The sequence below is a fragment of the Nocardia sp. NPDC055321 genome (genome assembly GCF_053645575.1).
Map to the genome: position 1 here is coordinate 57,290 of NZ_JBSHMS010000011.1, position 56,115 is coordinate 113,404.

Genomic DNA, 56,115 nt, shown 5'->3' on the forward strand with positions numbered 1-56,115 from the left:
TACCCGTCGTGCGAGGCCATCGGCCTGCTGAAGATGGACTTCCTGGGCCTGCGCAACCTCACCGTCATCGGTGACGCGCTGACCAACATCAAGAACAACCGCGGCATCGAACTCGACCTGGACACCCTGCCCCTGGAAGACCCCGCGACGTACGAACTGCTCGCGCGCGGCGACACCCTCGGCGTCTTCCAGCTCGACGGCGGCGCGATGCGAGACCTGCTGCGCCGCATGATCCCCACCGGCTTCGACGACATCGTCGCCGTGCTCGCGCTCTACCGCCCCGGCCCCATGGGCATGAACGCGCACAACGACTACGCCGACCGCAAGAACGGGCGGCAAGAGGTCAAGCCCATTCACCCGGAGCTCGAAGAGCCCCTCAAGGTGATCCTCGGCGACACGTACGGCCTGATCGTGTATCAGGAACAGATCATGCAGATCGCGCAGAAGGTCGCCGGGTACTCCCTCGGCCGAGCCGACATTCTGCGCCGCGCCATGGGTAAGAAGAAGGCCGAGATCCTGGAAGCCGAGTTCGTCGGCTTCGAGGAGGGCATGCTGTCCAACGGCTTCTCCAAGCCCGCCATCAAGGCGCTGTGGGACACGATTCTTCCGTTCGCCGGCTACGCGTTCAACAAGTCGCACGCCGCCGGCTACGGCCTGGTGTCGTTCTGGACCGCCTACCTCAAGGCCAACTACCCGGCCGAGTACATGGCCGGTCTGCTCACCTCGGTCGGTGACGACAAGGACAAGGCCGCGATCTACCTCTCGGACTGCCGCCGCCTCGGCATCCAGGTGCTGCCGCCGGACGTCAACGAGTCCGAGATCGAGTTCGCCTCGGTCGGGCACGACATCCGCTTCGGCATGGGCGCGGTCCGCAACGTCGGCGCGAACGTGGTCTCCTCGATCATCGCCGCGCGCAAGGAGAAGTCGAAGTTCACCGACTTCTCCGACTACCTGAACAAGGTCGACGCCACCGCCTGCTCCAAGAAGGTCATCGAATCCCTCATCAAGGCGGGCGCTTTCGACTCGCTCGGGCATCCGCGCAAGGGTTTGCTGCTCATCCACTCCGACGCGGTGGACGCGGTCATGTCCACCAAGAAGGCCGAGGCCATCGGCCAGTTCGACCTGTTCGGCGGGATGGACGACGACGACTCCATGGCGAGCGTGTTCAACGTGAAGGTCCCCGACGAGGAATGGGAGACCAAGCACAAGCTCGCCCTGGAACGAGAGATGCTGGGCCTGTACGTGTCCGGGCATCCGCTCAACGGCGTCGAGCACGTGCTCGCGGCCCAGTCGGATACGAACATCCCGACGATTCTGAGCGGTGAGATCAAGGACGGCCACCAGGTCACCATCGGCGGCATCTTCGCCAGCGTCACCCGCCGCGTGAACAAGAACGGCCTGGCCTGGGCGTCGGCTCAGCTCGAGGACCTCTCCGGCGGTATCGAGGTGCTGTTCTTCCCGCAGTCGTACTCGGTCTACGGCATGGACGTCACCGAGGACGCCATCGTCCTGGTCAAGGCCCGCGTCTCGGCGCGCGACGATCGCATCTCCCTGATCGCGAACGACCTCGTGGTGCCGGACCTTTCCCACGTCGGCGTGGACAAGCCCATGTCGGTCACGATCCCGACCCGCCTGTGCACCCCCGACAAGATCAGCGCCCTGAAGCGCGTCCTGATCAGCCATCCGGGCACCGCCGATGTCCACATCCGGCACGTCGGCTCCCGCGAGCGCACCACCGTCCTCAAGGTCGCGGACAACCTGCGCGTCTCCCCGTCCTCGGCCCTGATGGGCGACCTCAAGGCGCTGCTCGGCCCGGGCTGCCTCGCGGGCTAGCGACTCCGCTCGCGCATGAGCGCGGCTGCCCGGGGGCATGCCGCGCTCATGCGTGCGTCGTTAGCCGAAAGCGCCTGTGCTACAACCAGGTCGGGTCGCCGAACACCGCGCCGCTGTCGTCCACTTCGGCGGATTTGGCGTAGAGGTAGGTGTACTGGCGGATCGTCACGGGCCCGGTGCAAGCGTTCACGACGATGTGGAAGTCGCGGATCATGATGGTGCCCATGACGCCGGGCGCGAGGTCCTTCTCCGCGATCGGGATCTCCTTCACCTCACCGGGAGTGAGGTTGATCGTCGCCAGGGGGCCGGGGTCGACCGAGAAGGTCGGGTTGTCGGGGTTGAGCCCGAGCGGCTCGGCGGAGGTGACACCCAGCGTGCCGATGCCGATGGCCACCGCGCAGCCGACGTGATAGCCGGTCTTGAGGACGCCGCCCGCCATGCCGTCGATGCGCCCGTACGCGGCCGAGTTGACGAGCGACTCCCGCGTCGTGCCCATCTGGTTCAGGGGTGGGATGCGGTTGATGACCTCATCGCGGTTTCCCACCGTGAAGCTGCCGAACGGTGACTCGTAGGTCCGTTCGTGCGGCGCCATGGTGATGATCTCGGCCTGTGCGGGCGGGGCCAGGCAGATGGCCGCGCCGACTGTCAGCGCGAACATTCCTAACGGTTTCATCCGCATGCGGCTCACGGTAATAGAGAAACCGCATCATGCCCGCTCTGGACACGTACCGAACGGTTGCTTTTCTGTGAACGTCCGGGGTGAGGAGGTGTGTGGGCCGACCTCAGCGCGAGGTGCGATCGGCGGGCCGTGCCGCGCCGGCGATCCAGCGCAGGGCCAGAACGGTCGCGCCCGCCAGCACGGCGGTCTGCGCGGTACCGGTGATGAGCAGCAGTAGTAGCGCGACGACCAGACCCAGACCCAGGGCCTCGAGCTTGAACACGGGCCACGCCGAGCCCGCGATATCCACGGTCGCGCCGTGTGCGCGGGTGCGCCGCTCCCGAGTCGGGTGAACCACTGCCATCTCTTCAGGGTAACGAAGAAGAAAAGTTCGGTCCAGCGAACTTTTCTGTCGGGAACAACACAGCGATCGAGTTCGTTGGCATGTTCCATGCCACTCACAGGAGAGTACGAACCGAGTCCGACCGCCTGGGCGCGCGAACAGGCCGAGAAGTACGAGGCATCGAACGGCGCCAAGGGCGCGACCATGCAGGGCAAGCCCGTCGTCCTGCTCACCACCCGCGGCGCGAAATCCGGCAAGCTCCGCAAGACGCCGCTGATGCGGGTGGAACACGACGGCGAGTACGCGGTCGTGGCCTCCCTGGGCGGTGCGCCCAAGCATCCCGTCTGGTATTGGAACATCAAGGCCGACCCACACGTCGATCTGCGGGACGGCGCGGTGGTCAAGGACTACACCGCCCGCGAGGTGACCGGCGCCGAGCGCGAGGAATGGTGGAAGCGCGCGGCGGCGGTGTGGCCGGATTACGACAACTACACCAAGAAGACCGATCGGGTGATCCCGGTCTTCGTGCTCACGCCCCGCGACTGACCCCACCGGATTCCGTCGTCGATCGGCCCGTACCCCACCGCGGTGGGGTCCGGGCCGACTCGTGTGCGCGGGCGCCGGCCTCACGATCACGCGATCGGGATTGTGCATTCGCCGGTCGGCGCGATACCACCCGGCTCGGCTCAGTACCATGTGTCGGGTGTCGGATCCGCTCGCAGTTGCAGAGAAAGTGCCCAGTTCCGTGCCCGAGTTGAGCGCGGACGAGATCGATGCCGCCGCGAAGCGAATTTCCGACATTATCGAGCCGACGCCGCTGCAACGGATCGCGCGGCTGTCGGCGGGCAAGGGCGCCGAGGTCTACCTCAAGCGCGAGGACCTCACCGCCGTGCGCTCCTACAAGCTGCGCGGCGCGTACAACCTCATCGTCCAGCTGACCGCCGCCGAACGCGCCGCGGGCGTGGTCGCCGCCAGCGCCGGAAACCATGCCCAGGGCGTGGCTTTCGCGTGCAATGCCATGGGCATCACCGGCCGCATCTACGTCCCGACCACCACTCCCAAGCAGAAGCGTGATCGAATCCGCGTGCACGGCGGGGACTTCGTGCAGCTCATCGCCGTCGGTGACACCTACGACGCCGCCGCGGCCGCGGCGGTCGAGGACGTGGAGCGCACCGGCGCGACCATGGTCCCGCCCTTCGACGACCCGCGCACCGCGGCCGGGCAGGGCACCATCGCCGCGGAGATCCTCGACCAGCTCGATCGCGCCCCCGATCTGGTGATCGTGCCGGTCGGCGGTGGCGGCTGCCTGGCCGGTATCAGCACCTACCTGCGTGAGCGTTCGCCGCGCACCGCGATCCTGGGCGTCGAGCCCGCGGGCGCGGCCTCCATGACCGCGGCCATGGTCGCCGGCGGTCCGGTCACCCTGCCCGAGATCGATCCGTTCGTGGACGGCGCGGCGGTGCGCCGGATCGGCGCCGTGCCCTACACCGCGGTGGCACGACTGGGCGGGCAGGCGCGCTCGCACGCCTCGCTGCCGCTGCTGACAACGACCGAATCCATCGGCGGCGCAGGTGCTTTCCGCATGATGACGATCGACGAGGGCGCCATCTGCACCACCATGCTCGAGCTCTACCAGAACGAGGGCATCGTCGCCGAGCCCGCGGGCGCGCTGGCCACCGCGGCGTTGCGCGAGATCGACCTGGCGCCGGGCTCGACCGTGGTGTGCCTGCTCTCGGGCGGCAACAACGACGTCTCGCGCTACGGCGAGGTCATCGAACGCTCGCTGGTGCATCGCGGCCTGAAGCACTACTTCCTGGTGGACTTCCCGCAGGAGCCGGGCGCGCTGCGGCGCTTCCTGGACGAGGTGCTCGGGCCCGACGACGACATCACCCTGTTCGAATACGTCAAACGCAACAACCGGGAAACCGGCGCCGCGCTGGTCGGCATCGAACTGGGCGCGCTGGACGGTCTCGAACCGCTGCAGAAGCGCATGGACGAATCCCCGATTCGCGGTGAACGCCTCGAACCGGGTTCGCCCGCGTACCGCTACCTCACCTGAGCCGCGCCGTCCCGCCCCGGATCGGATTCCGGGGCGGGACGGGCATTTTCGCCGACTCTCCGCATCGACGGCGCGTTTTCCGCTCCCGGCCGCCGGCGCGCGAACAGTGCGATATTCTCGTGCGCCGACGGTGCTTTTACCGCATGCTGTCAGGGGGATCGCGCGGTTTTCCCGGGGGACGGGCTGACGCCCGCGGGGATTCTCCCGATGAGTCGAGTAGTCGACTACGCGTGTGGGACGACTATCCAGGGGTGGAGGATCGGTTCATGAAAAGGCTTGTGGTGTGTTGCGACGGCACCTGGAAGGCCGAGTCCAGCAGCACGGTATCGAACATCGTGAAGATCGCGCAGACGGTGTGCCTGACCGGCACCGACGGCGCCGGTGAGCCTGTGGGACAACGGGTTTACTACATTTCCGGGCCGGGGGCCCGGGGGTTTGCCTCCGATCGGCTGCTGGGCGGGGCATTCGGCCTCGGCCTGGAAGCAAATCTTTCCGCCGCCTACTGGCAACTCGCCCTGAATTGGGAACCGGGCGACGAGATCTTCATCTTCGGTTTCAGCCGCGGCGCCTATACCGCACGCAGTCTGGCCGGCATGATTCATCGCCTCGGCATCCTCACCTATGCCGCCATGATCGCGGGGAAATATCCCGAGGCGCTACGGATCTATCAGCAGCGCAAAGCGAATCCGATGGACGCCGACCCGCCGGAATGGGCCGAATTCCGCCGCGCGCACTGCTATCCGGACCCGGTGAAAATCAACTTCCTCGGCGTTTTCGACACCGTCGGCGCGATGGGCATTCCGGGAATCACCGCCTGGCGGCATCGATTCCACGATGTGCGGCTCTCCAGCAGCGTGCACTGCGCGCGCCAGGCGCTCGCCCTGGACGAGCGCCGCCGCGCCTTCGAGCCGTGCCTGTGGGAGGTGCCGGTCGAACTGGCCGAGAAGTACCGGCGCACCGATCGGGTCAAGCAGGTCTGGTTCGAGGGCGTGCACTCCGACATCGGCGGCGGCTATCCCGAATGCGCGCTGTCCGACATCACCCTGCGCTGGATGATCGCCGAGGCGGAGGCCGAGGGCCTGGCCTTCGACCGATCCCGGCTGGCCACGCTGCTGGCCAACTGCGCGGGCAAGACCGAGCACGAACGGCTGCACGATTCGCTCTCGATCGGCTTCCGGATCCTCAATCTCGTTCGGCTGCTGCGCAATCCGCGTAATCCGCGCTTCTTCTGGGACTCCTGGCGGCGGGTGCTCGCGGCCACCGATCAGGACAGCTACCTGGCATCGGCGGCGCACACCGCGGGCGAGTACCGGCCGCTGAACCTGCGGCGCTGGCGCGCGAGTCTGACGGGCGGGGTGCCCGCCGATCTCATCGAACCGACCGACTTCGGGCCGTTCACCGCACCGGCCACCGGGTCCGGGGTGCACCCGATCTTCGTCGGCGCGACCGCGCGCGTGCACGCGACGGCCGCCACGGCCACCGCTCGCGAACCGGTGCCCGCGATGGCCGCGCTCGCCCCGGCGTCCGAGGCGACGACGTCGGCGACATACCGGGATCGCTCGGGCGACGACGAATCCGCCGCCTGATCGCGGTGCCGCTCGTGCGCCCGGACCTCCGGGCTCAGCGCACCAGCAGGGCGACCGGCAGCCGGGCGAAGAGCTTCTCCAGCCGGGACCGGCCGGAGAAGGTGTGCCCGGTGAGCCGGTCGGTCCAGTGTCCCTGCGGCAGGTCCAGCACCGTGTCCGCCCAGCCGCCCGCCTCGTCCAGGCGAATGCTGTGCCGGGTGACCGCGACGATGACCTCGGGGGTCTCCCCGCGGCGCCCGCGCGCGTAGGCCAGCAGATTCCCGGCGTGATCGCCCGAGGCGAACAGCGGGGTGTAGGTGCCGCCGACGAAACAGTCCGGCCGTTCCCGGCGCAGCCACAGCGCGTACGCCACGATCCACATCTTCACCGCGCCCGAGGGATCGAGATCCGGTGTGCCGGTGAGTGATTGCAGCAGCAGTGCGCGGTGGGTGAAATCGACGGGGCGGCGGTTGTCGGGATCGACGAGCGAGTCCTCCCACAGTTCGCAGCCCTGGTAGATGTCGGGAATGCCGGGGGCGCACAGCTGCAGCAGCTTCTGCGACAGCGAATTGGTCCAGGCGTGCAGCGCCAGATCGGTGACCAGTTCGCCGAGTTCGGGTCCGACCGGGCCGTCGATGATCTGGTCGATCCAGCGATGCACCGCGTTCTCGAACTCGATATCGGGCTCTTCCCAGGACGATTGGGTCCCGGCCTCGCGAACGGCCTTCTCCGCGAACTGATGTAGCCGCTCCCGGAAACCGGGCACCGCGGCGGCGGGTCTGCCGTCGGCCGGCCAGGCGCCGAACATGTTCTGTAGCAGGAACGCTGTGGTGGTGCCGTCGGGTCCGGGCGCTATCTCGTTCCAGGCCCCGACCGCGCGCGCCCAGATGTCGGGCACCTGGGAGAGCATGCCGATCCGCGCGCGGACGTCCTCGCCGCGTTTGGTGTCGTGGGTGGACAGCGTGGTCATGGTGGCGGGCCAGCGGGCCGCGCGCTCGGCCATGGACAGATGGAATTCGATGGCGGAGTCGCCGAACCGGGTCGGGTCGGCGCCCATCTCCTGCAGCGACACCAGCCGCGCGGCCCGGTAGAACATGGTGTCCTCCATGGCCTTCGCGGTGATCGCGCCGCCGACCTGGTGGAAGCGGGTCGCGGCCTCGGCGTTGACCGCCAGCGCGGTGGCCAGCACCTGCAGCGGTGCGGTCAGTTCGGCGTTGCGCCCGATCACCTCGGTGATGACCGCGCTCACCCGCCCGGCCAGCGGCGTGTAGTCGGTGCGGTACACCGGCATGTGCGAGAGCACCTCGATGGTGGCGTTGATCAGCGCCATCGTGTCGAAGGCGTCCGCGCGCGCGTCGCGTTTGACCGCGGCGACCAGGCGCCGGACCTCGGGCACCAGCATGGTCTCGGCGACGGCGCGTTTGATGCGGTGCTCGTTCTCGGTGAACCAGGCCCGGTCGCTGCCGTGGCCGGTGAAGGTGCGCGAGAGGTCGGTGAGGATCTTCTCCCCGTCCGGGTCGATGAGCACGCCGCCGATGTCGGCGAGGGTGTCGTAGCCGGTGGTGCCGTTCACCGCGAGCGCGCCGTCGAGGGTTTCGCCCGGGGCCAGGACCTTCTCCACCAGCAGCAGCCGGTGCGGTCCGATGAGGGTGCGGAGTTTGGCCAGGTACTCCGCGGGCCGGGCCAGCCCGTCCGGATGGTCCACGCGCACACCGTCGATGAGGTCGTGTTCGCACCAGGCCGCGAGTTCGCGATGGGTGGCGTCGAAGACCTCGGGGTCCTCCTGCCGGATGGCGGCCAGCCCGCCGACGGTGAAGTAGCGCCGGTATCCGCACAGCCCGGATTTCCAGTTGACCAGGCGGTAGTGCTGTTTGTCGTGGATCCGCAGCGCGTTCTCGCCGTCGGTGCCCGGCGCGATGGGAAAGCGCATGTCGTGCAGCGCCAGCATGGGTTCGAGCCCGGCGCGATCGACCGAGAGCGCCGCCGGATCGTTCTCGTTGGCCAGGACCGGCAGTGCGATCCGCCCGCCCGCGCCGTTGGCCGGACTCCAGTCGATGTCGAAGAAGTGCGCGTACTTGGAGTCGCGCCCGTGCTGCAGCACATCCCACCACCACGCGTTCTGGCGCGGATCGGTGACGCTCACGTGATTGGGCACCACGTCCACGATCAGGCCCATACCGCGCCCGCGCACCTCGTCCGAGAGAGCCTTGAAGCCGGTGGGACCGCCCAGCGCGGCGGCGACCGTGGTGGGTTCGGTGATGTCGTACCCGTGGGTGGAACCGCGCGCGGCGGTCATCACCGGTGACAGGTACAGGTGCGAAATGCCCAGCTGCTGCAGGTATTCGGCGATGGCGCGGGCGTCGGCGAAACTCAGCGCGTCGGGTCGCAGTTGCAGCCGGTAGGTGCTGCGGACGGGCGTGGGCCGGGCGATGGGGCCGGTGAGGTGTTCGGGCGTGCTGGTCATGTCGTGTTCGATCATGCCGTACGGCGCAGCACGAGCAGACAGCGTGCGGGCACTCGCAGGGCGCCGGTGGCGGGGTGGACGGTGTCGGCGGCGGGCCGCCCGGTGGGGGTGGAGCAGTCCAGCTCCACCGACCAGGTGCGGGCGTGAGCGGCGTCGGGCAGGGTGAACTCCAGGGCGGCGTCGTGGGCGTTGAAGCAGAGCAGGAACGAATCGTCGGTGATGCGCTCACCGCGCGGGCCGGGTTCGCGGATGCCGTCGCCGTTGAGGAACACCGCGAGCGAACGGCCGAAACCGGTCTCCCAGTCGACGTCGGTCATCTCCGCGCCCGAGGGGGTGAACCAGGCGATGTCATCGGGATGATCGTGTTCGGGCGCGGGCCTGCCGTCGAAGAACCGGCGTCTGCGGAACACCGGGTGCCCGGCGCGTACCGCGACCGCGCGCCGGGTGAATTCGAGGAGATCGGCGTTGGTGTCCATGAGCGACCAGTCCATCCACGACAGCGGTGAATCCTGACAGTAGGCATTGTTGTTGCCGTGCTGGGTGCGGCCGAGTTCGTCGCCGTACAGCAGCATCGGGGTGCCCTGGGAGAGCAGCAGGGTGGCGAGCAGATTACGGGATTGCCGTGCGCGCAGGGCCAGGATATCCGGATCGTCGGTGGGTCCCTCCACCCCGCAGTTCCAGGAGCGGTTGTAGGTCTCGCCGTCGTTGTTGCCCTCGCCGTTGGCGTGATTGTGTTTCTCGTTGTAGGACACCAGATCCGCGAGGGTGAACCCGTCGTGCGCGGTGACGAAGTTGATGCTCGCGCTGGGCCGGCGGCCGGTCGCCTCGTAGAGATCGGAGGAGCCGGTGAGCCGAGAGGCGAACTCGCCCAGCGTCGCCGGTTGCCCGCGCCAGTAATCGCGCACGGTGTCACGGTATTTGCCGTTCCACTCGGTCCAGGCGACCGGGAAATTGCCGACCTGGTACCCGCCCTCGCCGACGTCCCACGGTTCGGCGATGAGTTTGACCTGGCTCACCACCGGATCCTGGTGCACCAGATCGAAGAACGTCGCCAGCCGGTCGACGTCGTGCAGTTCGCGGGCCAGGGCGGCGGCCAGGTCGAAGCGGAAGCCGTCCACGTGCATGTCCAGCACCCAGTAGCGCAGCGAATCCATGATCAGCTGCAGGGTGTGCGGGTGTCGGACGTTGAGGCTGTTTCCGGTGCCGGTGTAGTCCATGTAGTGCTGGGGATCGTTCTCCACCAGGCGGTAGTAGGCGGCGTTGTCGATGCCGCGGAAGCCGAGCGTCGGGCCGAACTCGTTGCCCTCGGCGGTGTGGTTGTAGACCACGTCGAGGATCACCTCGATGCCGGCGGCGTGCAGGGCGCGCACCATGGCCTTGAACTCGGTGACCGCCGCGCCCGGCGCGGTGCTCGCGGCGTACTCCGCGTGCGGGGCGAAGTAGCCGAAACTGTTGTAGCCCCAGTAGTTTCGCAGGCCGCGATCGAGCAGCAGCCGGTCGTGCAGGAACTGGTGCACCGGCATGAGCTCGACCGCCGTCACGCCCAGGCGCACCAGGTGACCGATGATCGCCGGATGCGCCATGCCCGCGAAGGTGCCGCGCAGTTCCGGCGGCACGGCCGGGTGGGTGTGGGTCATGCCCTTGACGTGCGTCTCGTAGATGACCGTCTCGTGGTAGCCGCGCTGCGGCGCGCGATCGTGCTGCCAGTCGAAGAACGGGTTGATCACCACGCCGGTCATGGTGTGGCCCAGGGTGTTCTGGCCGTAGTTGTAGGGCGCGACGTCGGCGCCGAAGTCGCCCTCGAAGGCCTTGCCGTAGGGGTCGAGCAGCAGTTTGCTCGGGTCGCAGCGCTGTCCGCGCGCGGGATCGTAGGGGCCGTGCACGCGGAAGCCGTAGCGCTGGCCGGGCCCGATCCCGGGCAGATAGGCGTGCCAGACGTACCCGTCCACCTCGTCGAGGGGGACGCGGGTCTCGCCGTTCGCGTCGATCAGGCACAGCTCGACCCGGGTCGCGACCTCGGAGAACAGCGAGAAATTGGTGCCCGCGCCGTCGTACGTCGCGCCGAGGGGATAGGCGGTTCCCGGCCAGACACCGAGCGGTGCCGAGTCGGTCGTCGCGGGAGCCATGCCCAGACCCTATCGGTCCGGAGCGGGCGCTCGGTCGGCTGGTCTCCGCCCGCCGGGGGCGGGGGATCGCCCGGTCGCGCGGGCGGACGTGGGTGCTGGGCGCGGGGGCCGCGGCGGTGCGGGCGGAGTGGCGGGCGCGGTGTCGCGTGCGGCCACGTCGCTACCGCGGCCGCCGGGCGGCGCGGGGTCGGCCGGAAGCGGTCGTGTGTGGGCTCGGAGAGGGCGCGTTCGCAGGGGTCAGCGAGAGGTGGGGGTGAGCGGCCGGCTCAGCCGCTGGCCGAGGAGGTTGTGGCCGAACAGGAACTGGGGATCCTCCTGGACCAGCTCGAATCCGGCGCGGTCGTAGATGCGGCGGGCGGCGGTCTGGGCGTTGGTCGTCCACAGCGCGAGTTCGCGATAGCCGGCCGCGGTGGCGAAGTCGACGCAGGCGTTCACCAGGGTGCCGCCGATGCCGAGGCCGCGGGCGGTGGGCTCCACCAGCAGCACGCGCAACCGGGCGGTGTCCGCGCTCTCCTGCATGCAGTAGACCGCGCCGACCGGTGCGCCCCGGTGCTCGGCGATCCAGGCGCGTTCGCGGTGCGGCTCATGGCAATTGAGGAAGTCGGCGACGATGCGGGCGACCAGCGCCTCGTACTCCTGATTCCAGCCGAACTCGCGGGCGTACACCGCGCCGTTGCGCTGGATCACCCAGCCGTGGTCGCCGGGGCCGGGATCGCGCAGGGTGACGGCGGTGTCGGACCCGGTGAGGCGGGCGGTGTCCGATGGCGAGCGGGTCGATGCGCCGGCGGACGTGGCCGCCGCGCCGGGAGTGGCCGGCGCGTGGGCTCCGGTCGTGCGCGCGACGTCGAATTGCGCCGCGCCGCCGGGGTTCTCGCGGTCCAATATCTCCCCGATGACGCCCATCGCCGCGACCAGCCGGTCGCGGTCGGCGCGGGAGTGCGGGTGCAGCAGCTCGCTGATGTCCTGCTGGGACCGTTTGTCCAGTTCGGTGAAGACCGCGCGGCCGGTGTCGGTGAGCGCCACGACCTGGCGGCGGGCGTCGACGTCCGAGCGGGTGCGCGCGATCAGATCCTTGGCCTGGAAGCGGGAGAGGATGCGGCTCAGGTAGCCCGCGTCCAGATCCAGCGCGCGGCGCAGATCCACCACCTCGGCGGCCCCGAAGGTGGCCAGCTCGAACAGAATGCGGGCCTCGGTGAGGGAGAACTCGGTGCCCAGCACGCCGTGCCGCAACGCCCCGACGACGCGGGTGTAGCCGCGGTTGAAGGCGCGGACCGCGGCGATGTGCGCGGCGGCGACATCCGGGTCGGCGGCGGGGTGACAGGCCCCGGTGTAGGAGCTTCCGGTATCCGACGCCATGGCGACCCCCGTTCATTGACTTCGTCAAAGAGTACGGGACAGTGCCCGGTCAGCGGCCGGATTCGCCGGACTTCGCACGGGCTCGTGGTAACTTGAACGCCGTTCAAGCCTGTGGCCGGTGACCGGCGCGGGTGTGCCGCCTGCCGAAGGAGTGCCGTGGCCGCGATCGACGAGACCGGCGCGCGGGCGCTGTCCGCCGCCGAGCTGACCGCGCTCGACGCGGCACACGTGTGGCATCCCTACGGCGGATTCCCGGCAACGACCGAACCGCTCGTGGTCGCCTCGGCCGCGGGCACCCGGCTCACCCTCGCGGACGGCCGCGAGCTGGTGGACGGCATGAGTTCGTGGTGGGCGGCCATCCACGGGTACCGGCATCCGGTGCTGGACGCGGCGCTGCGCGAGCAGGCCGGGCGCATGAGTCACGTGATGTTCGGCGGGCTCACCCACGAACCGGCCGTGCGGCTGTCGCGGCTGCTGGTCGAGCTCACCCCCGAGGGCCTGGACAAGGTCTTCCTCTGCGACTCCGGATCGGTGTCGGTGGAGGTCGCGGTGAAGATGTGCCTGCAATACCAACGCGCACTGGGCCGTCCGGCCAAGCGCCGCCTGCTCACCTGGCGCGGCGGCTACCACGGCGACACCTTCACCCCCATGAGCGTGTGCGATCCCGAGGGCGGCATGCACTCGCTCTGGACCGATGTCATGGCCGAGCAGATCTTCGCCCCCGCGCCGCCCGCGGACTACGACCCGGCCTACGCCGCCGAACTCGAACGCCTGATCACCACGCACGCGGGCGAACTCGCAGCCGTGATCGTGGAACCGGTGGTGCAGGGCGCGGGCGGTATGCGCTTCCACGATCCGCGCTACCTGTCGGATCTGCGGCGGATCTGCGACGCCGCGGACGTACTCCTGGTGTTCGACGAGATCGCCACCGGATTCGGCCGCACCGGAAGGCTTTTCGCCGCCGACCACGCCGGGGTCCGCCCCGACGTGATGTGCGTCGGCAAGGCCCTCACCGGCGGCTACCTCACCCTGGCCGCCGCCCTGTGCACCACCGAGATCGCCGAGACCATCAGCCGCTCGCACGGCGGCCTGATGCACGGTCCCACCTTCATGGGCAATCCGCTCGCGTGCGCGGTGGCCGTGGCGTCCCTGGAGCTGCTGCTCTCGCGCGACTGGCAGGCCGAGGTCGCCATGATCGAATCCGGCTTGCGCGCAGGACTTTCCGAGGCGCGGTCGCTGCCCGCGGTCGCCGACGTCCGCGTCAAGGGCGCGATCGGCGTGGTGGAGCTGCACGAACCCGTCGACATGCGCAAGGCGACCGCCGCGGCCGTCGACGCCGGCGTCTGGCTCCGCCCCTTCCGCAACCTCGTCTACACGATGCCTCCCTTCATCAGCACCCCCGACGACGTGGCCCGGATCACCGCCGCCGTCCGCGCCGCCGCCGCGGCCTGACCGCCCACGTTGGCGGCCCGGGGCCGGAACGCCTTGTGTGTCGGTCGGTTCGGCGGTCGCGGTGCGGTCGAGTGCACAGACCTGGGAGAGATGCGCACCACCTGCGCGCTGAATCGGCGCCGCCGCCGGTGTGGCCCGACCGCCTCGCGTCCGTGGCCCGGGCCGGAAGGCTTGCGCGGCGGTCCGTTCCGGGTGGGGTGGCCATCGTGTGTCCGCAGCACGTGTCAAAACACTTGCGTGCCGGTGGGTTTGGCTCGCAAGCGATCTGCGGCCCGAGAGTGCGGGTGCGGGGGAGTGCCCGGTATCCGGGCACGGCGGAATCGCGGTGGGTGGGCTCGGCCGCGGCCCTTACGCGGCCGAGAGAGTGCGGGGCGCGCTCAGCGGCTGGCGCGTCTCTCGCGGTTCCGTTCGGGATTCTCGCTGTCCGACAGCACTTCCCACACGCGGAAGACGCAGTGGAAATCATCGGACCAACCCCGGGCGATCAGCATGTAGGTGTCGCCGTCGCGCAGGATCGTGCGCCGGCTGACCAACTTCGGATGATCGGGGATGAATTTCGAGACGAGATCGGGGACCTTGGCGAGTGCTTGTTCGCGGGTGCCCACCACTTCGCCGAGGATCTTCGGGGACCAGGTCTTGGACTCGCCGAAGCCGGTCGTCTGCTCGACCACTATTGCCCATCGTGGCATCGCGCAGCCTCCTTAGGGCCTCCAGCATAGCGCCGTCGCGCACCCGGGCATGCGTCCTGAACGGTGTTCAAGTATGCTGCGGAGCTGTGAGTGCCGATCCCTTGAGATGGTTGGACGAGCGCGCGGCCGAGCGGGTGGACGCCGGACTGCGCCGGGAGCTGCGCGCGCGTGCGCCCGAATCGCCGAGTATCGATCTCGCCTCCAACGACTACCTCGGGCTGGTCCACCACCCGGAGGTGGTGGCGGGCGCCATCGAGTCGGTGCGGCGCTGGGGCACCGGCTCGACCGGATCGCGGCTGGTGACCGGCACGACCGCCGAACACGAGCTGCTCGAGACCGAACTGGCCGAATTCACCGGCGCGGAGGCCGGTTTGGTCTTCGCCTCCGGCTACGCGGCCAACCTCGGCGCGGTTACCGCGCTGGCCGGGCGCGGCGCGCTGGTGGTCTCGGACGCGGGCAGCCACGCCTCGCTCGTGGACGCCTGCCGGCTGTCCCGCTCCCGCGTGGAGATCGCCCCGCACCGCGACGTCGTCACCATCGACCGGCTGCTCGCCGACCGCACCGAGGAACGCGCCCTGGTGCTCACCGATTCGGTCTTCAGCGCCGACGGCGATCTGGCCCCGCTCGCCGAACTGCACCGGGTGACCCGGGCCAACGGCGCGGTGCTGATCGTGGACGAGGCGCACGGGCTCGGGGTGCGCGGGGACGGCGGGCGCGGGCTGGTGCAGGAGTGCGGCCTGGCCGGGGAACCCGATCTGATCATCACCGCCACCCTCTCCAAAGCCTTTGCCGCACAGGGCGGGGTGGTGCTGTCCAGCGAACGGGTGCGCGCGCACCTCATCGACACCGCCCGCACCTTCATCTTCGACACCGGCCTGACCCCCGCGGCCGTCGGCGCGGCCCGCGCGGCGCTGCGGGTGCTGCGCGCGGACCCGGACATGGCCGGCCGGGTGCTCGCCCGGGCCACCGACCTGGCCCGCATAGCCGGTGTCCCGCAACCGGATTCCGCCGTCGTGTCGGTGGTGCTGGGTGAGGCCCAGGTCGCGTACGACGCGGCCCAGGCGTGCCGCGCCCGGGGCCTGAGCGTCGGCTGCTTCCGCCCGCCGTCGGTCCCCGAGGGCACCTCCCGCCTGCGCCTGACCGCGCGCGCCAACCTGACCGAACCCGAACTGGCCACCATCGCCACGGTGTTGACCGAGGTGCTGGCCGAGGCCCGCGCCCGCACGTCCGTGGAAGCGATCCCCGCGTGAGCCTGCTCTTCGTAACCGGCACCTCGACCGATGTCGGCAAGACCATCGTCACCGCGGCCCTGGCCGCCACGGCGCGCACGAACGGGACCGAGGTGGCGGTCGTCAAACCCGCCCAAACCGGTATCGCCCCGGGCGAACCCGGCGACCTGGCCGAGATCACCCGGCTCAGCGGGGTGACCCGCACCGTGGAACTGGCGCGCTATCCGGATCCGCTGGCCCCCGACACCGCCGCACGGCGCTGCGGGCAGCCGCTGCTCACCCTCGCCGAGACCGCCGCCGCCATCGAGGCGTGCGCGGACGCCGATCTCACCCTGGTCGAGGGCGCGGGCGGACTACTCGTGCGCATGGGCGAATTCACCCTGCTCGAGCTCGCGCGGCGGCTGGACGCGCCCGTGCTGGTGGTGGCCGCCGCCGGGCTGGGCACGCTCAATCACACCGAATTGACCACGCGCACGCTGGAATCCGCCGGGGTGCGGTGCGCGGGGCTGGTCATCGGCTCGTGGCCGGCGACGCCCGATCTGGCGTCCGAGTGCAATCGCACCGATCTGCCCGCGGTCACCGGACACGAGATCGTGGGCGTGCTTCCCGCCGGATCGGGTGCGTGGTCGCGTGCCGACTTCACCGCCGCGGCCCCCGCCTGGTTCGACCCGCAATGGGCGAAATCGCACCTGCGGCCCGCAGAATAGCCACCACCGCACCACTTCTGACCTGCGAACACTCCACTCCAACTCCCCTCCGGAGCGACCGCTCGGGCGTAGGGTGACGCCGTGACCTCCACCCGTGTCGAGTGGTTCGTGGGCGCACCCCGCCCTACCGTCTTCCGCGCCCTGCTGGATGCGCGCTCGGTTCGCACCTGGATGGTGCCCGACGGCATGACCGGCCGCATCCACGAGTTCGAGCCCCGGGTGGGCGGTCGTTTCCGAATCTCGCTGACCCATCCCCACCCGATCGACCCCGCCCGCACGCGCACCGACACCTTCCACGGCCACTTCACCCGCCTGGTCCCCGACGCCGAGGTGGTCCAAACCCTGCGGTTCGAGTCCGCCCACCCCGCCCTGCAGGGCGAAACGACCATCACCTACACCCTCGCCGACGCCCCCGGCGGCACCCGGGTGACGGCCCGCCACGACAACCTGCCCCCCGCCCTGTCGACGACCGACACCGCCGTCGGCTTCCGCCGTGCCCTGGCGAAACTCGCCACCCTGACCGAGAACACCCCCACCCCCGAGGAGTTCGCCGCCCTGGCGGCGGCGCCACCCGCCGACGTGCTGACGGTTGTCCACGCACCCACCCCCACCACCCCGGCGACGGCTGTCCACCCCGCACCCGCCACCACCCCCGCCCCGGCGGCCGCGCTGGCGCCCGCCCCCTGCACGGACTCCCTTGCGCCGCCGCCGATCACCGCGATAGCCCCCGATCCGGAACTCCCGCAATCCCCGGGTCCCGCCTCGATCCGGACGACCGCCCCCGTCGCCCCGCCCCAGATCCGCCCCGAGCCCGACATGTCCACTCCCGAACCGGCGGCCACCGCACCACCCCTGCCCAACGCCTAATTCGGCACATCCACCTCGCCCTCCGATCGGACGAGGGCGGGTGTTGGGCCGTGCCGACATGATCGCCGCGCCGCGCTGCGCCCTTCGCACTGCGCGACGGTCGGTCGGGCCCGGTGGTGAGATTTGTCGCCTTCGGGGGTGACGTGGGCATTTCGCTGCCCCGGTGCTGCCGGTGGGTGCGCGGGGCGCGGGGGCGTGCCTACTGTGGATTGGTATGGCGCTGCCGGGATATCCACACCCGTCCACGCCCGCCGAGTACGACGATGCGCGGCGGCGGGAGCGGCTGCGCGCGACCCGGCTGGGGTCGGGGTGGGGGCGGCGGGCGCGGATCGGATTGCGGCTGAGCCTGATTCCGCTGGTGTTGCTCGGCATATTCGCGCAGTACTGGTGGCTGGACGTCGCCCCGGAGCGGGCGCGGCTCGCGCGCACCGAACCGGCGGTCATCCCCATCTCCGGGCCCGCGGACCCGAGCGCGGCCGACACCGCCGTCTTCGACCTGGTCGGGCTGGGGGTCCTGGACGCCACCCCGACCGCGCGGGCGCTACCGGCGCTGTCCGGGCTGGGGTCGGTGTGGGCGGTGCGCTACGACAACGCCGGTATCGACACCAAGGTCATCGCGGACCTCATCGTCAAGGTCACCGACGCCGCCCGGATTCCCGACGTCGTGCTCACCGGGCACAGTATGGGCGGGGTCATCGCGCTCGAGGTCGCCGAGCACATCCACACCGAGAGCGCGCACCGTGTCCGGGCCGTCATCCTGGACTGCACCCCGGTGGATCTGCACGCCGTCCGCGCGGAGAGCCGGAGCCAGGGCGAGAACCTGGCCCGCTGGACGGGATGGATTCCGGGCGCGCGCGAGAGCCGGTTACTGCGCTTCGCCGTGGAAACCTATGCCCGCCACGAACGTTTCGTCGGCGGCGGCCGCTACGGCATCCGCCTCGACCGCTTCGGCCGGGTGGTCGACGAGGTCCTGCACGACAAGATCCTCAACGACGACACCGCCAGCAACGGCCTCATCGAGGCGCAGTTCCGCGCCATCGTCGCCGGGGGCGCCGTCGACGATCTGCGCACCCTCACCGAACCCGTTCCGGGCAAACAACGTCCGGCGATCGTGTTCATCCGCCCGCGCGCGGCGAGCCGCGATCCCATCGTGGACGTCGAGTACTCGCACCGCGTGCTCATCGAGCACGCCGGCGGGGTCGACGGCACCCTGCTCGTGGTCACCACCCGGAAAACCCGGCACGCCAACCCTATTCAGCAGCCCGAGGAATACAACGATGTGATCGAGAACCAGATCGTGCCGTTCGTGCGCCGGGTGCAGCGCGACGAGGCCGTGCCGGTCACGCCGGACTCTCAGCGCACGCGCGAACCCAGCAGATGACGCACGCCGCTGATGAAAAGCTGCAGCCCGAAGTCGAAGCGCGCGGTGGCATCCGGGGTGTCGTACAGCGGCGAGCTCTCCTCGGCCAGCGCGCCGGCGGAGTCCATCTGCATCCGGGACTGCTCGTCCACGGTCTGCCCGAGCACGTAGTACAGCAGCGTGAACGCCGCGAGCTCGGCCTCCTCTCGGGTCATGCCGGCGCGAATCGCGGCCCCCGCCAGGCGTTCCCGGCCCTTGCTGGTGGTCAGCCGGGAGGCGTAGGTGGCCGAGACCAACTCCGCCCCGTCTCGGTAGGCCAGCAGGCACGAGCGCAGCCGATGCGCCAATTCGGTGATCTGCCCGGACCATTCGACGGTCTCCACGGGCTCGTCCATGGGCGCGAGCACCCGGTCCGCGACCGCGCCGAGCAGTGCCTGCTTGTTGGGGAAGTGCCAGTACAGGGCCCCGGGCTGGACATGCAGCGAGCTCGCGAGCCGCCGCATGGTGAGATCGGCGAGCCCGTACTGGTCGAGGATGGCGATGGCCCCGTCGACCACGTCCGTGCGGTGCAGTTGCACTGAAACCTTGCCCCTTCGTGTTCCGGCTCACTCTGCGGACTGCTAGCCTACCCTGAACACCGTTCAAGTTGGTCGGCCACATCGGCCGGACGAAGGGATTCGCGCGCATGACCCAGGCAGCCGTCCGTACCGAGGCCGACGCCACGGCCGGCGAGGACATTCTCGCCATCGCCCGTGAGCAGGTGCTCGAGCGTGGTATCGGGCTCACCCAGGAGCAGACGCTGCGCGTGCTGCAGCTCGGTGACGACCGGCTCGAGGAGACCCTGAGCCTGGCGCACGAGGTGCGGATGAAGCACTGCGGTCCCGAGGTCGAGGTCGAGGGCATCATCTCGCTCAAGACCGGCGGCTGCCCCGAGGACTGCCACTTCTGTTCGCAGTCCGGCCTTTTCCAGTCGCCCGTGCGCGCCGCCTGGCTCGACATCCCGAGCCTGGTCGAGGCCGCCAAGCAGACCGCCAAGTCCGGCGCGACCGAGTTCTGCATCGTCGCCGCGGTGCGCGGCCCGGACGCCCGCCTCATGGCGCAGGTCGCCGCCGGCGTGGAGGCCATCCGCAACGAGGTCGACATCCAGGTCGCCTGCTCGCTGGGCATGCTGAACCAGGAGCAGGTCGATCAGCTCTCGGCCATGGGCGTGCACCGCTACAACCACAACCTCGAGACCGCCAAGTCGCACTTCCCGAAGGTGGTCACCACGCACTCCTACGAGGAGCGCTACGAGACCCTGCGCATGGTGCGCGATGCCGGTATGGAGGTGTGCTCCGGCGGCATCCTCGGCATGGGCGAATCGCTCGAGCAGCGCGCCGAATTCGCTTCGCAGCTGGCCGAACTCGAGCCCGACGAGGTGCCGCTGAACTTCCTCAACCCGCGCCCCGGCACGCCGTTCGGCGATCTCGAGGTGCTCCCGGCCGCCGACGCCCTGCGCGCCGTCGCCGCCTTCCGCCTCGCGCTGCCGCGCACCATGCTGCGCTTCGCGGGCGGCCGCGAGATCACCCTCGGCGATCTGGGCGCCAAGCAGGGCATCCTGGGCGGCATCAACGCCGTCATCGTCGGTAACTACCTGACCACCCTGGGCCGCCCCGCCGAAGCCGACCTCGATCTGCTCGGCGAGCTCAAGATGCCGATCAAGGCGCTCAACGAGACGCTCTGACGCCGAATTCGCCTGCGCAGCCGGTACCGTACAGGTGACGGCGGCGCGGCCCGGCCGTGGCGTACCGGTCGCGACGGCCGGACATCGACGCCGATAATTCGACACTGCGGAATCATTGAGGTGGTCGTGGAAATAGAGGAGCGCTACAACCCCTACACGGGCAAGCGCGTGGTGCCGGGCCTCGAGGATTCGATGCCCACCGCGGCCGCCCTGGGTTTGGAGCCGCCGCGGTTCTGTGAGCACTGCGGCCGCCGGATGGTCGTCCAGGTGAGCCCCGACGGCTGGTGGGCCAAGTGCTCCCGGCACGGGGTGCTCGAATCGAGCAGCCTGGAACGCCGCTAGTGGCAATCACATTCACCACCGCCGGGCCGTCGGAGGACTCCGCCGCCATGGTGGTGCGCGAGGCGCGCGCGGCGGCGGTGGTGTTCGGCGCGCTGGTCGCGGCGAGCGGTGTCGCGGGCGTGCTGTGGGCGTTCCTGGCGCCGGCCGAACAGCTGTGGGTCGTCGATCCCGAGCGGGGCGCGGCCCTGACGGGGGAGAGCCTGCACCGCTTCGACGGCGTCGCGATCTTCGTCCTGCTCGGCCTGGTCGTCGCGTTCCTGAGCGCCGCCGCGGCCTGGCGCTGGCGGCGGGTGCGCGGGCCGATCCTGCTGCTGGGCCTGCTCGGCGGGTCGCTCGTGGGCGCGGTGGTGATGCGCCTGGTCGGGGAGGCCCTGGCCGAGCAGCGGCATCCGCGCCCGGACACTCCCGTGGTGCACACCATCATCGAGTTCGCCCCGACCGTGGAGGGCTGGCCCGCGCTGCTCGTGCAGCCGCTGGTCACGGTGCTGGTCGTGCTGTTCCTGGCCGCGCTGAGCACCTCGGACGATCTGGGCTCGGGCCTGGAACTGCCCTTCGTGCGCCCGCGTCCGGAGCCGAACATCCTGGCCCCCGGGGCTTTCGGTTCCGACATCAGCTACGGGCCGTACGGCACGCCGGGCGCGCAGCTCGGCAACGCGCAGGGGTCGGGTCCACGGGATCCGGTGGTGCCGTTCACCGCCCCGGAGCCGCGCGACCCCGAGCCGCCGCGCTGAGCCGAACCGTTATCCGCCCGGGCCGAAAATCGATGGCGCCGGGCGGCGTCCGTACCTACCCTGGGGTCGACTTCACGACACGCTAAGGGGTACGGCGATGACAGCCGCGACGCATACCGATCGTGCGCCGGAGACCCCGGCGGAACGACCCGATCTCACCGCCTGGCGGCAGCGCCACGCCATTCGGCGATCCAATGCCGCGCAGCCGATTCCGAGCGGGCGCGCGTACAAGCGCACCGCCAAGCATCGCAAGCGCGAGGACTAGGAAAGCCCGCGCACCCGTCGAACGCCCGGGGCGGGCCGACCGCGCGGATGCGGACGGCCGCCCCGAGTGGCGGTGCTACACCCGTGCGGCGGCGGTGAGCCGCCTGGAGCGCTCGTACGTCAGCTGGGCGGCCGGAGCGCCGCGAATTCGTCGGTCACGCGAATCTCGTTGTCGGCGAAGCGATACACCGCCGCGGGCCGCCCGCCCGCCCGGCCGGGGGAGGCGGTCTCACCGGTCGGGGTGATCACGCCGCGCCGGGTGAGCACCCGTTGCAGATTCGTGGTGTCCACGTCGTATCCCAGTGCGGCGCAATAGATTTCCCGGAGCGTCGACATGGTGAAGCGCTGCGGCGCGAGCGCGAACGCCATGTTCGTGTACGAGAGCTTGGCGGCCAGCCGGGTGCGGGCGTGCTCGACCACGATGCCGTGGTCGAAGGACATGTCCGGCAGCGCCGAGACCGGATGCCAGCGCGTGTCCGGCGGCAGCTGCGGATCCGCGGTCAGCGGCACCAGGCCCAGGTACGCCGAGGCGATCCGGCGGTCGCCGGGCACCCGATCCGGGTCGCTGAAGACCGAGAGCTGTTCCAGGTGCGTCAACTCGCGCACATCCACCTTCTCCGCGAGCTGACGGGCCGCGGAGGTGTCCAGATCCTCGTCGGTGCGTAGTTTGCCGCCCGGCAGGGACCAGGTCCCCTTGGCCGGGTCCAGCGCGCGTTCCCAGAGTAGAACCGCCAATTCCGTCCGCTGACCGGGCGGGCAACGCTGTTCATTCGCGGGTGCACCGCCCTGACCTGCGGTGACGTCTCCGGGGAAGCGGCGAACCTGGTACACCGCGGTGAGCGTTTCGTGGATGGTGCTACGATGGGCCACGTTTTCGATCATAAGTCGAAAACCGATTGGATGCGAATCGGCGATGTGGCCGAGCGCATGAGAGAAGGAGCCAGCCATGGCTGCACCTGGTGCGACGATGACGCTCGCGGAGCGCATCACCGATGGACCGTCGGGATTCGGTGGCGTGGAAGCCACCCCCGAGTGGGCGCAGGAGGTCAAGCGACTGGCGCGCGAACGCAACGCCACGATCCTGGCGCACAACTACCAGCTGCCCGAGATTCAGGACGTGGCCGATCACGTCGGCGACTCCCTCGCGCTGTCCCGCATCGCCGCCGAGGCCCCCGAGGGCACGATCATCTTCTGCGGCGTGCACTTCATGGCCGAGACCGCCAAGATCCTCAGCCCGGAGAAGACGGTCCTCATCCCGGATCAGCGGGCCGGGTGCTCGCTGGCCGACTCCATCACCGCCGAGCAGCTCGCGGAGTGGAAGGCCGAACACCCCGGCGCCCTGGTGGTGTCGTACGTGAACACCACCGCCGCGGTGAAGGCCCTCACCGACATCTGCTGCACCTCCTCGAACGCCGTGGACGTGGTCGCCTCCATCGACCCCGCCCGCGAGGTGCTGTTCCTGCCCGACCAGTTCCTGGGCGCGCACGTCAAGCGCATCACCGGCCGCGAGAACATGCACATCTGGATGGGCGAGTGCCACGTGCACGCCGGCATCAACGGCGACGAGCTCAACGAGCAGGCCCGCACCCACCCGGACGCGGAACTGTTCGTGCACCCCGAATGCGGTTGCGCCACCTCGGCGCTGTACCTGGCGGGCGCGGGCGAGTTCCCGGCCGACCGGGTGCACATCCTGTCCACCGGCGGCATGATCGACGCCGCCAAGGCCGCCAAGTCCAAGCAGGTCCTGGTCGCGACCGAGGTCGGCATGCTGCACCAGCTGCGGAAAGCCGCGCCCGGCATCGACTTCCAGGCCGTGAACGACCGCGCCTCCTGCGCGTACATGAAGATGATCACCCCCGCCGCCCTGCTCCGCTGCCTGCTGGAGAACCGCGACGAGGTGCACGTCGACCTCGAAACCGCCGCCCTGGCACGCGGTTCCGTGCAGCGCATGATCGAGATCGGCAACCCGGGCGGCGGGGAATAACCATGTCGCCCCAGATCCCGGCGGCCAGACCCGCCGGGCCCCGGGCGACCGCCGGCGGCTCCCGGATCCGGTTGCCCCGCCCGCTCACCCGCCCCACCGGCACCCGCCTGCTGACCGGCTGGCAACCCGAAACCCCGTTGGCCCGCACAGCCCGCGCGGCCACCAGAACCGTCGGACAGGTGCTGACCGGATTCCGGAGCGCACTGATCGAGCCCGCCCGGGCTGCCGCGAACGCCCCCCGGGGCGGTGTGACCACGTCGCCTCCCGCATCCCGGCGTGATCCGGTGGCGGGACGTGGATTCGCCCTCGCGTCGGTCGGCCCGCGAGAGGACTTGTGATGGGGAATTTCGCCATCGAGTGGGAGGCCGAGGCCGACCTCGTCGTGGTGGGGGGTGGGGTGGCCGGGTTGACGGCCGCCCGGACCGCCTCGCTGCGGGGGTTGCGGGTGCTCACGCTCAGTAAGGGCGGGGCCACCGACACCTCCACGCAGTACGCGCAGGGCGGGATCGCCGTCGTCGCGCCGCACGGGGACTCGGTGGAATCGCACGTGCGGGACACCGTCGTCGCGGGGGCGGGACTGTGTGAGACCGACGCCGTGCGATCCATCGTCGAGGGCGGGGTCGACGCCATCGCGGCGCTGACCGATCTCGGGGCCGTGTTCGACCTCGGGCGCGACGGGCAGGTGTCGCGGACCCGCGAGGGCGGGCACAGCACGCGGCGGATCATTCACGCCGGGGGCGACGCCACCGGCGCGGAGGTCCAGCGGGCGCTCAACGCCGCCGGGCTGCCGATCCTGTTCGGGGCCGCCGTCGTCGAGATCGTCACCGGGCCCGAGGGGGTGCGGGGCGTGATCGCGGTGTCGGACAAGGGTTTCGGGCTCGTGCACGCGCCCGCCGTGCTGCTGGCCACCGGTGGGCTCGGGCAGCTGTACGCGTGCAGCACCAACCCGTCCGGGGCCACCGCCGACGGCATCGCGCTCGCGCTGCGGGCCGGCGCGTTCGTCTCGGACCTGGAATTCGTGCAGTTCCATCCCACCGTGCTCTTCACCCCGGGCGGGCTCGGCCGCCGCCCGCTCATCAGCGAGGCCGTGCGCGGCGAGGGCGCGACACTCGTGGACTCCCAGGGTGATCCGATCATGGCCGGGGTGCACCCGCGCGGTGATCTGGCCCCGCGCGACATCGTCTCACGCGCCATCGCCGAGCGCATGCGCGCCCTCGGGACCGATCACGTCTACCTCGACGCCCGCGCCCTGGACGGCTTCGCCGAGCGCTTCCCGACCATCACCGCCTCCTGCCGGGCCGCCGGGCTCGACCCGCGCACCGATCTCATCCCCGTCGCGCCCGCCGCGCACTACCAGTGCGGCGGCGTGGTCACCGACACCCACGGCCGCACAGCGGTTCCCGGCCTCTACGCCGCGGGCGAGGTGGCGCGCACCGGACTGCACGGCGCGAACCGGCTCGCCTCCAACAGCCTGCTGGAAGGTCTGGTCGTGGGCGAACGCGCGGGCGCGGCCGCCGGCGAACGCCTGGGTGCGGCCACCCGCATCGATCCCGCCGAACTCACCGGCGGCGCGCCGCACACCCTGCCGCGCGCGGACCGCAAGCTGTTGCAGGAGCTGATGACCGAGCAGGCCGCCGTCGTGCGCGACGGTGACGGCCTGCGCGCGGGGGTGCTGCGCCTGATCGGGCTGCTCGCGGAGTCGCCGGACCCCGGCGCCGACCAGGTGCGCGCGGACTCGACGGCCGCGATCGTGCGCGACCTCGAGGACGCCGCGCTGACCCTCACCGCACGCGCACTGCTGCTCGCCGCGTCGGCCCGCGCCGAATCCCGCGGCTGCCACACCCGTTCGGATCATCCCGAACCGCGCGAGGAGTTGCGCCGCAGCACCGTCGTCCGGCTCGGCGCGGACGGCCGCCCGCAATTGGTCACCGACGGAACGGGACTCGTGCCGACGTGGCGGCGCGACCCGGCCCCGGCCGCCCGATGACCCGCCCGCGCACCGGCGCGCTCGCCGATCGAGCCCGCGCCGCGAACCACCCGTACGGCCGCGACCACCGCCGGGCCCAGCGCATCTCGCGCCGCGCCGGTGGCGGTGCCGTGCGCCGGGACTTCGTAGAAGGAGTGCTCCCATGACCCTCGACGCCGGACTCGATCGCGACGAGGTGCTCGCGCTCATCCGCACCGCCCTCGATGAGGATCTGCGCTACGGCCCCGACATCACCACCCTCGCAACGGTTCCCGCCGACGCGGTGGCCAAGGCCGTCATGGCCTCGCGTCAGCCCGGCACCGTGGCCGGTCTCGACGTCGGCCTGCTGGTGCTGGACGAGGTACTGGGCGAAGGGAACTACGAGATCACCGAGCGGGTGCCCGACGGCACCCGGGTGCGGCCGGGAGATGCCGTACTGCGCCTGGTGGCCCCGACGCGCGGCCTGCTCACCGCCGAGCGCACGCTGCTGAACATCGTGTGCCACCTGTCCGGAATCGCCACCGCGACCGCGGAATGGGTCGACGCGGTGGAGGGCACGAAGTGCCGTATTCGCGACAGTCGCAAAACGCTGCCGGGTCTGCGGGCCCTGCAGAAATACGCTGTTCGGGTGGGCGGCGGCGTGAATCACCGCATGGGACTGGGCGATGCCGCGCTCATCAAGGACAACCACGTGGTGGCCGCGGGATCCGTGGTCGCCGCCCTGCGCGCGGTAAAGGAATTGAATCCCACTATCGAATGCGAAGTGGAAGTGGACAGCCTCGAACAACTCGACGCCGTTTTGTCGGAAAACGTCGAATTGGTACTGCTGGACAACTTTCCGCTGTGGGCCACCCAGGCGGCGGTGCAGCGCCGGAATACGCGGTCACCGAAGACGGTGCTCGAATCCTCGGGCGGCCTGACCCTCGCGGATGCCGCGAATTACGCGGGCACCGGGGTGGATTACCTCGCCGTCGGCGCGCTCACCCATTCTGTCCGGGTTCTGGACCTGGGTTTGGATATGTAAGGGCAGGAAAGCCTTACATGATCGGCCGGAAGGCCGCGCGCCGAGCTCAGCGGTCGTAGCTCGGCGCGTCGGCCAGCCAGCCGGTTCCGCCGCAGACGGAGCAGAAAATCACCGAACCGTCATTCGCATAGCCGAATGACCCGCTGGCATCGCACATTCCGCAGTACCGCCACCCGCGATTGGGCGCGACGGTATCGAAAAAGATATTCAGAAAGCCCTGGATCGCCATTCGCAAGCACCCCTCGCTCGGACACCAAACGAACCAAGCCTGCGCGTTTGCCAGAAATTAGTCCAGCGGTTTCCAGGGCTCTTTACAGCCCGAATTCGTGCGGATCCAGATGCAGGGCCTGGCAAGCTTCCTTGACGGCAGCAACTTCGTGGGCATCGAAACTGCCGTCGGCATTACCGATCATGATGCCCATTTGCACTACGGCCCGTGCCTCGGTGGGTTTTCCGGTCGCCTTGGCGATCTGCTGCATGACATAGGCCCGCCCGAACGCCGGATCCATGGTGATGCGATTGCAGTTGTCCTCGAACAGTGCTCGCAGTTCGTCCGTGGGAAAGTGCTGCAGGATCGGATCGGCGCCGATGAGCTGGGCCACGCGCATGCGCTCGGCCGGATCGATGCTGCCGTCCGCCGCCGCGACCAGCGCGCAGATGCCCATGGTGGCATCGCGGAAGGTTCCGCCGCGCAATTCGTTTCGCTTGGTGAGCAGCTGCTCGCGCCACTTCGGCGCGCTGTCGATCAGGCGGCTGATCGAGGTCGCGTTGGACATGAGGCGGTGCAGGAAGGCCATGACACACTCCGAACTGATTTCCCGGACCCACAGACCCCCTGTGTCGATGCCCGGACTGCGCTTGTGTACCGATCGACCCTAACAGTGGGCGCTGGGCGGTCGCTGGGAAAGCTCCGGGCGATCCACCGGCGCCGCAAGGATTCCGGTGAGCAGCGCGATCGGGTCGGTGTTCGCCGGTAGATCGCTGACCTGTCCGTCGCCGACCTCGATGATCCGCCAGCCGCCGTCCGTGCGCCGCGCGAGATCGGTGGTGACGAATGGAGCGCCGAAAGTGCGTACCGCCGAGGCGAATTCGTGGACGGGAGCATCGGGTACGAGATCCGGGGTATCCGGGTGCGCGGTCACCAGCACGGGTTCTCCGCGCACCCACCACACCCGGGCCTCGGCTCCGGTGAATTCCTCGAAGGCGCGCAACACGATTCCGCCGGTGAGAAACTCGCCCTGCCGTTCGGTGAACGTCCGCACGACCTGTTCGAGCCGGTCGGTATCGGCCAGGTCGGGCACGAAACACGCACTGTCCCACTCGTGTTTGCGTGATTTCACCCAGTCCTTGACGATGCCCGCGCCGCGCGGAAGATTCGCGGCAGCTGCGGCGAGCGTCGTCGATTCGGGCGTGCCGTTCCCCGTAATCCACGCACTCGCGGGGGTGTGGTCGACGAAATGCGGATACCAGCAAGGGAATTCGTGTCCACGCCGGTATTCCGCCGCCGACGTCAACAGTTCGACGCCCCGCTCGCGCAGCCCCGTCTCGAGGTCGGCGTAGCGATCGGCCGGAATCATCCAGCCGCGATAAACGAGCCGCGCACCCGACTCCGGCACCACCCGCAGCGCCGCACCGAGATCGCCCCGCAGCAGCGCGTCGTGATCGATCCGGACCACGTCCGCGCCGAGTTCCCGTGCGGCGACGGCCTCCCGCGCGAAATGCGGATCCACCCGTGCCGCGCGCATCGGGTCGCTCGGCACCAGAATCCCGGTGACCCGCCCTGATTCGTCGTCCCCCATGCCCTGCACCGTACCGGCTCGGTCCGGCGGTTCCGATGCGCGCTCGCTCCCCGCCGGTCCCGGCCTAGGTGGTCAGTTCGCGTTCGAGGGGAGTGCGGAACCGGGGGACGGGCCGCACGTCGCCGTACCACTCGGTGAGGCGCGCGGCCTCGGCGTCGATGAGTGCCTTCGCCTCGGCGCCCACGTCTTCCAGGAGCCGCCAGACGATCTCGCCGTCGGAGCGCTGGGCCCAGCCGCCGACGATCCGCCCGTTCCACCACACGCTCGGGCCGATATTGCCGTTGCGGTCGAACAGCGCGGGGCCGTGCTCGCCCAGGTACCAGTCGCGGGACTGCCAGCCCATCGGCGTCGGGTCCAGGGCGGGCAGCAGGGACACCCACGGTTCGGGCGTGGCCACCGGATCCAGATCGTCGGCGAGCAGCAGTCCGGTGCCGCCGTCCAATTCGACCTCGACGGTGTCCAGGTGGGTGAGGGCCTTGCGGACCTCGGTCAGGCTCCAGCCCGTCCACCATTTGATGTCCGAGATCGGGGCCGGGCCGAAGGTGTGCAGCCACTGTCGCAGCAGTTCGGTGCGCGCCGCCTCGGCTGGGATCGCGGGAATGCCGCCGGGCAGCCAGGATTCGATGGGCGACCAGGTGTACTGGCTCGAACTCCACGAGCCGTTCGGCCGCCCGCGCACGATGCGGCCCTGACAGCCCAGGATCACCAGGATCCAGGTGGTGATGCTGGTCGGCTTGGAATACGACTTGCCGGGCGCGGCGTCGATCTGCGTGCGCAGGCGCGGCACATCCTTGCTCAGTTGCGCGCCGGTCGCGGCCCCGCGCGCCAGCAGCGCCGTATGCGTTTCCTCCTCCACCTCGGCCAGCCACGCCGCGACGTCGCCGTCCACGACGCCCGCGTTCTCGATGAAGCGGCCGTAGGTCTTGCGCTGCTTGTGCGCCAACGGTTCCGCGCACGAGGCCTGCAGCGCGGGGACGAGTTCGGCCGGCGCCACGAACATGGTGCGCCGCATGGCCAGCATGCGCAGCAGCGTCCGATCGTCGTACAGCGCCTTCTCCACGTGCGCGGGTTCGAGCCCGCGCGTGCGCGCGGCCACGGACAGGAACACCGTGGCCGGATCGGTGGCGTGCAGCACCACCATCGAGCGCGCGGCGGCCTCCGCCGTCTCGACCCGGGCCGACTCGGCCAGCCGATGCCTGACCCCGATCCGGGCTCGCCGCTGCTCCACACTCATCGAACGCATGGGCGAATCCTAGCCGGGTCGCCGGACGGCGGGCCGGCGTCCGGATCGGGCCGGAACCGGAGTCCGGCGTTCGCGGCCGAAGCGCCCGCCACCGAGCGGTGGGGCGACCGCCCGCGCGAGCCGCGTCGCCTGATCGGCCACCGGCCGCGCACGCGGCACGGCGCCGAGGTACACCGCACCCGCGCTCGCGCGTGTCATGATTCCGCGATGCGACACGGGATTCGGCGGCTCTCGGTGAGCACGATGGTCATGGCGGGCGTCCTGGCGGCGACGATCGTTGCCGCACCCGGTGTTTCGGCCGCGCCGGAGAGAGCGTTGCGGGTCGACATCCGCCCGGTGAGCTTGACCGTCGACGGCGAGACCGCCACCGGCCGGGTGTACGAGCCCTATCGCAGCACACCCGGCGACCTCGACCCCGGCAGCCTGGTCGTGGCCGTGCACGGTCACGCGGGCAGCGCCGCCGACTTCCCCGACTACCTGTCCTCGATCGTGCGCCGCACCGGAACCCCGCTGCTCACCATGGACCAGCGCTCGGCCGAGAGCCGCTGGCGCACCGGCGATTGGAACGTGTGGGCGGGCTGGCGCGACACCGTCACCGCCACCCGCTGGTACCGCGACGAGCACCCGGACATCCACCGCACCGTGCTGTGGGGCTGGAGCCAGGGCGGGCTCACCAGCGGCCTGGCCGCCGCGTACGCCCCGCCCGGCACCTACGACTACTGGGTGAGCACCTTCGGCCAGGCGGACGACTTCAGCTCCTGGCTCGAGGCTCCGCTCGCCGCCCCCGACCTGCGCGCCCAGATCGAACGCGACGCCGGCGACTGCGCGCCCTGGGCCTGCCCCGGCGCGTACATCGCCCGCTCCCCGGCACTGCTGGCCCCGCGAATCGCGGTGCGCCGCACCATCCTGCTGCACGGCACCGCCGACACCCTGGTGCCCTTCACCTCGTCGGTGGAGATGCGCGCCGCCCTCGTCGCCGCGGGCAAGTCGGTGTCGCTCTACACGATCGTCAGCGGCCGCGACCTCGACGGCACCGTCGCACCCGCCCAGCACGGCGTCGGCCCGGTCTTCTTCGAATCCGGCTGCGTGGTGGAACGCCTTCTCCTGGAAGACGAACCCCGCAACAGCGACTATCTGATCGACGTCGCCAACAACATCAACACCGCTCCCGACGCGCCCACCGGCGCCAAATGCGCCGCGTGAGCGGGCCGGGTCGTATCGAGCGAGGCTGAGCGGCAATCGATTCCAGCGCCACCGGCCCGGGCATCGCGCTAGTCCGCGCTGACCGCCTCGACGATGTTCAGCCGCGCCGCGCGCAGGGCAGGCGGAATCGAGCCCAGCAGACTCAATGCCAGTGCGGCGAAGGCGAATACGGCCAGCGACGGTCCGGGACGGGCGGTGATCTGCAAGCCCATCATGTCCCCGGCCAGGTAGGCGTACAGGACCTGGTTGCCGAGACCGAACACCACGCCGAGCGCGGTGCCGGCCAGACCGATCCCCGCGGCTTCGGCCAGCACCATCCGCAGCGCGAAGCGGCGGCTGGAACCGATGGCCCGCAGGATGCCCAATTCGCGGCGGCGTTCGAGCAGCGCCAGGGTGAGGGTGTTGAGCAGGGCCATCGCGGCGATGAACGCCACCAGCACCAGCATCACCCGCGAGAGCACCAGGCCCTGTTCCATCGACCTGCTCACCCCGTCCAGCGCGGTATCGCCGGTGTACACGTGCACTTCCGGCGGCAGGGCAGCGCGCACATCGGCCAGCAGCCGCTCCCGGTCGCCGCCCGGTACGCCCTCGACCTGGAGCGTGCTGGCGCCGGGCCGGTCGAACCATTCCCGCATGAGCGCCAGACTCATGGACGCGGCCCCGGTGAGCGCGGAGAAATAGGGGATCGCGGCCAGCACCCGGGTGCGCTGCTCCCCGGTGGGGGTCTGCACCGGAATCTCGTCCCCGGCCGAAACCCCCAGTGTCCGAGCCAGATCGCGGCTGATCACCACACCCTCGCCCGCGAGCAGCCGCTCGCGGGTCTCGGCGTCCAGCGCCGCGGTCATGGCGAAGTTACCGCCCGGCTCCACCCCGTAGATCAGCGCCTTGGTGCCCGCGAAGGTCGCGAACGCCAACTGCCCCTGCACCACTCGCTCCACCCCGGGCACCGCCGCGACCCGCTCGGCCACCTCCGCGGGCAGCAGCGGGGTGGGCACCAGGTCCTCGGGGGTCACGCTCACCCAGAGATCGCTGTCCGCAAGGGATTCGAAGGTGTCGCGCGCCGAACGCACCGCGTCGGCATTCGCCCCGGTGATCGTCAGCGTCATCGTGACCGCGATACAGACCGTCATGGTGGTCGCCCACACCCGGCGCGGCGCGCGGTCGATGTTCACCCCGGCCAGCACCCCCGCCCGCCCCAGCCGGCGGGCCAGCACGCCCGCCGCGCGCACGATCGGCCCGCCGAGCGCGAACGCCAGCGCGATCTCGGCGGCGAACGCGAAACCCAGGCCCACCGCGGCGAAAAGCCCCAGGTGAGCGCGCATGACGAGCACCGTCGCGACGCCGAAGACCACCGCGAGTACCCCGGCCACGACCCGCGCCCGCACCGGCACCCGGTCCGAGTGCGCGGCCCCGACCGGAGCCAGCGCCTCCACCGGCGCCATGCGATAGATCTGTCGTGCCGCCAGCGCGGTGGCCAGCACGTTGGTGAGCACGGCCGCCACGATCGCCGCCGGAATCGCGTACCAGGGCAGCAGGTACTCCAGCCGCGCCTGCAACATCTGGGTGAACGCGGCCGGCAGCAGTCCGATGGCGTAGCGCCCGGCCACCACGCCCAGCGCGGAACCGATCGCGCCGCCGACGAGCCCGAGCACCGCGGCCTCGGCCAGCACATCGCGCACGATGGTCTGCCGCCGTCCACCGATCGCGCGCAGCATGGAGATCACCGGCCGCCGGCCCGCCAGCGCCATGCTCATCGTGTTGTAGATCAGGAACGCCGCCACCACGAACGCGATGCCCGCGCCCATGGCCGCCATGAGGCGCACCATGAGCACGCCGTTGCCGTTCTGCGCGGCGCGAATCGTGGGCTCGCCCACCAGGGCCCGTCCGGCCACCGCGGCGGTCACAGCCGAACGCACCTGTGCGGCATCGGCATCCGGGTCGGTCACCAGCAGCACGGAATCGACCTGCCCGGCCCGCCCGGTGACGAGCTGGGCCAGCGGAAGCGGCGCGATCAGGTAGTGCCCGTCGTTGAGGTCGCCGCCGTCGTCGCCGAGCACCGCGGCGATGGTGATCCGTCCCGAACGCAGCTGTACGACATCGCCTTTCGCGTATCCCGCCGCCGGGCCCGCCAGGACCCCGCCGGGTACGGTCGCCAGCGCGGCGAGCCGGTCCTCGTCCAGCGCGCCGCCGAGTCCGCCGCCGAACTCCCGCGCGGTGGCGTCGAGCCCGAGCAGCAGCAGCGGATCGTCGTCCGGCCCGGCATTGGCCCGCAGCACGGGAGCGGCGACGCGCACACCCGGCACCGCCGCGACGTCCGTGCGCACCGCCTCGGTGAACCCGGCGTCGGTGACCCCGGAAACCTCCAGCGCCGCATCGCCCGCCAGCCCGGCCGGATCCGCCGACCCGGTCAGCGAACCGGAGATCCCCAGCACCGCCACCAGGAACATCGACGACACGGCCATGACGACGATGGATCCGGCCGTGCGCCCCCAGTGCGTGGTGAACTCACGAATATGCAACAGCCGTAGACGATCCAGCAGGGCGGTCATCGGCCCAGGCTATGGCTCACTATCCGCGGCTGTCCATGATCATCACCGCCGGAACAGGAGCGCGCCCGGCGCGGTTGCACCGGGCGGACCGTACGTCGAGGAGAGGCAGCGATGAGCACACCGGTGGACCCGTCCCATACCTGGAACGGCGACGAGCTGGACCTGGACGCGTATCTGGCCCGCATCGGGTACGCGGGGGAGCGCACGCCGACCGCGGACACCCTGCGCGCGCTGGTTCACGCGCACACCACGAGCCTGCCGTTCGAGAACCTGGAGATCCTGCTCGGGCGCGGCGTTCCCCTGGACGTGCCGACGCTGCAGGACAAGATGATCCGCCGCCGGCGCGGCGGCTACTGCTATGAGAACGTCGCCCTGTTCGCGGCCGCGCTCGAACGCCTCGGGTTCGAGTTCACCGGGCTGGCGGGGCGGGTCAGCATGGGCGCGAAGGGTTTACGGCCCGCCACGCACGCGCTGGTGCTGGTCACGGTGGGGGACGAGCGGCTGCTGTGCGACGTCGGCTTCGGCGCGGGTCCGCTCGCGCCCGTTCCCCTGGTGCACTCGCCCGGCGAATTCGCGCTCGGCGCATGGCGTTACCGACTCGAGCGCGGTACGGGCCCGCTCGGCGGCGAGTTGTGGACGCTGTACCAGTTCGGGCGTGAGGGCTGGGTGGATCGCCACTCCTTCACCCTGAATCCGCAGTACCGGATCGACTCGGCGGTCGGCAACCACTTCGTCTCGACCTCGCCGCGCTCGCCGTTCACCGCCCGGCCGTTCGTGCAGCGGTTCACGCCGGAGAAGCATGAAGTACTGGACGGTCTGATGTGGACCACCGAGTTTCCGGACGCCGGCGGGACCGGCCGGGAGATCGACCTCGCCGAACTGCCGAAGGTGCTGCTCGAGGTGTTCGATATCGAACTCGACGCGCCCGACATCGCGACGCTGCTGCGCGGGAACTGGATCACGCCCCCGGAATAGGGTTGAAGCGGCAAGTCGAAAGGCTTGCGGCGTACGAGAAAAGGGGTAAATCGGGCATTCAATTGACCGTGCCCGCCACGACGTGCCGGTGAGCACCCGCTCCGCGCCGCCGTTTCCCGTGTCGGCGGCCCAACTCCGTGTCGTGTCATGGAAGAGCTGTGAGCTGGGGAATCGCGTGCACCACCGCACAATCGAGACCGGATTGCGGCGCAGATCTCACCGAGATCTCGCTCATATCTCACGCTGACGTCGGCGTGACGCCCGCGGACCGCTACACTCGTGCGGGGAAACACGCGGGCAACCGCGTCGTCACAGTCACCATCGCGGAGAATTTCGGAGAAGTGCCATCGAAACCGGCCAAGTGATCGCAGGGCATTACCGCCTGGTCGAACGGATTGGTAGCGGCGGCACAGGTGTCGTCTGGCGAGCCGTCGACGAGCGGCTCGAGCGTTCGGTGGCGATCAAGCAGATCATCACCCAGCCGAGCCTGTCCGCGGCCGACAAGGACATCGTGCGTCAGCGCGCGGCCCGTGAGGCCCGCAATGCCGCACGCTTCCAGCATCCCAACGCCATTGTGGTGTTCGACATTACCGAGCACGAGGGTGATCCCTGCCTCGTGATGGAGTACCTCGCCTCGCAGTCGCTGGCGGTGGTGCTCTCCTCGCAGGGCACGCTGCCGCTGCCGCAGGTAGCGCGCATCGGCGAACAGGTCGCCTCGGCGCTGATCGCCGCGCATCGCGTAGGCATCGTGCATCGAGATGTGAAGCCGGGCAACATCCTGCTCGGCGACAACGGCGCGGTGAAGATCACCGACTTCGGCATCTCCAAGGCCAAGGGCGATGTCACCCTCACCGCCACCGGACTCATCTCCGGCACCGCCGCCTACCTCGCACCCGAGGTCGCTCGCGGCGCCGAGCCGAGCCCGGCCGCCGACGTGTTCGCACTCGGCGCGACGCTGTTCCACGCGCTCGAGGGTGAGCCGCCGTACGGCACGAACCCGAACCCGCTGGCCCTGCTGTACGCCGCGGCCAACGGGCAGATCAGCGAACCGCGCAACGCGGGCCCGCTCAGTGATCTGCTGCTCTCGCTGCTCAGCTTCGAGCCGGACGACCGGCCGAGCATGCACGACGTGCGCGACATCATGGCCGACTTCGCCGAACTGGGCCCCGATGCCGAGGCGACCCGCGTGCTCGCCGCGCGCCGCGGCGGCCCGGCGACCCCGCAGCCCATGCCGCCCCGCCCGGCCCCGCCGCGGCAGCACACCCGGCAGATGGAACGCCGGTCCGCGGCCGGAGCCGACATCCCGACCGGCGCCATGAGCCAGGCCCAGCTGCTCGAGACCCCGCCCCCGCGCCCGCCCGCCGGTGGCCCGCCGACCCATTCGGGCATGGAACCGCACGCCGAGCCCGCGGGTTCGAGCAAGAAGTTCCTGTGGATGGCCCTGGTCGCAGCGGTGGTCGTGGCCGGCGCGGTCATCTTCGGCGTGCTCAGCTCCGGCGATTCCGGCACCTCCGACGGCGGTACCGGCGATGCCAGCGCGACCAAGGCGGCACCCTCGACCAGCACCGGCAAGGGTGAGCCCGGGTCTCTCGGCGACACCAAGAGCGTCGGCCAGGTGACGGTCCAGAACGGCGTCGACACGGTCCAGAAGTTCTACGACGGCATCGTGTACCTGTCGTTCTCCGACGCCTGGAATCAGCTGACCCCCGCGGCCCAGCAGGTGTACGGCAGCGTGAGCGCGTTCCAGACCTACTGGACCGACAATCGCGTCACCCGCTACTCGACCATCAACGGCGCGCGCGGCTGGGCCGAGAGCGAGAACGCCGACGGTTCGGCCGACATCCTGGTCGGCAGCGTGGCGACCAACTCGCAGAACAAGTCGATGACCCTGCGCGTGGTCGACACCGGCGGCGGCAACTTCAAGATCGACAGCAACACCAAGTTCTGACCCATCGCTACGTCATTGCGCCGCACCGGATTCCGGTGCGGCGCGATTGCGTTTCCGGACCCGGCGGCGTATTCCGGTGGTCGCCGTCACCGGCGGGACAGGGCTGCCGCACTATGGACGCGGTGGTCGTTCCGAGAGCCGGGACCGCACCGAGGAGGTTGCCCCATGAGTGTTTTCGTCGTCGCCGAACTGCGCGCGCTGCCCGGGCAGGAGGACCGGCTGCTCGCCATCCTGCAGGGTCTGGTCGAGCCGTCGCTCGCCGAGCCGGGATGCCTGGCCTACCGGCCCTACGTCGACCCGAGCGACCCGGCCCGGGTCGCCATGATCGAGGAATACGCCGACGCCGCCGCCATCGACGCGCACTTCACGACCGCGCATTTCCAGCAGGCGGGCAAGGACTTCCAGGGCGTGCTCGCCGAGCCGCCGGTCATCCGCCGGCTCGTCGCGGGCTGAACCGCACGGTAGTGTCAAGGGCGTGAGCACGCGGACACACTCGACCCTGGCGCTGGTGAGCGCCGTCGTCGTGTCCGCGTGGGCCATGGTGTTCCTGACGGCCGGCGAGCCGAATTCCCTGCTGGTGCTGGGTGTCACTGCGCTCGTCGCGGTCACCGCCGCCATGCTGGCCGCGCGCGGGCCGGGCGTTCGCGTCCTCGGCTCGGCCGGGCCGCCCGTCTCGGCGCAGCGCAGGCGCCGGGGAGCGTTTCTGCGCCAGAGCAATCCGGACACCGCGGGGCGGCCTCGGCCGCGAGCACCGGGGGCCGTGACGGCCTGACCACGCCTGCCGGCGTGGTCGGGGTCTTCGTCGCCCCCCGTTCGCTCTGCCCGCGCCATCGCGCGGGTTCCTCACCGTGAGGTGCCCTTGCTCGACTTCGTCTACTACCCCGTCTCCGCCGTACTCTGGTTGTGGCACACCGTCTTCGCGTCCCTGCTGGGCGCGACCAGCGGCCTCGCCTGGGTACTCGCCATCATCTTCCTGGTCCTGACCCTGCGCGCGCTGCTGCTGCGATCCTTCTTCGCGCAGGCCAGATTTCAGCGCGGCCTGATGAAACTCCAGCCGGAGTTCGCCGAGATCAAGCGCAAGTACCCCGACGACATGACCAAGCAGGCCACCGAAATGCAGCGCGTGCGCCAGGAACACGGCGTCAGCATGCTGGGCGGCTGCCTGCCGATCCTGGGCCAGGGCCTGGTCTTCCTGGGCCTGTTCCACGTCCTGCGCTCGTTCACGAGCGCGGACACCGCCAACTACGTCTTCTCACCCGCCCAGGTGGAGTCGTTCCTGCAGGCGAAGTTCCTCGGCGCACCCCTGGCCGCGACGATCTCCGGCGCCGGTGACTCCCTCGTCACCGTTGCCGCCGTTGCCATTCCGCTCATGCTCGTCGCCGCGGTGGCCACCCACTGCACCGCCCGTTTCGCGGTGGCCCGCCAGCTCGAGAGCGGCGTCGAGCCCACCCAGCAGACCCGGATCATGAACACCCTGACGCTGTGGGTCTTCCCCGCCGGCGCCCTGCTCGCGGGCGCGATCCTGCCGGTGGCGATCCTGCTCTACTTCCTCACCCAGAACGCCTGCACCTTCGCCCAGCAGCACCTGATCCATCGCCGCGTCCACGCGGCGGACGCGCCCTGATCGGTGCGGTTGCGACTCCAACCGCGGAACAGCGCACTGACCGGCCGGAACGCCGCGCGGGCCCGCGGGCGACTGTGACCTGGGTCGCCGTCTCGCGCCACCGGGCCCGCCCGGCTCGGTGTGGCGGAAACGCGCCGGCGCCGACCCGATAGTCTGGTAGCTGGTCGCGGGCAGTTTCGGCTGCTCGGGAACCGCTCGAGCATGATCAGTGGATGTTCATCAGAGACAAGGACCGCACACCGTTATGACTAGCCGCATCGAGCTCGCTCGCGTCGATCTGCGCGGACGTACTCCCACTGCTGCCGAACTGCGCGCGGCGCTGCCGCGCGGGGGCGTCGACGTGGACTCGGTGCTGCATCACGTGCGGCCGGTCGTGGAGGCCGTCCGCGACCGGGGCGTCGAGGCCGCGCAGGAGTTCAGCCGCAAATTCGACGGCGTCGCCCCCGCCACCGTGCGGGTCCCCGCCGCCGAACTCGACCGGGCCCTGGCCGAGCTGGACCCGGCCGTGCGGACCGCCCTCGAGGTCGCCATCGACCGCACCCGCACGGTGCACGCCGACCAGCGCCGCACCGACAAGACCACCGAGGTGGTGCCCGGCGGCACCGTCACCGAACGCTGGCTGCCGGTCGAGCGGGTCGGGCTGTACGTGCCCGGCGGCAACGCCGTCTACCCCTCCAGCGTGGTCATGAACGTGGTGCCCGCCCAGACCGCGGGCGTGGATTCGCTGGTGGTGGCCTCCCCGCCGCAGGCGCAGTTCGGCGGTCTGCCGCACCCGACGATCCTCGCCGCGGCGAAACTGCTGGGCGTACAGGAGGTCTGGGCGGTCGGCGGCGCGCAGGCGGTGGCCCTGCTGTCCTACGGCGGCGCCGATACCGATGGCGCGCAACTGGAACCGGTCGACATGATCACCGGCCCGGGCAACATCTACGTCACCGCCGCCAAGCGGCTGTGCCGCGGCCTGGTCGGCATCGACGCCGAGGCCGGTCCCACCGAGATCGCGATCCTGGCCGACGCCACCGCCGACGCCGCGCACGTGGCCGCCGACCTCATCTCCCAGGCCGAACACGACGTGCTCGCCGCGAGCGTGCTGGTCACCGACAGCGTCGAGCTGGCCGATGCCGTGGACGCCGCGCTCACCGCGCAGCTGGCCGTGGTCAAGCACCACGATCGCGTCGCGGAAGCGCTGTCCGGCAAGCAGTCCGGCACCGTCCTGGTCGACGACATCGATCAGGGTCTGCGCGTGGTGAACGCGTACGCCGCCGAACACCTCGAGATCCAGACCGCCGACGCCTCCGCCGTGGCCGCCCGGGTGCGCAGCGCCGGTGCGGTTTTCGTGGGCGCCTGGTCCCCGGTCAGCCTGGGCGACTACTGCGCGGGTTCGAACCACGTGCTGCCCACCGCCGGATGTGCCCGGCACTCTTCGGGTTTGAGCGTGCAGACCTTCCTGCGCGGCATTCACGTCGTCGACTACTCCGAGGCGGCGCTGAAGGACGTGGCCGCGCACGTGGTCGCGCTGGCCAACGCCGAGGATCTGCCCGCGCACGGCCAGGCCGTGCAGGTGCGCTTCGGAGCACTGTCGTGAGCGCCGCGACCGTGCCCGGCTCCTCGATCTCGCTCGCCGATCTGCCGCTGCGCGAGAACTTGCGCGGCAAGAGCCCGTACGGCGCACCGCAATTGACGGTGCCGGTACAGCTCAACACCAACGAGAACCCGCACCCGCCGAGCCGGGCCCTGGTCGACGACGTCGCCGAATCGGTGCGCGCGGCCGCGGCCGACCTGCACCGCTACCCGGACCGGGACGCGGTGTTCCTGCGCGCCGAGCTGGCCGCCTACCTGCGCAGGCAGACCGGTGTGGCCGTCGACGTGTCGAACGTGTGGGCCGCCAACGGCTCCAACGAGATCCTGCAGCAGCTGCTGCAGGCGTTCGGCGGACCCGGCCGCAGCGCACTGGGTTTCGTGCCGTCCTACTCCATGCACCCGATCATCTCCGAGAGCATCGACACCGAGTGGCTCGAGGCCAAGCGCAACGGGGATTTCTCCCTCGATGTCGACTACGCCGTGGCCGTCATCGCCGAGCGCCGCCCCGACGTGGTGTTCGTGACCAGCCCCAACAACCCGACCGGGCACAGCATTCCGGTCGCGGAGCTGGAGCGGATCCTGGACGCCGCCCCCGGCATCGTGGTGGTGGACGAGGCCTACGGCGAGTTCTCGGCCGCGCCGAGCGCACTGGCGCTCATCGACCGCTTCCCCGCCAAACTGGTTGTGTCGCGGACGATGTCGAAGGCGTTCGCCTTCGCCGGCGGCCGCCTCGGCTACCTGGTCGGCGCGCCCGCCATCATCGACGCCATGCTGCTGGTCCGCCTGCCGTACCACCTGTCGGTGGTCACCCAGGCCGCCGCGCGCGCGGCCCTGCGGCACGCGGACGAAACCCTCGCCAGCGTCGCCGAACTCGCCGCCCAGCGCGATCGCGTCGCGGCGGCCCTGCGCGGCATGGGCTACGACGTCATTCCCTCGGACGCCAACTTCCTGCTGTACGGCCACTTCACCGACGCCGCCGCCACCTGGCAGCGCTACCTCGACGAGGGCGTCCTCATTCGCGACGTCGGCATCCCGGGTTACCTGCGCGCCACCATCGGGCTGGCCGCGGAGAACGACGAATTGCTGCGCGTGAGCGAGAAATTGGCCGCCACCGAGCTGGTCCGGCGATGACCGAATCCACACCGATCAGGGAAGCGAGCATGAACCGAATCGCGCGGGTGGAACGCACCACCCGGGAGTCCAGCATCGTTGTCGAACTGAACCTCGACGGCACCGGCAAGACCGACATCTCCACCGGCGTCCCGTTCTACGACCACATGCTCACCGCGTTCGGTCAGCACGGCAGTTTCGATCTGACCGTCGCGGCCAAGGGCGACATCGAGATCGAGGCGCACCACACCGTCGAGGACACCGCCATCGTGCTGGGCCAGGCGCTGGCGCAGGCGCTGGGCGACAAGAAGGGCATCCGCCGGTTCGGCGATTCGTTCATTCCCATGGACGAGACGCTCGCCCAGGCCATCGTCGATGTCTCCGGCCGCCCGTACTGCGTGCACGTGGGGGAGCCGGAACACCTGCTGCACACCATCATTCCGTCGGCGGGGCCCGGCGCGTCGTACTCCACGGTGCTGAACCGGCACGTCTTCGAGTCCATCGCGCTCAACGCCCGCATCGCCCTGCACGTGCGGGTGCTGTACGGCCGCGACCAGCACCACATCACCGAGGCCGAATTCAAGGCTGTCGCACGGGCGTTGCGCGCGGCCGTGGAACTCGATCCGCGCGTGAGCGGCATCCCGTCCACCAAGGGAACGCTATGAGCAAGAAGATCGCACTGCTGGACTACGGCTCCGGCAACCTGCACTCGGCCGAACGCGCGCTGGTGCGCGCCGGCGCGGACGTCACCGTCACCGCCGATCACGAGATCGCCCTGAACGCGGACGGTCTCGTGGTGCCCGGCGTCGGTGCGTTCGAGGCGTGCATGTCGGGCCTGCTCGGGGTGCGCGGTGAGCGGATCATCGGCTCCCGCCTCGCGGGCGGCCGCCCGGTGCTCGGCATCTGCGTGGGCATGCAGATCCTGTTCGAGCGCGGCGTCGAGTTCGGCGTCGAGACCGAGGGCTGCGGCGAGTGGCCGGGCACCGTCGAGCGCCTGGACGCGCCGGTACTGCCGCACATGGGGTGGAACACGGTGAAGGCCCCCGCCGACAGCGTGCTGTTCGCGGGCATGGACGCCGACACCCGCTTCTACTTCGTGCACTCCTACGCCGCGCAGACCTGGGGCTGGAACGAGGGCGACAGCGGCCTGCCCCCGGCCAAGCTGACCTGGGCCGAGCACGGTGTGCCGTTCCTGGCCGCGGTGGAGAACGGCCCGCTCAGCGCGACCCAGTTCCACCCGGAGAAATCCGGCGACGCGGGCGCGCACCTGCTGCGCAACTGGGTGCTGTCACTCTGAACCGGTCAACCCGAAACCCTCGCCGCCGGCGGGGGTTTCGGCGTTTGCGGGCGGCGCCCGGATCGAGCGCGCTGACCGAGCCCCGGCGGCGCTCGGACCGCGCGCGGGAGTGCCCCGCGCAAACGGCCCGCCGGGGATTATGTTGCTCGCATGGACATCGTGCGCGAGGGCCCTTCCGGGCGGTTGCGGGCACTGCCGACCCGCCTGATCGACCAGGTGGCCGTCGTCGCCAATCGCGCCACCGACCGGGCCCTGGAGCCCACCGGATCCCGGCGCCACCACTACGCCCTGCTCGCCACCCTCGACGAGTCCGGCCCGGGCAGCCAGGCCGAACTGGGCCGGCGCACCCGCATCGACCGCAGTGACGTCGTCGCGGCCGTCAACGACCTGGCCGACCGCGGCTTCGCCCACCGGACCCCCGACCCCGCCGACCGCCGCCGCAAGATCGTCAGCCTGACCGCGGCCGGGGCGGCCCATCTGGCGGACCTCGACACCCGCCTGGAGTTCGCCCAGGACGAACTCCTGCCGGGCTTCTCGATCGCCGATCGCGCGAGTTTCGTCCTGCTGCTCAACCGCATACTCGAGCAGCACGCCCGCTGACGGTCACGCGGCCGCCTGCCGGGTCGCCCGGTGGCCCGCATCCGCGGCGGCGCGCCGTATCCCGGCGGCCGTGTCCGGCCGGCTCGGAAGCGGAACCGACTCGATTCCGGCGAAAGCCCCGGCAGCGGGGGTGAGTTCGGTAGCCACTAGGATGCTTGCGTGAGTCTTGTGCTGCTACCTGCCGTCGATGTCGCCAATGGTGAGGCCGTGCGCCTGGTTCAGGGAGAGGCGGGCAGCGAAACCAGTTACGGTTCGCCGCGCGACGCCGCCCTGGCCTGGCAGAACCACGGCGCCGAATGGGTCCATCTGGTGGATCTGGACGCGGCCTTCGGCAAGGGTTCCAACCGCGATCTGCTGGCCGGGGTGATCGGCGAACTCGACGTGAAGGTGGAGCTCTCCGGCGGCATCCGCGACGACGAATCGCTGAAGGCGGCCCTGGCCACCGGTTGCGCGCGCGTGAACCTCGGCACCGCGGCCATCGAGGATCCGGAGTGGTGCCGCCGCGCCATCGGCGAGTACGGCGACAAGATCGCGGTCGGCATGGACGTCAAGCTGATCGACGGTGACTACCGGCTGCGCGGGCGCGGCTGGGTCACCGACGGCGGCGACCTGTGGGAGGTGCTCGAGCGCCTCGAACGCGACGGCTGCTCGCGCTACGTGGTCACCGACGTCAGCAAGGACGGCACCCTGACCGGTCCCAACCTGGATCTGCTGCTGCAGGTGGCCAACGCCACCGATGCCCCGGTCATCGCCTCGGGCGGCGTCTCCACCCTCGACGACCTGCGCGCCATCGCGACCCTGGTCGACGACGGCGTGGAGGGCGCGATCGTCGGAAAGGCCCTGTACGCGGGCCGTTTCACCCTGCCCGAAGCCCTCGCGGCGGTGCGCTGAGCCGATGGCCGCCGCGCTGCGCCCGAAGGACGCCGACCTCGCCGATCTGCTCGCCGTCGCCGGTGCCGCCCTCGATGGGGTGGCGTCGCGTTTCGTGGAAGGGGTCGGCGCGCCCAGCGCGGTCCAGAAGGGCCGCGGTGACTTCGCGACCGAACTCGATCTCGAGCTCGAGCGCACGCTCTCGGCCCAGCTGACCGAGCGCACCGGATTCCCGGTGCACGGTGAGGAATTCGGCGGCCCCGAACTCACCTCCGGCACCGCCTGGGTGCTCGATCCCATCGACGGCACCTTCAATTACTCGGCGGGACACCCGCTTTCGGGCATGCTGCTGGCCCTGGTCCGCGACGGCGAACCGGTCATCGGCCTGACCTGGCTGCCCGGTCTCGGTCAGCGCTACGCGGCGGCGGCCGGCGGCCCGGTGTTCCTGAACGGCCAGCCGCTGCCGCCCCTGGAGCGCGCCAAGCTGTCCGACGCCATGATCGGCTTCGGCGCGTTCAACATCGATGGCGCGGGCCGGATTCCGGGCATCTTCCGGTTCAACCTGCTGGGCGCGCTGAGCCGGTTGTCCGGCCGCGTGCGCATGCACGGCTCCACCGGAATCGACCTGGCGTACACCGCGTCCGGGGTGCTGGGCGGAGCCGTGGTCTTCGGCCACCATCCGTGGGACAACGCCGCGGGCGTGGCCCTGGTGCGCGCGGCGGGCGGCGTCGTCACCGATCTGCGGGGCCGCGACTGGACCATCGAATCCGGTTCGGTGCTGGCGGCGGCGCCCGGCGTGCACGAGGAACTATTGGACATGATCGACGACACCGTGCGGGAAACCGTGAGCGGCGCAAGCGAATCCCCGGCCGATCCGGCCGTCGCGGACTCGCGGGAGAGGCAGCAGCAATGACGTTGGCAGTGCGTGTGATTCCGTGCCTGGACGTGGACGCCGGCCGGGTGGTCAAGGGCGTGAACTTCGAGAACCTGCGCGACGCGGGCGATCCCGTCGAACTCGCGGCCACCTACGACGCCCAGGGCGCGGACGAGCTCACCTTCCTCGACGTCACCGCCTCCACCGGCGACCGCGGCACCATGATCGACGTGGTCACCCGCACCGCCGAGCAGATCTTCATCCCGCTCACCGTCGGCGGCGGCGTCCGCACGGTCGAGGACGTCGACCGCCTGCTGCGCGCGGGCGCGGACAAGGTCTCGGTGAACACCGCCGCGATCGCCCGCCCCGAGGTGCTGCGCGAGATGTCCCAGCGCTTCGGCTCGCAGTGCATCGTGCTGTCGGTCGACGCCCGCACCGTGCCCGCCGATCAGCCGCCGACCCCGTCGGGCTGGGAGGTCACCACGCACGGCGGCAAACGCGGCACCGGTATCGACGCCGTCGAATGGGCAACGCGCGGAGCCGAACTCGGCGTCGGGGAGATCCTGCTCAACTCCATGGACGCCGACGGCACCAAGGCGGGCTTCGACCTCACCATGATCCGCGCCGTCCGCGCCGCGGTCTCGGTTCCGGTCATCGCCTCCGGCGGCGCGGGCAAGGTCGAGGACTTCGCGCCCGCCGTGCAGTCCGGGGCCGACGCCGTGCTGGCCGCGAGCGTCTTCCACTTCGGCGACCTCACCATCGGCCAGGTCAAGGACGCCATGCGCACCGAGGGGATCGTGGTCCGATGAGCCTGGATCCCGCGATCGCCGCCCGCCTCAAGCGCAACGCCGAGGGGTTGTTCGCCGCCGTGGCGCAGGAGCGTGCCACCGGCGACGTGCTCATGATGGCCTGGATGGACGACGAGGCCCTGGCCCGCACGCTGGAAACCCGTCGGGGAACGTACTATTCGCGGTCGCGGCAGCAGTACTGGGTCAAGGGCGAGACCTCCGGCCACACCCAGTACGTGCACGAGGTGCGCCTGGATTGTGATGGGGACACCGTGCTGCTGATCGTCGATCAGCAGGGCGCGGCCTGCCACACCGGAACCCACACGTGTTTCGATACCGATGTGTTGCTGGCCCGCCCGGAAGCGGCGCCGGGGGAGTAGTTCCGGGGTCCGGGATCAATGGCTCGGGGGCCGGCCGGAACGGCCGATTCCGCGAGCCATTCCTTTATCGAGCTGCTGCACCATGGCTTCGCTGAGTTCGAGCAACTCTTTGGTCTGTTCTTTGTCCAGACCGTCGAACACCAGCCCGCGCACGCATTCCAGATAGCCGGGCGCCGCCTCGGTGACTTTCTCGAAGCCCGCGTCGGTCAGGACGGCCTGCGCGCCACGCCGTCCGGGAATGGTCACGCGCTCGGCCCAGCCGAGCCGTTCGAGTTTGGAAATCACGTGCGAGAGGCGTGATAGCGATGCGTTTGCCTTTTGCGCAAGGTCGCTCAGTTGCAACCGATGGCCCGGTTCTTCGGAGAGCAGAGTCATCACGAAGTATTCGAAATGGGTAATCCCGGACTCGCGTTGGAGCTGAGTGTCCAGGGCGGCCGGAAGCCGGGTCATCAGCGCTATGACGCTGCGCCACGCTCGCTGTTCCATGGGATTCAACCACTTCGTCACCGTGCCAGCCCTCTCGTAGCAGCCAAGTGACATGTAGCGCTGGTCAGTCCGGCGGACGGTGGAGCATCAACAGCGAGTCACCCGCAGATCAGAGTTTGCCACGATTTCGCTCACCAGTCACGGTGTTGGTGAATGACGTGACATCGATCACGCGTGTCGCCGGGGAAAATCAGTACGCGCCGGATTCCGGGGTATTAGGCGTCGTGGTGGTCGAAACGCTCTGCTTTTCCTGAGCGGCACGCTGCTTCGCGGCGCGATTCTTCCGAAATCGCCTGCGCAGCACAAGAAATGCCACCACCAGGAACACGATCGCGGCGCCGATCGCACCCGCCAGGGCGGCCCCGCGAAATCCGGGCGCGTCCACGTCGAGAATGCGCTCGCCGGCGTGTGCGGCATTGGAGTTGCCCAAAACGATAGTTAGCGTCATCAAATTAGGGATGGCCGTCGCGAGCGCGAGAACGGCGGCGGCGCCCGCAATAAACGGACCGCCCCGTTTCCGCCACGTGGTGCCCGCCAATAACAGCAGGAAAAGCGGCAGGGCCGTGCATACCGCGCCCATGAGCAGGCCCGACCAGATGCCCTTGGCGAAACTCCCGCTCACGCTCTCGGCGATGCGCTGGGCCCACCAGCGCGGAATGAACGCCGCCAGAATCAGATACGACACCCACAGCACCAGGGCCGAGACCACCACCGCGATGATCCGGTTGCGCCACGTGCGGAACGAGGATCCCTTGCTCTCGGCGGGCAGCTCCTGGCCGGTGGTAGTCATAGCGTCAGCGTATGCCCGCCGGTGCGGCGTGTCCCGCAGCGCCACTCCGGTGTGCGCGGGCCGTTCGAGCCCGGATCGCCGCGCGCCGTGTCGCGGCGAGTCCGGGCGGGTGGTTCAGGCGCGTTCGCGCAGGAACGTCAGCGCGTCGTCCGCGTGCACGTTGGCGCGCAGTTCGCTGCTGATCACCTTGGCGACGGTGCGATCCGGATCGATGACGAAGGTGGTGCGCTTGACCGGAACCAGCGCCCCGAGCAGACCGCGCTTGACGCCGAACTCGGCGGCGACCTTCGCGCCCGGATCGGACAGGATCGGGTAGCCCAGCGACTGCCGCTCGGCGAAGCCGGACTGCACCTCCACCGAATCGGAGCTGATCCCGACGCAGGACGCGCCCAGATTCTTGAATTCGGCTGCGAGGTCCCGGAAGTGGCACGCCTCGGCGGTGCACACCGGGGTGTTGGCTGCGGGGTAGAAGAACAGCACGACCGGTCCGTTCGCGAGGAGCGCGTCGAGGGTCTGGAGCGTGCCGGACTGATCGGGAAGTTCGAAGTTCGGAGCGAGCTGGCCTGCCTTCATGGGCAGGAGATTACGGGATTCGCCGGAAATGCGAATCGGCCCGCGTACGGACCGGTCTCACCTGATCCGTGCACGGGCCGAACCCGAATGGGAAAAACTGTCGGCGAACCGCCGAAAACCGGCAGACCGGGCCGCGCGAGCGGGACACCGGTGCACGCCCTCGGCTATACGCCGATGAGCGCGGCGACCTCCGGGTTCTTGATCTCCATGACATCGAGGATGCCGTGCGCCCGCAGGAAGGGCTTGAGCTCGCGAATCCGATCGGTGTGCTCGGCGTACTCGTCCGGGAAGCTGCGGGGATCCAGCGATTCCAGGGCCTTGACGTACGTCACGAACGAGGCGATCGCGCTGTACTTGCCGCCGCCGTTGTTCATGTTCATCATGCGCGGAACCTGGCCGGGCATCGAGCCCTGACCGGGGGCTGCGTGCCGGGGACCCTCCGGAGCGACCGGTTGCGAGGGGTACATCTGTGTTGAACTCCTCTCGATGGGATATCGCATGGCGCTCTCTCCCGATATCCGAGGAGCAGATTGCCGCGAGGTTGGTGATGACCGCACGGAGTATTCGCGGCCGCCCCCGGCCCGGCTGTGTCTCGGTTGTGTCTCGGACTTCACGCCGCCGGGCAACCCGGGCGCGAACCCGATGCGGGGCGCGCCGGTGAAATCGGTGCCTGGAATGATGGGCTCATGTCCGGCGTGTCGAATAGCACCACTTCCCGTGAACAGTTCCGCCTGCTCGCCGCCGATCATCGGGTCGTCCCGGTGATCCGAAAGGTGTTGGCGGACTCGGAGACTCCGCTCTCGGCCTACCGCAAACTGGCGGCGGACCGGGCGGGCACCTTCCTGCTGGAGTCTGCGGAGAACGGGCGATCCTGGTCGCGATGGTCGTTCATCGGCGCGGGGAGCCCGACCGCGCTGAGCGTGGTGGACGGGGAAGCGGCCTGGCTGGGGCAGACGCCCGCCGACGCGCCCGCCGGCGGCGATCCGCTGCTGGCCCTGCGCGAAACCCTGCGGCTGCTGCAGACCGAGCGCGTGCCCGGGCTGCCCCCGCTGACCGGCGGCATGGTCGGCTACCTGGGCTACGACGCGGTGCGCCGCATGGAACGCCTGCCCGAGCTCGCCACCGACGACCTGCGGCTGCCCGAGATGGTGCTGCTGCTGGCCACCGATCTGGCCGCCTTCGACCACCACGAGGGCGCGATCACCCTCATCGCCAACGCCGTGAACTGGAACGGCACCGACGAGCACGTCGACCAGGCGTACGACGACGCGGTGGCCCGGCTCGACCGCATGACCGCCGACCTGGCCGCGCCCGCGGACTCCACCGTCTCGGTCTTCGACAGCCCCGAGCCGAACTTCCGCCGCCAGCGCACGTCCGCGGAGTTCGGCGCCGGCGTGCGCCGCCTGATCAAGGAGATCGAGGCGGGCGAGGCGTTCCAGGTCGTGCTGTCCCAGCGCTTCGAGATGGACTACGGCGGCACCGCGATCGACCTCTACCGCATGCTGCGCGCCTCGAACCCGAGCCCGTACATGTACCTCATGCACATCCCGGACGGCTCGGGCGACACCGCCTTCTCCATCGTCGGGTCGAGCCCCGAATCGCTGGTGACGGTCAAGGACGGGGTGGCGACGACCCATCCCATCGCGGGCACGCGCTGGCGCGGCCGCACCGAGGAGGACGACCTGCTCCTCGAGAAGGATCTGCTCGCGGACGAGAAGGAGAACGCCGAGCACCTCATGCTCGTCGATCTGGGCCGCAACGATCTGGGCCGGGTCTGCGAGCCGGGCACCGTGCGCGTCACCGAGTACCGGCACATCGAGCGCTACAGCCACGTCATGCACCTGGTCTCCACCGTCTCGGGCCGCCTGGCCCCGGGGAAGGCGGCCCTGGACGCGGTCAACGCCTGCTTCCCGGCGGGCACCCTCTCGGGCGCGCCCAAGGTGCGCGCGATGGAACTGATCGAGGAACTCGAGCCCACGCGCCGGGGCATCTACGGCGGCGTGGTCGGCTACCTCGATTTCGCCGGTGACGCCGACACCGCGATCTGCATCCGGACCGCGCTGCTCAAGGACGGCACGGCCTACGTGCAGGCGGGCGCGGGCGTGGTCGCGGACTCCGATCCGGACTACGAGGACGTCGAGTCCCGGAACAAGGCGATGGCGGTGCTCAAGGCGATCGCCGCGGCCGAGACCGTGCGTGCCTATCGCCCGGACGAGGCCGCGCGATGACCGGCGCGGAGCAGCCGGGAACGCCCGCGTCGGAGCCGGCGGGAACGCCCGGGTCCGAGCAGCCGCCGGCGGACTCCGCGCCCGCCGGTGAGTCTTCGGAAACCCCAGCGGCGCAGGTGGATTCGGCTCGGCCCGACGATGAGGCGGCCGCCGCCCCGGCGCGCCCCGCGCCACCGCGCGGCCGGCCGATCGGCGCGGTCGTGCTGCTCGCGCTTGCCGCGATCCTGCTGTGGGCGTCCTCCCGGATGACCTGGGTGTCGCTCGAGGTCACCAGCGAGCTCGGCGAACCGCGCACCATCGACCTCGACGGCGGCACCTGGTTCGGCGCCCTCACGCCCCTGGCGCTGGTGCTCGTCGCCACCATCGCGGCGGTGTTCGCCGCGCGCGGCTGGGTGCGCCGGGTCCTGGGCGCGGTGGTGGCCGTGCTGGCCGCCGTGGCGGCGGTGCCCGCCTACGCGGTGATCCAGGGCGAGGGCCGCACCGCCGAGCGGGCGGCCCAGCTGGCGGGCCTGCGGGACTGGGAGCACGCCGGATCGGTGCAGACCGGCACCCTGCCCGCGGTGCTGACCCTGCTCGGGGCGGTGGCCGCCTTCGCTGCCGGGGTGCTGCTCGCGCGCATGCCCGCGGAGTCCGCGCAGCTCTCCGGCAAGTACGATAATCCGGTCTTCCGCAAGTCCGAGGCGGCCGAACGCGTCGCCGAGCACCAGGCCGGAACACGGGCCGCGGAATCCACGTCACAGGAACCCGCCGACGCCACCCTGTCGGGCCGCGTGCTGTGGGACGCCCTGGACGCGGGCACCGATCCCACCGACGACGACGGCAATACCGCTGCCGCGCACCGGGATCCGGGCGCCGCCGGTGACGGTCACAAACCGCGCTGAGCAGGAAGCTCGACCACCGTCGGCCTTCGTTCCAGACCCGCCGTCAGCGGCGGGAACATAGCCATTTACTCTTTATCAGCATCGGTGAGACAGCGCCTGGGGGGATTCTCAGGCAGCAAGTGGCGTCTCCCCAGAAAGGATTCGAGCCAGATGACGGTACTCGACTCGATTCTCGACGGGGTCCGCGCGGATGTGGCCGCTCGGGAAGCCCTGCTGGACTTCCAGGCGGTCAAGAAGGCCGCGGCCGCGGCGAAGTCCCCGCGCGACGCCAAGGCGGCGCTGCACGAGGACGGCATCGGCGTCGTCGCCGAGGTCAAGCGGGCTTCTCCGTCCAAGGGCGCACTGGCCAATATCCCGGACCCGGCCGTGCTGGCCCGCGCGTACGAGGACGGCGGTGCGCGCATCATCAGCGTGCTGACCGAACAGCGTCGTTTCAACGGCTCGCTGGCCGATCTCGACGCGGTGCGCGCGGCCGTGGACATCCCGGTCCTGCGCAAGGATTTCATCGTGGGCCCGTACCAGATTCACGAGGCCCGCGCGCACGGCGCGGACGTGATTCTGCTGATCGTGGCGGCGCTGTCGCAGGACGTGCTGTCCGCGCTGATCGACCGCACCGAATCGCTCGGCATGACCGCGCTGGTGGAGGTGCACACCGAGGAAGAGGCCGATCGCGCCCTCGAGGCCGGCGCCACGGTGATCGGTGTGAACGCCCGCAATCTCAAGACCCTCGAGGTGGACCGGGATGTGTTCGCGCGCATCGCCCCCGGCCTGCCCAGTGACGTGATCCGCATCGCCGAATCCGGTATCCGCGGCACCGCCGATCTGCTGGCCTACGCCGGTGCGGGCGCGGACGCCGTGCTCGTCGGCGAGGGCCTGGTCACCAGCGGCGATCCGCGCGCGGCCGTGGCCGAACTGGTCACCGCCGGAACCCATCCTTCGTGCCCGAAACCGGTTCGCCGGGGACGGTGAAAGAGCCGATGACGCAAATCGACGATCCGGGTAACGACACGCTCGTGCGGCCCAAGGCCAGTGACGGTGTCGCGCACAAGAGCAACCACGAGCCCGACGCGGGCGGTCATTTCGGCGTGTACGGCGGCCGGCATGTGCCCGAGGCGCTCATGGCCGTGATCGAAGAGGTGACCGCCGAGTACGACAAGGTGCGGATCGACCCGAACTTCCTGAACGAGCTGGACCGGTTGCAGCGCGACTACACCGGGCGGCCCTCGCCGGTGTTCGAGTGCGCCAACCTCGCGCAGCACGCGGGCGGGGCCCGAATCGTGCTCAAGCGGGAAGACCTGAACCACACCGGATCTCACAAGATCAACAATGTGCTGGGGCAGGCGCTGCTGGCCAAGCGCATGGGCAAGACCCGCGTCATCGCCGAGACCGGAGCGGGCCAGCACGGCGTCGCCACCGCCACCGCCTGCGCGCTGCTCGGCCTGGAATGCGTCATCTACATGGGCGCGGTCGACACCGCCCGCCAGGCGCTGAACGTGGCCCGCATGCGGCTGCTCGGCGCCGAAGTCGTCAGTGTGACAACGGGTTCGCAGACCCTCAAGGACGCCATCAACGAGGCGCTGCGCGACTGGGTCACCAATGCCGACCGCACCTACTACTGCTTCGGCACCGCCGCGGGCCCGCACCCGTTCCCGCTCATGGTGCGCGACTTCCAGCGCATCGTCGGCATGGAGGCGCGCCAGCAGATCCAGGCGCTCACCGGCCGCCTGCCCGACGCGGTAACCGCCTGCGTCGGTGGCGGTTCCAACGCCATCGGCATCTTCCATCCCTTCATCGACGACGCGGGCGTACGCCTGATCGGTTACGAGGCGGCCGGCGACGGCGTCGAAACCGGCAGGCACGCGGCCACTTTCGCCGGTGGACGGCCCGGCGCCTTCCAGGGCGCCTACTCGTACCTGCTGCAGGACGAGGACGGCCAGACCATCGAATCGCATTCCATCTCCGCGGGTTTGGACTACCCGGGCGTCGGCCCGGAGCACGCCCACCTCAAGGACATCGGCCGCGCCGAGTACGAGCCGGTCACCGATGCCGAGGCGATGGACGCGCTCCTGCTGCTGAGCCGCACCGAGGGCATCATCCCGGCCATCGAGTCGGCGCACGCGGTGGCGGGTTCGCTGCGGCTGGGTAAGCAGCTCGGCCCCGGCGCGATCATCCTGGTGAACCTGTCCGGCCGCGGTGACAAGGACATGGACACCGCCGCCCGCTGGTTCGGGCTCTTCGACGACAACCTCTCCGAAGACCCAGCCGAGAATGCCGCGCAGGAGAACGCCCAGTGAGCCAGCAGTCCCGTCTCGCCAACACCTTCGCCGCCTGCCGCGAGGAGAATCGCGCGGCGCTGATCGGCTATCTGCCGGCCGGGTACCCGGATCTGCAGGGCTCCATCGACACCTGCGTCGCGATGGTCGAATCCGGTTGCGACATCATCGAAGTCGGCGTCGCCTACTCCGATCCGGTGATGGACGGCCCGACCATCCAGGTCGCCGCCGAGCAGGCGCTGCGCGGCGGTGTGCGGGTGCGCGACGTGTTCAAGGTCGTGCAGGCCATCAGTGACGCCGGCGGCAAGGCCGTGGTCATGGCGTACTGGAACCCGGTGCTGCAGTACGGCGTCGATTCGTTCGCGCGCGATCTCGCCGGTGCGGGCGGGTGCGGGCTGATCACCCCGAACCTGATCCCGGAAGAGGCCGACGACTGGTTCATCGCCTCCTCGACCTACAACCTGGATCGCATCTTCCTGGTCGCCCCGTCCTCCACCGAGGAGCGGCTGGTCAAGACCCTCGAGGCGTCGCGCGGCTTCATCTACGCGGCCTCCACCATGGGCGTCACCGGCGCCCGCGACGCGGTCTCGGACATGGCGCCCGCGCTGTGCGCCCGGGTGCGCGCGCACTCCGACATTCCGATCGGCGTCGGCCTGGGTGTGCGCAACGGCGCGCAGGCCGCGGAGATCGCCGCCTACGCGGACGGCGTCATCGTCGGCTCGGCGCTGGTCAGCGCCGCGGGCGAGAGCCTGGCCGCGGTGCGGACGCTGACCGAGGAGCTGGCGCTGGGCGTTCGCTCGGCATCGGCCGTCTCCTCCTAGTTACGAAGCGAGAACGGCGGGGCGCGTATCGAACTCGGTACGCGCCCTGCTCCGTAGCACCACGCATGGCTGTGCTGGCGCGGATTCGGCGCTCGATGACGGGGTGGGACAAGACCACCGTGCTGATGGTTCTCGCCCGGGTCGCGGCGATCGCGGTGATCTTCGCGGTCGGGCGGTTCGCCGTGCCGGTGCTCTGGTGGGGCGAGACGGTGCGCATCCCCGTGCTGATCCTGATCACCCTCGGCGTCTTCGGAATCATGAACATGATCTCCGACCTCGGTCGCCGTCGCCGCGCGGAAGCCACCGGACCCGCCGAGTAGCCGAGGCGATCGCTGTGTTCCGCCGGATGTCGGCGGCGCGTTACCCGGGGCAGCGGGTTGTTCGGTCGGTTCCAGTACGGTGGGCGCGTGACCATACGAGCCCTGGCCGACCGACTTCCGGCCTCCGACGTGCTGGCCTACATCCCCAGTCCGCCCCGCGGCGTCTGGGATATCGGTGGATTCCCACTGCGCGCGTACGCCCTGTGCATCATCATCGGCATCATCGCCGCCATCTGGTGGGGTGAGAAGCGGTGGCAGCAGCGCGGCGGGCAGCAGGGCATGGTGCTGGACGTGGCCATGTTCGCGGTGCCGTTCGGCCTCATCGGCGGCCGGCTCTATCACGTGGCCACCGACTGGCAGAAGTACTTCGGCGAGAACGGCCATCCGATCGACGCCCTCAAGATCTGGGAGGGTGGTCTCGGCATCTGGGGCGCGGTGCTGCTGGGCGGTGTCGGCGCCTGGATCGGCTGCCGCATCTACCGGATTCCGTTGCCCGCCTTCGCCGATGCCGTGGCGCCCGGCGTGCTGCTGGCCCAGGCCATCGGCAGACTCGGGAACTACTTCAACCAGGAGCTCTACGGTCGCGAGACCACGGTGCCCTGGGGTCTCGAGATCTACGAGCGCTTCGACGGCATCGTCCCGGACATGATGAACGGCACCTCGAGCGGCGTGGTCATCAAGGTCGTGCAGCCCACCTTCCTGTACGAGATGGTGTGGAATCTGCTGGGCGTGGCGGTGCTGATCTACGTGGATCGCAAGTTCAAGATCGGGCACGGCCGCCTGTTCGCGCTGTACGTGGCCATCTACTGCTTCGGCAGGTTCTTCGTGGAGCTGCTGCGCGACGACGAGGCCACCCATATCGCGGGCATTCGCATCAACACCTTCACCTCGGTGATCGTATTCGCCGGCGCCGTGGCCTATTTCGTGCTCGCGACCAAGGGCCGCGAGACCGCGGATCAGATGCGCGCCGAGGTCATCCGGCCCTGGCCGTGGCAGTTCGAGAAGCTGCGGGCGTACGGTGCGGGCTCGGCGGCGGCCGTGGTTCCCGGCGCGAGCGCCGCGGGCGACAGCCCGGCCGGCGACAGTGCCGAGGACTCGGCCGACTCCGCCGATGACAAGGACGCGGCGAAGCCGGACACACCGGCGAACCTGTCCAAGTCGACGAGCGATTCCGCGAAGCTGACCAAGAAGAGCGACGAATCCGCTGCCGACGGCAACGATTCGGCGACCGAGCGCGATAATTCCTCCGAATCCGGTAGCTCCACACCGGCGGTCGAGGGAGAGGCGGCGAAATCGGCCGACTCAGGCAAGAATGACTCCTGACCATCGGGTAGTGGAAGCTGCACGGGGGTTCAGCCAGGGGGCGCAGTGCCCGTGATTCAGGAGGATTGTCAGTGACCGACCCATTCGCCAAGCAGCCGGACCAGGGCCCGCAGTACGGCGCGCCCGGCACCGGTCCGCAGTACGGCCAGCAGCCTCAGCCCGATTACGGCCAGCAGCAGCCGGGCTACGGACAGCAGCCCGCGTACGGCCAGCCGCAGTACGGTCAGCAGCCGGGTTACGGTGCGCCGCAGCCGGGTTACGGCCAGCCCGCCCCCTACGGTCAGCCGTACGGCGCCGATCCGGAGGCCCCCTACGGCCGCGACGTGTACGGCGTGCCGTACTCGGACAAGTCCAAGCTCGTCGCCGGTCTGCTGCAGCTGCTCATCGGCACGCTGGGCATCGGCCGGTTCTACCTGGGCTACACCACCATCGGTGTGCTGCAGCTGATCACCTGCGGTGGCTTCGGCGTCTGGGCGCTCATCGACGGCGTTCTCATCCTCACCGGCAAGGTGCCGGACCCGCAGGGTCGTCCGCTCAAGGATTGACCGCGCGCCGCTCCGGGGCCGGGCACGTGCCCCGGAGCGTCACCACTCCGCCGTTAAACTCAGCGCGACGGTTACTGTCCCGGTCGGTCGGTTTCGGGCGTACCCTGTGTCGGTTGTCGGTCGGTTGTAGGTTCGAGGAGAGGTTGTCCACCCGTGCGCCGTAAGCTGTTCGCCGCCGTGCTAGCCATTGCCGCCACCGCCGCGCTCACCGCGTGCGGCAGCGGCGACGACCCGAACGTGCTGAAGATCGGCACCGAGGGCACCTACTCCCCGTTCAGCTATCAGGACGGCGGCA

57 protein-coding genes (2 of these 57 only partly in view) are annotated in these 56,115 nt (G+C 70.2%); 40 read left to right on the forward strand and 17 right to left on the reverse strand.

The genetic code is table 11. The annotated features are described in order from the left end of the window. A protein-coding gene (gene dnaE / locus ACWIGI_RS19030) for a DNA polymerase III subunit alpha (protein ID WP_454203721.1) crosses the window boundary here: on the forward strand, positions 1-1,833 show its 3' portion. The gene continues 1,713 nt to the left of window position 1, outside the view; only the last 1,833 of its 3,546 coding nucleotides appear in the window; its start codon lies beyond the left edge, outside the window; its stop codon occupies positions 1,831-1,833. Between the two features lie 79 nt (positions 1,834-1,912). Here dnaE and ACWIGI_RS19035 read toward each other — a convergent pair whose 3' ends face one another. Beyond that, positions 1,913-2,512 (reverse strand): MspA family porin, encoded by a 600-nt coding sequence (locus tag ACWIGI_RS19035; RefSeq protein ID WP_454203722.1) that lies wholly within the window; start codon positions 2,510-2,512, stop codon positions 1,913-1,915. A gap of 103 nt (positions 2,513-2,615) precedes the next feature. Beyond that, on the reverse strand, positions 2,616-2,855 hold the full coding sequence (locus ACWIGI_RS19040) for a hypothetical protein (RefSeq protein WP_454203723.1): 240 nt from the start codon (positions 2,853-2,855) through the stop codon (positions 2,616-2,618). 87 nt (positions 2,856-2,942) lie between these two features. Here ACWIGI_RS19040 and ACWIGI_RS19045 point away from each other — a divergent pair, with 87 nt between their 5' ends. From ACWIGI_RS19045 to ACWIGI_RS19055, 3 genes are all read left to right on the forward strand, one after another. Next, a complete protein-coding gene (locus ACWIGI_RS19045; protein WP_454203724.1) occupies positions 2,943-3,380 on the forward strand; it encodes a nitroreductase family deazaflavin-dependent oxidoreductase in 438 nt (145 codons plus the stop codon). 148 nt (positions 3,381-3,528) lie between these two features. Further along, complete coding sequence (gene ilvA / locus ACWIGI_RS19050; protein WP_454203725.1) at positions 3,529-4,893, forward strand: threonine ammonia-lyase IlvA; 1,365 nt, start codon at positions 3,529-3,531, stop codon at positions 4,891-4,893. A gap of 266 nt (positions 4,894-5,159) precedes the next feature. Next, positions 5,160-6,479: a DUF2235 domain-containing protein gene (locus tag ACWIGI_RS19055; protein WP_454203726.1), complete on the forward strand. Its 1,320-nt coding sequence runs from the start codon at positions 5,160-5,162 to the stop codon at positions 6,477-6,479. A 34-nt stretch (positions 6,480-6,513) separates the two neighbouring features. Here ACWIGI_RS19055 and treY read toward each other — a convergent pair whose 3' ends face one another. The 3 genes from treY to ACWIGI_RS19070 form a co-directional block, all read right to left on the reverse strand. Next, the gene (gene treY, locus ACWIGI_RS19060) at positions 6,514-8,922 is read right to left on the reverse strand and encodes a malto-oligosyltrehalose synthase (RefSeq protein WP_454203727.1); all 2,409 of its coding nucleotides are present in this window, start codon (positions 8,920-8,922) and stop codon (positions 6,514-6,516) included. Positions 8,923-8,933: 11 nt separating this feature from the next. Continuing rightward, entirely contained in the window at positions 8,934-11,048 is a 2,115-nt protein-coding gene (gene glgX, locus ACWIGI_RS19065; protein ID WP_454203728.1) for a glycogen debranching protein GlgX, read from the reverse strand. Positions 11,049-11,285: 237 nt separating this feature from the next. Next, positions 11,286-12,404, reverse strand: coding sequence for a bifunctional helix-turn-helix transcriptional regulator/GNAT family N-acetyltransferase (locus tag ACWIGI_RS19070; RefSeq protein WP_454203729.1), 1,119 nt, complete (start codon positions 12,402-12,404; stop codon positions 11,286-11,288). A 156-nt stretch (positions 12,405-12,560) separates the two neighbouring features. Here ACWIGI_RS19070 and ACWIGI_RS19075 point away from each other — a divergent pair, with 156 nt between their 5' ends. After that, a complete protein-coding gene (locus ACWIGI_RS19075; protein ID WP_454203730.1) occupies positions 12,561-13,856 on the forward strand; it encodes an adenosylmethionine--8-amino-7-oxononanoate transaminase in 1,296 nt (431 codons plus the stop codon). 377 nt (positions 13,857-14,233) lie between these two features. On the opposite strand, the gene ACWIGI_RS19080 is transcribed toward ACWIGI_RS19075, so the two are convergent. Next, positions 14,234-14,545, reverse strand: a complete 312-nt coding sequence (locus tag ACWIGI_RS19080; protein WP_454203731.1) for a hypothetical protein — start codon at positions 14,543-14,545, stop codon at positions 14,234-14,236. 86 nt (positions 14,546-14,631) lie between these two features. On the opposite strand from ACWIGI_RS19080, the gene ACWIGI_RS19085 reads away from it, so the two are divergent. From ACWIGI_RS19085 to ACWIGI_RS19100, 4 genes are all read left to right on the forward strand, one after another. Further along, the gene (locus tag ACWIGI_RS19085) at positions 14,632-15,795 is read left to right on the forward strand and encodes an 8-amino-7-oxononanoate synthase (RefSeq protein WP_454203732.1); all 1,164 of its coding nucleotides are present in this window, start codon (positions 14,632-14,634) and stop codon (positions 15,793-15,795) included. Further along, a complete protein-coding gene (bioD, locus tag ACWIGI_RS19090) occupies positions 15,792-16,481 on the forward strand; it encodes a dethiobiotin synthase (RefSeq protein WP_454203733.1) in 690 nt (229 codons plus the stop codon). The genes ACWIGI_RS19085 and bioD overlap by 4 nt, the downstream gene beginning before the upstream one ends. 81 nt (positions 16,482-16,562) lie before the next feature. Then, a complete protein-coding gene (locus tag ACWIGI_RS19095) occupies positions 16,563-17,348 on the forward strand; it encodes an SRPBCC domain-containing protein (RefSeq protein ID WP_454203734.1) in 786 nt (261 codons plus the stop codon). Positions 17,349-17,562: 214 nt separating this feature from the next. Further along, positions 17,563-18,729: an alpha/beta fold hydrolase gene (locus tag ACWIGI_RS19100; protein WP_454203735.1), complete on the forward strand. Its 1,167-nt coding sequence runs from the start codon at positions 17,563-17,565 to the stop codon at positions 18,727-18,729. Here the strand turns inward: ACWIGI_RS19100 and ACWIGI_RS19105 are convergent. Continuing rightward, complete coding sequence (locus ACWIGI_RS19105) at positions 18,702-19,286, reverse strand: TetR/AcrR family transcriptional regulator C-terminal domain-containing protein (RefSeq protein WP_454203736.1); 585 nt, start codon at positions 19,284-19,286, stop codon at positions 18,702-18,704. The genes ACWIGI_RS19100 and ACWIGI_RS19105 overlap by 28 nt on opposite strands. Positions 19,287-19,393: 107 nt before the next feature. Here ACWIGI_RS19105 and bioB point away from each other — a divergent pair, with 107 nt between their 5' ends. The 4 genes from bioB (at position 19,394) to ACWIGI_RS19125 (ending at position 21,769) form a co-directional block, all read left to right on the forward strand. Continuing rightward, on the forward strand, positions 19,394-20,431 hold the full coding sequence (gene bioB, locus ACWIGI_RS19110; RefSeq protein ID WP_454203737.1) for a biotin synthase BioB: 1,038 nt from the start codon (positions 19,394-19,396) through the stop codon (positions 20,429-20,431). A 126-nt stretch (positions 20,432-20,557) separates the two neighbouring features. Next, the gene (gene bsaP / locus ACWIGI_RS19115; RefSeq protein ID WP_454203738.1) at positions 20,558-20,773 is read left to right on the forward strand and encodes a biotin synthase auxiliary protein BsaP; all 216 of its coding nucleotides are present in this window, start codon (positions 20,558-20,560) and stop codon (positions 20,771-20,773) included. Further along, complete coding sequence (locus tag ACWIGI_RS19120; protein WP_454203739.1) at positions 20,773-21,504, forward strand: DUF2567 domain-containing protein; 732 nt, start codon at positions 20,773-20,775, stop codon at positions 21,502-21,504. The genes bsaP and ACWIGI_RS19120 overlap by 1 nt, the downstream gene beginning before the upstream one ends. Positions 21,505-21,601: 97 nt before the next feature. Next, positions 21,602-21,769: a hypothetical protein gene (locus tag ACWIGI_RS19125; RefSeq protein ID WP_454203740.1), complete on the forward strand. Its 168-nt coding sequence runs from the start codon at positions 21,602-21,604 to the stop codon at positions 21,767-21,769. Positions 21,770-21,888: 119 nt separating this feature from the next. Here the strand turns inward: ACWIGI_RS19125 and ACWIGI_RS19130 are convergent, their stop codons facing one another. After that, the gene (locus tag ACWIGI_RS19130; protein WP_454203741.1) at positions 21,889-22,638 is read right to left on the reverse strand and encodes an NUDIX hydrolase; all 750 of its coding nucleotides are present in this window, start codon (positions 22,636-22,638) and stop codon (positions 21,889-21,891) included. A 76-nt stretch (positions 22,639-22,714) separates the two neighbouring features. Here ACWIGI_RS19130 and nadA point away from each other — a divergent pair, with 76 nt between their 5' ends. The 3 genes from nadA (at position 22,715) to nadC (ending at position 26,742) form a co-directional block, all read left to right on the forward strand. Next, a complete protein-coding gene (gene nadA / locus ACWIGI_RS19135) occupies positions 22,715-23,752 on the forward strand; it encodes a quinolinate synthase NadA (protein ID WP_454203742.1) in 1,038 nt (345 codons plus the stop codon). Positions 23,753-24,089: 337 nt separating this feature from the next. Then, on the forward strand, positions 24,090-25,739 hold the full coding sequence (locus ACWIGI_RS19140; RefSeq protein ID WP_454203743.1) for an L-aspartate oxidase: 1,650 nt from the start codon (positions 24,090-24,092) through the stop codon (positions 25,737-25,739). A 142-nt stretch (positions 25,740-25,881) separates the two neighbouring features. Beyond that, positions 25,882-26,742, forward strand: a complete 861-nt coding sequence (nadC, locus tag ACWIGI_RS19145) for a carboxylating nicotinate-nucleotide diphosphorylase (protein ID WP_454203744.1) — start codon at positions 25,882-25,884, stop codon at positions 26,740-26,742. A 46-nt stretch (positions 26,743-26,788) separates the two neighbouring features. Here the strand turns inward: nadC and ACWIGI_RS19150 are convergent, their stop codons facing one another. From ACWIGI_RS19150 to ACWIGI_RS19165, 4 genes are all read right to left on the reverse strand, one after another. After that, positions 26,789-26,971, reverse strand: a complete 183-nt coding sequence (locus ACWIGI_RS19150) for a hypothetical protein (RefSeq protein WP_454203745.1) — start codon at positions 26,969-26,971, stop codon at positions 26,789-26,791. A gap of 82 nt (positions 26,972-27,053) precedes the next feature. Continuing rightward, on the reverse strand, positions 27,054-27,539 hold the full coding sequence (locus ACWIGI_RS19155; protein ID WP_454203746.1) for a tellurite resistance TerB family protein: 486 nt from the start codon (positions 27,537-27,539) through the stop codon (positions 27,054-27,056). Between the two features lie 78 nt (positions 27,540-27,617). Beyond that, positions 27,618-28,541, reverse strand: coding sequence for an ATP-grasp domain-containing protein (locus ACWIGI_RS19160; protein ID WP_454203747.1), 924 nt, complete (start codon positions 28,539-28,541; stop codon positions 27,618-27,620). 64 nt (positions 28,542-28,605) lie between these two features. Further along, positions 28,606-29,784 carry a winged helix DNA-binding domain-containing protein gene (locus ACWIGI_RS19165; RefSeq protein ID WP_454203748.1) on the reverse strand — a complete coding sequence of 393 codons (1,179 nt, stop codon included), beginning with the start codon at positions 29,782-29,784 and terminating at the stop codon, positions 28,606-28,608. A gap of 207 nt (positions 29,785-29,991) precedes the next feature. On the opposite strand from ACWIGI_RS19165, the gene ACWIGI_RS19170 reads away from it, so the two are divergent. Beyond that, a complete protein-coding gene (locus ACWIGI_RS19170) occupies positions 29,992-30,987 on the forward strand; it encodes an alpha/beta hydrolase family protein (protein WP_454203749.1) in 996 nt (331 codons plus the stop codon). A 68-nt stretch (positions 30,988-31,055) separates the two neighbouring features. On the opposite strand, the gene ACWIGI_RS19175 is transcribed toward ACWIGI_RS19170, so the two are convergent. Continuing rightward, a complete protein-coding gene (locus ACWIGI_RS19175; RefSeq protein WP_454203750.1) occupies positions 31,056-33,536 on the reverse strand; it encodes an FtsX-like permease family protein in 2,481 nt (826 codons plus the stop codon). Positions 33,537-33,647: 111 nt separating this feature from the next. On the opposite strand from ACWIGI_RS19175, the gene ACWIGI_RS19180 reads away from it, so the two are divergent. The 14 genes from ACWIGI_RS19180 (at position 33,648) to hisI (ending at position 45,580) form a co-directional block, all read left to right on the forward strand. Beyond that, the gene (locus ACWIGI_RS19180; protein ID WP_454203751.1) at positions 33,648-34,511 is read left to right on the forward strand and encodes an arylamine N-acetyltransferase family protein; all 864 of its coding nucleotides are present in this window, start codon (positions 33,648-33,650) and stop codon (positions 34,509-34,511) included. Between the two features lie 361 nt (positions 34,512-34,872). Continuing rightward, entirely contained in the window at positions 34,873-36,459 is a 1,587-nt protein-coding gene (locus tag ACWIGI_RS19185; protein WP_454203752.1) for a serine/threonine-protein kinase, read from the forward strand. Between the two features lie 165 nt (positions 36,460-36,624). Further along, on the forward strand, positions 36,625-36,912 hold the full coding sequence (locus ACWIGI_RS19190) for a putative quinol monooxygenase (protein WP_454203753.1): 288 nt from the start codon (positions 36,625-36,627) through the stop codon (positions 36,910-36,912). A gap of 22 nt (positions 36,913-36,934) precedes the next feature. Beyond that, positions 36,935-37,231, forward strand: coding sequence for a DUF6412 domain-containing protein (locus ACWIGI_RS19195; protein ID WP_454203754.1), 297 nt, complete (start codon positions 36,935-36,937; stop codon positions 37,229-37,231). Between the two features lie 81 nt (positions 37,232-37,312). Then, entirely contained in the window at positions 37,313-38,083 is a 771-nt protein-coding gene (gene yidC, locus ACWIGI_RS19200) for a membrane protein insertase YidC (protein ID WP_454203755.1), read from the forward strand. Positions 38,084-38,327: 244 nt separating this feature from the next. After that, positions 38,328-39,665 (forward strand): histidinol dehydrogenase, encoded by a 1,338-nt coding sequence (gene hisD / locus ACWIGI_RS19205; protein WP_454203756.1) that lies wholly within the window; start codon positions 38,328-38,330, stop codon positions 39,663-39,665. Next, complete coding sequence (locus tag ACWIGI_RS19210; RefSeq protein WP_454203757.1) at positions 39,662-40,792, forward strand: histidinol-phosphate transaminase; 1,131 nt, start codon at positions 39,662-39,664, stop codon at positions 40,790-40,792. The genes hisD and ACWIGI_RS19210 overlap by 4 nt, the downstream gene beginning before the upstream one ends. Positions 40,793-40,821: 29 nt before the next feature. Beyond that, positions 40,822-41,436: an imidazoleglycerol-phosphate dehydratase HisB gene (gene hisB / locus ACWIGI_RS19215; protein ID WP_454203758.1), complete on the forward strand. Its 615-nt coding sequence runs from the start codon at positions 40,822-40,824 to the stop codon at positions 41,434-41,436. Beyond that, positions 41,433-42,068 carry an imidazole glycerol phosphate synthase subunit HisH gene (hisH, locus tag ACWIGI_RS19220; RefSeq protein WP_454203759.1) on the forward strand — a complete coding sequence of 212 codons (636 nt, stop codon included), beginning with the start codon at positions 41,433-41,435 and terminating at the stop codon, positions 42,066-42,068. The genes hisB and hisH overlap by 4 nt, the downstream gene beginning before the upstream one ends. Positions 42,069-42,218: 150 nt before the next feature. Next, positions 42,219-42,668, forward strand: coding sequence for a MarR family winged helix-turn-helix transcriptional regulator (locus ACWIGI_RS19225; RefSeq protein WP_454203760.1), 450 nt, complete (start codon positions 42,219-42,221; stop codon positions 42,666-42,668). Between the two features lie 159 nt (positions 42,669-42,827). Further along, positions 42,828-43,559: a bifunctional 1-(5-phosphoribosyl)-5-((5-phosphoribosylamino)methylideneamino)imidazole-4-carboxamide isomerase/phosphoribosylanthranilate isomerase PriA gene (priA, locus tag ACWIGI_RS19230; protein ID WP_454203761.1), complete on the forward strand. Its 732-nt coding sequence runs from the start codon at positions 42,828-42,830 to the stop codon at positions 43,557-43,559. 4 nt (positions 43,560-43,563) lie between these two features. Continuing rightward, a complete protein-coding gene (locus tag ACWIGI_RS19235) occupies positions 43,564-44,451 on the forward strand; it encodes an inositol monophosphatase family protein (RefSeq protein WP_454203762.1) in 888 nt (295 codons plus the stop codon). After that, on the forward strand, positions 44,448-45,221 hold the full coding sequence (hisF, locus tag ACWIGI_RS19240; protein ID WP_354991591.1) for an imidazole glycerol phosphate synthase subunit HisF: 774 nt from the start codon (positions 44,448-44,450) through the stop codon (positions 45,219-45,221). Before ACWIGI_RS19235 ends, hisF begins: the two co-directional genes overlap by 4 nt. Then, on the forward strand, positions 45,218-45,580 hold the full coding sequence (gene hisI, locus ACWIGI_RS19245; RefSeq protein ID WP_454203763.1) for a phosphoribosyl-AMP cyclohydrolase: 363 nt from the start codon (positions 45,218-45,220) through the stop codon (positions 45,578-45,580). Before hisF ends, hisI begins: the two co-directional genes overlap by 4 nt. A gap of 15 nt (positions 45,581-45,595) precedes the next feature. On the opposite strand, the gene ACWIGI_RS19250 is transcribed toward hisI, so the two are convergent. The 4 genes from ACWIGI_RS19250 to ACWIGI_RS19265 form a co-directional block, all read right to left on the reverse strand. Continuing rightward, on the reverse strand, positions 45,596-46,120 hold the full coding sequence (locus tag ACWIGI_RS19250; RefSeq protein WP_454203764.1) for a MarR family winged helix-turn-helix transcriptional regulator: 525 nt from the start codon (positions 46,118-46,120) through the stop codon (positions 45,596-45,598). A 136-nt stretch (positions 46,121-46,256) separates the two neighbouring features. After that, entirely contained in the window at positions 46,257-46,856 is a 600-nt protein-coding gene (locus tag ACWIGI_RS19255) for a permease (protein WP_454203765.1), read from the reverse strand. Between the two features lie 114 nt (positions 46,857-46,970). Beyond that, positions 46,971-47,429: a peroxiredoxin gene (locus ACWIGI_RS19260; protein WP_454203766.1), complete on the reverse strand. Its 459-nt coding sequence runs from the start codon at positions 47,427-47,429 to the stop codon at positions 46,971-46,973. 164 nt (positions 47,430-47,593) lie between these two features. Next, positions 47,594-47,896 carry a hypothetical protein gene (locus tag ACWIGI_RS19265; RefSeq protein ID WP_454203767.1) on the reverse strand — a complete coding sequence of 101 codons (303 nt, stop codon included), beginning with the start codon at positions 47,894-47,896 and terminating at the stop codon, positions 47,594-47,596. A 219-nt stretch (positions 47,897-48,115) separates the two neighbouring features. Between ACWIGI_RS19265 and ACWIGI_RS19270 the strand changes: the two genes are divergently transcribed. From ACWIGI_RS19270 to ACWIGI_RS19310, 9 genes are all read left to right on the forward strand, one after another. Next, on the forward strand, positions 48,116-49,657 hold the full coding sequence (locus ACWIGI_RS19270) for an anthranilate synthase component I (protein WP_454203768.1): 1,542 nt from the start codon (positions 48,116-48,118) through the stop codon (positions 49,655-49,657). Continuing rightward, a complete protein-coding gene (locus tag ACWIGI_RS19275) occupies positions 49,654-50,538 on the forward strand; it encodes a TIGR02234 family membrane protein (RefSeq protein ID WP_454203769.1) in 885 nt (294 codons plus the stop codon). Before ACWIGI_RS19270 ends, ACWIGI_RS19275 begins: the two co-directional genes overlap by 4 nt. Positions 50,539-50,688: 150 nt before the next feature. After that, a complete protein-coding gene (gene trpC, locus ACWIGI_RS19280; protein WP_454203770.1) occupies positions 50,689-51,507 on the forward strand; it encodes an indole-3-glycerol phosphate synthase TrpC in 819 nt (272 codons plus the stop codon). An 8-nt stretch (positions 51,508-51,515) separates the two neighbouring features. Further along, a complete protein-coding gene (gene trpB, locus ACWIGI_RS19285) occupies positions 51,516-52,832 on the forward strand; it encodes a tryptophan synthase subunit beta (protein WP_454203771.1) in 1,317 nt (438 codons plus the stop codon). Beyond that, entirely contained in the window at positions 52,829-53,632 is an 804-nt protein-coding gene (gene trpA, locus ACWIGI_RS19290) for a tryptophan synthase subunit alpha (RefSeq protein WP_454203772.1), read from the forward strand. Before trpB ends, trpA begins: the two co-directional genes overlap by 4 nt. Positions 53,633-53,697: 65 nt before the next feature. Then, positions 53,698-53,952, forward strand: a complete 255-nt coding sequence (locus ACWIGI_RS19295) for a hypothetical protein (protein ID WP_454203773.1) — start codon at positions 53,698-53,700, stop codon at positions 53,950-53,952. 87 nt (positions 53,953-54,039) lie between these two features. Next, positions 54,040-55,275: a prolipoprotein diacylglyceryl transferase gene (gene lgt, locus ACWIGI_RS19300; protein WP_454203774.1), complete on the forward strand. Its 1,236-nt coding sequence runs from the start codon at positions 54,040-54,042 to the stop codon at positions 55,273-55,275. A gap of 71 nt (positions 55,276-55,346) precedes the next feature. After that, positions 55,347-55,820, forward strand: a complete 474-nt coding sequence (locus tag ACWIGI_RS19305) for an NINE protein (protein WP_454203775.1) — start codon at positions 55,347-55,349, stop codon at positions 55,818-55,820. Between the two features lie 153 nt (positions 55,821-55,973). Further along, positions 55,974-56,115, forward strand: partial view of a transporter substrate-binding domain-containing protein gene (locus ACWIGI_RS19310; RefSeq protein ID WP_454203776.1) — the 5' portion only. The gene runs 611 nt beyond the window's last position; the window shows 142 of its 753 coding nt (coding positions 1-142); it begins with the start codon at positions 55,974-55,976; its stop codon lies beyond the right edge, outside the window.

Bases quoted from the DNA above. Each gene is read 5' to 3' on its own strand.
- ACWIGI_RS19035 (WP_454203722.1), bottom strand. From the start codon at position 2,512: ATGCGGATGAAACCGTTAGGAATGTTCGCGCTGACAGTCGGCGCGGCC.
- ACWIGI_RS19040 (WP_454203723.1), bottom strand. From the start codon at position 2,855: ATGGCAGTGGTTCACCCGACTCGGGAGCGGCGCACCCGCGCACACGGC.
- ACWIGI_RS19045 (WP_454203724.1), top strand. From the start codon at position 2,943: ATGCCACTCACAGGAGAGTACGAACCGAGTCCGACCGCCTGGGCGCGC.
- ilvA (WP_454203725.1), top strand. From the start codon at position 3,529: ATGTGTCGGGTGTCGGATCCGCTCGCAGTTGCAGAGAAAGTGCCCAGT.
- ACWIGI_RS19055 (WP_454203726.1), top strand. From the start codon at position 5,160: ATGAAAAGGCTTGTGGTGTGTTGCGACGGCACCTGGAAGGCCGAGTCC.
- treY (WP_454203727.1), bottom strand. From the start codon at position 8,922: ATGACCAGCACGCCCGAACACCTCACCGGCCCCATCGCCCGGCCCACG.
- glgX (WP_454203728.1), bottom strand. From the start codon at position 11,048: ATGGCTCCCGCGACGACCGACTCGGCACCGCTCGGTGTCTGGCCGGGA.
- ACWIGI_RS19070 (WP_454203729.1), bottom strand. From the start codon at position 12,404: ATGGCGTCGGATACCGGAAGCTCCTACACCGGGGCCTGTCACCCCGCC.
- ACWIGI_RS19080 (WP_454203731.1), bottom strand. From the start codon at position 14,545: ATGCCACGATGGGCAATAGTGGTCGAGCAGACGACCGGCTTCGGCGAG.
- ACWIGI_RS19100 (WP_454203735.1), top strand. From the start codon at position 17,563: ATGGCGCTGCCGGGATATCCACACCCGTCCACGCCCGCCGAGTACGAC.
- bioB (WP_454203737.1), top strand. From the start codon at position 19,394: ATGACCCAGGCAGCCGTCCGTACCGAGGCCGACGCCACGGCCGGCGAG.
- ACWIGI_RS19125 (WP_454203740.1), top strand. From the start codon at position 21,602: ATGACAGCCGCGACGCATACCGATCGTGCGCCGGAGACCCCGGCGGAA.
- nadA (WP_454203742.1), top strand. From the start codon at position 22,715: ATGGCTGCACCTGGTGCGACGATGACGCTCGCGGAGCGCATCACCGAT.
- ACWIGI_RS19140 (WP_454203743.1), top strand. From the start codon at position 24,090: ATGGGGAATTTCGCCATCGAGTGGGAGGCCGAGGCCGACCTCGTCGTG.
- nadC (WP_454203744.1), top strand. From the start codon at position 25,882: ATGACCCTCGACGCCGGACTCGATCGCGACGAGGTGCTCGCGCTCATC.
- ACWIGI_RS19150 (WP_454203745.1), bottom strand. From the start codon at position 26,971: ATGGCGATCCAGGGCTTTCTGAATATCTTTTTCGATACCGTCGCGCCC.
- ACWIGI_RS19155 (WP_454203746.1), bottom strand. From the start codon at position 27,539: ATGGCCTTCCTGCACCGCCTCATGTCCAACGCGACCTCGATCAGCCGC.
- ACWIGI_RS19160 (WP_454203747.1), bottom strand. From the start codon at position 28,541: ATGGGGGACGACGAATCAGGGCGGGTCACCGGGATTCTGGTGCCGAGC.
- ACWIGI_RS19165 (WP_454203748.1), bottom strand. From the start codon at position 29,784: ATGCGTTCGATGAGTGTGGAGCAGCGGCGAGCCCGGATCGGGGTCAGG.
- ACWIGI_RS19170 (WP_454203749.1), top strand. From the start codon at position 29,992: ATGCGACACGGGATTCGGCGGCTCTCGGTGAGCACGATGGTCATGGCG.
- ACWIGI_RS19175 (WP_454203750.1), bottom strand. From the start codon at position 33,536: ATGACCGCCCTGCTGGATCGTCTACGGCTGTTGCATATTCGTGAGTTC.
- ACWIGI_RS19180 (WP_454203751.1), top strand. From the start codon at position 33,648: ATGAGCACACCGGTGGACCCGTCCCATACCTGGAACGGCGACGAGCTG.
- ACWIGI_RS19190 (WP_454203753.1), top strand. From the start codon at position 36,625: ATGAGTGTTTTCGTCGTCGCCGAACTGCGCGCGCTGCCCGGGCAGGAG.
- hisD (WP_454203756.1), top strand. From the start codon at position 38,328: ATGACTAGCCGCATCGAGCTCGCTCGCGTCGATCTGCGCGGACGTACT.
- hisB (WP_454203758.1), top strand. From the start codon at position 40,822: ATGAACCGAATCGCGCGGGTGGAACGCACCACCCGGGAGTCCAGCATC.
- hisH (WP_454203759.1), top strand. From the start codon at position 41,433: ATGAGCAAGAAGATCGCACTGCTGGACTACGGCTCCGGCAACCTGCAC.
- ACWIGI_RS19225 (WP_454203760.1), top strand. From the start codon at position 42,219: ATGGACATCGTGCGCGAGGGCCCTTCCGGGCGGTTGCGGGCACTGCCG.
- ACWIGI_RS19235 (WP_454203762.1), top strand. From the start codon at position 43,564: ATGGCCGCCGCGCTGCGCCCGAAGGACGCCGACCTCGCCGATCTGCTC.
- hisF (WP_354991591.1), top strand. From the start codon at position 44,448: ATGACGTTGGCAGTGCGTGTGATTCCGTGCCTGGACGTGGACGCCGGC.
- hisI (WP_454203763.1), top strand. From the start codon at position 45,218: ATGAGCCTGGATCCCGCGATCGCCGCCCGCCTCAAGCGCAACGCCGAG.
- ACWIGI_RS19250 (WP_454203764.1), bottom strand. From the start codon at position 46,120: ATGTCACTTGGCTGCTACGAGAGGGCTGGCACGGTGACGAAGTGGTTG.
- ACWIGI_RS19255 (WP_454203765.1), bottom strand. From the start codon at position 46,856: ATGACTACCACCGGCCAGGAGCTGCCCGCCGAGAGCAAGGGATCCTCG.
- ACWIGI_RS19260 (WP_454203766.1), bottom strand. From the start codon at position 47,429: ATGAAGGCAGGCCAGCTCGCTCCGAACTTCGAACTTCCCGATCAGTCC.
- ACWIGI_RS19265 (WP_454203767.1), bottom strand. From the start codon at position 47,896: ATGTACCCCTCGCAACCGGTCGCTCCGGAGGGTCCCCGGCACGCAGCC.
- ACWIGI_RS19270 (WP_454203768.1), top strand. From the start codon at position 48,116: ATGTCCGGCGTGTCGAATAGCACCACTTCCCGTGAACAGTTCCGCCTG.
- ACWIGI_RS19275 (WP_454203769.1), top strand. From the start codon at position 49,654: ATGACCGGCGCGGAGCAGCCGGGAACGCCCGCGTCGGAGCCGGCGGGA.
- trpC (WP_454203770.1), top strand. From the start codon at position 50,689: ATGACGGTACTCGACTCGATTCTCGACGGGGTCCGCGCGGATGTGGCC.
- trpB (WP_454203771.1), top strand. From the start codon at position 51,516: ATGACGCAAATCGACGATCCGGGTAACGACACGCTCGTGCGGCCCAAG.
- ACWIGI_RS19295 (WP_454203773.1), top strand. From the start codon at position 53,698: ATGGCTGTGCTGGCGCGGATTCGGCGCTCGATGACGGGGTGGGACAAG.